Origin of the sequence: Anaerocaecibacter muris, assembly GCF_943192945.1 — a bacterium.
GTDB classification, from domain to species: Bacteria; Bacillota; Clostridia; order Christensenellales; family Pumilibacteraceae; genus Anaerocaecibacter; species Anaerocaecibacter muris.
On record NZ_CALPCE010000003.1, the window covers coordinates 115,344 to 173,014 of the forward strand.

A 57,671-nucleotide genomic window follows, 5' to 3' on the forward strand; every position below is an offset into this window, starting at 1 on the left:
CCATGCCCAGTTGCCGCCGAGCGTGGACGGAATGTTCATGCGCGCGGTCGCGGGCAGATTCAAAAAGTCCTGCATGGGGATAATGACGGTGTTTGCGGCGGAGGAGAACAGCCTGTCAATAATTTCCGCCGTAACGTTGTCGCCCTCATAACCGAGCGTATTGCGCACGAGTTCTTTGTTTCGGTCGTCCAGCGACTCGAACCACCCGCGCGTCGTGTCGTTGTCGTGCGTACCGGTGTACGCCACGCAGTTGGGCTTGTAGTTGGTGTAATAGAAATCGTTGTACGGATTGCCGTCGAACGCAAACTGCATAATTTTCATGCCGGGATAGCCCGTTTCGCGCACCAGTTCGCGCACGCAATCGTGAAGCTCGCCCAAGTCCTCGGCGATGATCGCGGGGTTATTCAGCTTTTCGTTGATGACGTTGAACAACGCCATGCCGGGACCCGTTTTCCACTCGCCCACGCGCGCGTCGGTGCGGTCGGCGGGAATTACGTAATAGTCGGCAAACGCGCGGAAGTGGTCAATGCGCACAATGTCGTACAGTTTGAGCGCCATGCTCATGCGCATGACCCACCAATCGTAGTTTGTTTCGCGCATGTAATCCCAATCGTAAATGGGATTGCCCCACAACTGCCCGTCGGCGGAGAAGTAATCGGGCGGCACGCCCGCAACCACCTTTTTGGACAAATCGTCGTTGAGTAAGAACTGTTTGGGATTGCTCCACACCTCGACCGAATCGTGCGCGACGTAAATAGGCATATCGCCCACGATTTTAATGCCTTTGGAGTTGGCGTAATTTTTAAGCGCGAGCCATTGACGGAAGAACTCGTACTGCAAAAACTTGTGGAACTCGCCCGCCTTTTCGTATTGCGTCAAGTCGGCGGTGCGGTGTTTAAACTCGTCCTCCCAAGTGTACCAAGCCTGCATGTCGTGCGCTTCTTTGAGCGCCATAAACAAAGCGTAGTCGTCCAACCAAAACGCGTTTTCGTCTTTAAACGTCTGATAATCCGCGGGCGGCTTTTTGATAAACCGCTTATACGCCTTGCGCAATGTGTCAAACCGTTCGTAATACACTTCGGCATAGTCCACGGGTTTCATCTTGTATACTTTGGCTTCCTCGGGCTTTAACAGCTTGCGCTCGATAAGCTCGTCCAAATCGATAAAATAGGGATTGCCCGCAATCGCGCTGGGCGACTGATAGGGCGAATCGCCGTAAGACGTGGGACAGAGCGGAAGAACCTGCCACAGCGACAAACCCGCTTCCGCCATAAAATCGACAAACTCATACGCCGCCTTACCCATCGACCCGATACCGCGGTTCCCGTGTAGCGACGAAATGTGCATAAGCACTCCGGCTTTACGTTCCAAGATTTTTCCTCCAAGCATAGATAGTGTATAGAATAATTATAACATATATAATCGTGAAAAACAATAAAAATTCCGAAATTCGTCGGAAATTATATCGCAAAAATCGCCGCGGCAATTTCGTTCGATTTCGCCGATTTTTCGATAATTTCCGATATATTTTTGATATACTTTGCAAGACAACTTTTCACGGAGGAAAACCAATGAACTACATAACGGACTTCGTCAACTTTTTGCGCGCGACCAAGAACCTTACAGACAAAACGCTCGCCGCATACGCAAGCGATCTCAACCAGTTTTTCGCTTTTGAAAAAAGCCCGCTCTCGCCCGATATTTGCGCGTTTATAGCGCACCTGCACGGCGCGCTCGGGCTTAAAGACACGTCGGTACGGCGCAAAATAATAACGCTTAAACTGTTCTATTCGTACATGTGCGAGCGCGACCGCATTGCGAGTTCGCCGTTTGCAAAACTCAAATTCAGGTTTCGCCAAGAACGCCGCCTGCCCAAAACGCTCGCCGTTTCGGACGTGTCCAAACTGCTCGGCTGTTTCGACGACCCCGTTGCCGCGCCCACCCCGTTCGCGCGCGCAACGGCTGTGCGCGACGCGGCGCTAATCGACCTGTTGATAAGCACGGGCATCCGCATAGGCGAAGCGGCGGCGATAACTCTTAACGACATCGTAGCGTCCGACCGCACCGTGCTGATACACGGCAAGGGCAGAAAGCAACGGTTGATATACATTTCCTCCGCGGTCACGTGGAACAGGCTCACGACGCTCGCCAAAGAACGCAGGCGCGACGGCGGCGTGCACCTGTTCGTCAACCGTTACGGCGCGCCTATAAGCGTGCACGGCATAGAACACATTTACAAAAAGTACGCAAAAAAAGCGCGCCTCGCGACGCACTCCACGCCGCACTATCTGCGCCACACGTTCGCCACCAACCTGCTCGCAAACGGCGCGGACTTGCGATCGGTACAGGAAATATTAGGGCACGCGAGCGTCGCCACGACGCAGATATACACAGAGGTCACGACGTTGCGCAAAAAGCAAGTGCTAAACAAATTCAATTACCGAAACAAACTATAAAAAAACCGCAATTCAATAATTGCGGTAAACCTGCTTGCCGTTTACGAACGTCGCGAGCACGTTATAATCTTTGTCGAGCACGGCAAAGTCCGCGCGCTTGCCGACGGCGATACTTCCCCGCTCGTCTTGCAAGCCCAGCTTGCGCGCGGGATTTATCGTCGCGCAATCGACGGCTTGCTCGAAAGTCATGCCGACTTCTTCCGCCATGTTGCGAACGGCTACGTTCATTTTAAGCACGCTCCCCGCGAGCGTGCCGTCCTTCAACCGCGCCTGTCCGTCCTTTACGAACACCGCCTGCCCGCCCAACTCGCTCTCGCCGTCCGCCAAACCCTTGGCGCGTATCGCGTCCGTAATAAGCACGATTTTGCCCGTCGGCTTGCACCGCGCAAGCACGCGCATGGCTTCCGCCGAAACGTGAATACAATCGGCAATCAATTCGCACACAAGCCTGTCGTCGCCGAGCGCGACCCCCGCCGCGCCGACGTCGCGGTGCGAAAAAGGCGACTGCGCGTTAAACGTGTGCGTCACGCCGCGCGCGCCCGCATCCGCCGCGCGCCGCGCTTGATCGCCCGTCGCCGCGGTGTGTCCTATGGACGCGACAATGCCGTTATCGACGCAATACTTAATAAGCCCGTCCGCGCCGTCCTGTTCGGGCGCGAACGTAACTGTTTTTATCCTGCCGCCCGCCGCACGGTTAAACTCTGCCAAAAGTTCCGCGCTCGGCTTGCGTATGCAATCGGCGCGTTGCGCGCCCTTGTATTTTTCCGAAATAAACGGACCTTCGAGATGAACGCCCAAAACCTGCGCGCCGTTACCCTCGTCGCCATACTCCGCGACCGCGCGCAACGCCGACAAAATTTGCTCGCGCGGCGCAGTCATTGTAGTAGCCAAAAACGCCGTAGTGCCCTCGCGCGCGAGCGTTTTAGAAATAACGTCGAGCGCGTCTGTCGTGCCGTCCATTGCGTCCGCGCCGCCCGCGCCGTGCACGTGCGTATCGATAAACCCCGCCGTGACGATCGCGCCGTCGGGCAGTCGCTCTGCTTCCGCGCCGTCCGTGCCGCCGTCTATGCCCGCAATTTTCCCGTCGAACGCAATGTCCGCCGTCCGCACTTTTCCGTCTATATACGCGCGAACGTTTTTAAACGCTTTCACTATTCGCCTCCGTTCCGCCGTCCTGTTGCGCCCCGCCGCCGTCAACCTGTTTAACGGGCGCGCACGCACCGTCGAATATATCGTCGCTTGCGCTGTTTTCGCTATTGTCGCAACCGTCGCCGCTATTGCCATTGCCGTTTTGCGCCGCGGCGTTCGCCTTACTCGTCCTTTTATGATCGACAAATTCGCAAATCGCGAACACCGCCGTCCGCACAATCACAACCGCGGCAAACAGCGGCACGGCTATATTAAACATGACCTCGCGCGACAGCGCAAAGCTCAATCCTATAATCGTCGCGCCCGCAATCACGCTCGAAATAAAGAAGAACGAGCCGACAACGGTAATGCACTCGCCGAACTTCTGTCCGCAACCGAACCGAAGCAGACTGCTTATTACAAAATAAATAAGGCTAATCGCCAACAGCGTGACGACGAGGAACAGCACGAGCGACAGCCCGTTCATGATGTACGCGTTAAGCGTGTACGACCACGCCGCCGAAAACGCGTCGGCTATAAACATATCCGCATGCGCCGCGCTCCCGTCGTAAATTTTGCCGTTCAGCGAGGAGAACACGCCCGAAAACCCGACGGGCACGCCTCCGTCGGTCACAAAGTTGCCGAAAACGCCGCTGTCGAAAATGATAAAGAACTTATCGTTTTCCACTTCCTGCATGCGCGTTAAATAGTACGACCGAAGCGTGGGCGCTTTGCCGTATTCGTCGAACTTGCCTATTTCGGGATATAAAGATTTTACGTAAAGCACGTAAAGTTCCTCGGCATACGCGCGGTCGGACATGTCCTTGCGCTTTTCTTGAAGCGCGGCGTAATCCTTGCCCTTGTCATCCAAGCCGTCGAAATACGCTTCGTATTCGTCGATATGGTATTCGGGATCGACCGCCTCGTGCAATCTTTCTATGCCGAATACGTAATTGCTTTTCAAATCGTCGTCGAGCGCGGCGTATTGCTCGGCGGTAATGCGCTTGTCCTTGTTGTTCACGTCGGATTTGTCCGAATAGTAGGGCGTAAACTTGCCGTAAGTCGTTTGGAACGGGCGCGTGTCCACAATGACGCGAATACCGTGCCGCATATAAATTTCGTCGTCCTCTATGTCGAACGTGTTGATTATTTTATCGGTGCGCGCGCGGTTTGACGCGACGGAAACGCCGCCGATGCCCGCAAACACCTCGCGCACGGTTTGCTTAAATCCCTCGGACTTTTCGTACATACTGCCGAACGCCGCGGAATAACCGCCGAACAGCGACAGCACAATAACGACCAACGCCAAAAGGAACCCCAAGAACACGCCGCCCATGCCGCGCGGCGCGTTCGCTCTCGCGCAACCGTTAGAGAAAAAACTGCCGAAAAATAATTTAAACCGATTCATATATCCGCCCGAACCGCGCGCCGATTACTCTACAATCAACTCGGCGTGACCGAAGTTAATGCCGTCGCCGCTGACGTAAAAGTCGAAAGCGCCCGCGTCAACTGTGTAAACGCAGTTTTCGTCATAATATCCGAGGTCGGCGACCGCCACGTCAAACGTAACGGTTTTGCTCTCGCCCGCGCCGATAAACACTTTTTTAAAGTCGAGTAACTTGCGCACGGGCGTAAGCATTTTGCACACCCTGTCGCGGAAGTACAACTGCACCGTTTCCTTGCCGTCCACGTCGCTCGCGTTTTTGACGGTCACGGACACACGCACCGCGCCATCCCTTTTCGCCTTGCCCGCAGACAGCACGGGCGCGGAGTATTCAAACCGAGAATAAGACAACCCGAACCCGAACGGATACGGATTTTCGTGCTTAACGTCCGCGTACCTGCCGCCGTGCCAGTAGTCGTATTGATTGTAATAGTCGGGTCCGCTGCCCACGCCGCAAGGGAACGATATGGGCAGTTTTCCGCCGAAGTTCTCCTCGCCCTTAATCAACCGCGCCGCGGCAAGCCCGCACATATCGCCGCCGTTAAACGTTTCGACAATAGCGTCGCAATAACCCTCCGCCTCGGACAAAACGAGCGGCTTGCCGTTTACAAGCACCGCGACGACTTTATGATTAACCGCTTTCACTCGCTTTAACAATTCTATTTGCCGTCCGCGCAAAATCGGTTGCGCAACGTCTTTGCCCTCGCCGTTGTATTTCAGCCTGTCGCCGATAACGACGACTGCGACGTCCGCCGCTTTCGCACACGCGACTGCCTCGTCCATAGCCTTATCGCTGTCCGCGCCGCAATCTCCGTCCTCTATTACGCAACCTTTGGCGTAAGTCACGCGCGCGTCGCCAAACACTTCCCTAACGCCTTTGAGCAGAGTATAAACTTCGTCCTTTGGCGTCGCTTGGGGATTGGGGTTGGGGTGTGAATAATAAGTCCAGTCGCCGTATTGCGCGCCGACGTCGTCGGCATTCGGTCCGATAACCGCAACGCTCTTGACGTTGCCCAGCGGCAAAACGCCGTTATTTTTAAGCAGAACCGCGCTCTCCTTGGCAACTTCGTAATTGACCGCGACGTGTTCCGCACAGCCGATAACCGAGCGCGGCGGAAGTTTGCGCGCGGGCATGCCGTCCAAAAGCCCCAGCCGCGCTTTCATGCGCAAAATTCTGCGCACCGAATCGTCAATCGCAGACATGGGGATTTCGCCGTTTTTGACCGCCTCGATTGCTGCGTTATAAAAAACGTCGGTGTACATGCACATGTCGTTGCCCGCGAGTATACCGTCCTTGCACGCCTCGCACAAATCCTCGCACACACGCTGACCGTGTACAAGCGCTTTGTAATTATCCCAGTCGGTGACTATAAGCCCGTTAAATCCGAGCTCCTCTTTCAATATGTCGGTCAACCACTTGCGACTGGTGGTGAACGGCTTGCCGTCGATAGACCCGTATGCCGTCATGACCGACATGACCTCCGCGTCCGCCGCCGCTTTAAACGGTTTTAACAACACTTCGCGCACTCTGCGTTCGGTGACCTGCGAATCGTAAGCGTCGCGCCCGCCCGTCGCCTCGCCGTAAGCTATGTAATGTTTGGCGCACGCCGCGACAAGCCCGTCTTTTTGATAGCCCTTTATAATAGCCGCGCCCAACCGCGCGACGACTTCCGTGTCCTCGCCGAACGTTTCGTCAATGCGCCCCCAGCGCAAATCTCTGCCCATGCACAGCACGGGCGAAAACACCCAGTCCAGCCCGTCCGCCGCCACCTCTTTTGCGGTGACCTCGCCCATCTTTTCGACAAGTTGCTCGTCGAACGTGCATGCCGCCGCGAGCTGCGACGGAAACACCGTCGCGCCCTTTAACAGCGCATGACCGTGTATGGCGTCAATGCCGAATATGGGTTTAATGCCCAGCCTGCTCTTTTCGGCAGGCTCGATATATTTTTGCGTATCGTTGCCGAGCACGTGCAAAAACGACCCGATCGTGCCCATTTTGCGATACTCGTCGAGTTTGGCGGCGTCCATGTTAGCCGCGAGCTGTTGCATTTGCCCTACCTTTTCCTCGATCGTCATTTTCGATAGAATTTCGTCTATCTTTTTTTCGACTTCCGCCGAGCGAGCCGCTGTGTTTGCCATGGAGTTTACCACCTTTAAGATTAATGTAAATGTTTTCAAACGAAACGACGGCAATTAGCCGCATAATTTGCCGCCGCGCCGTCGTGGTTTTATATTATATTATGTATTTTATCATTTTTCGCCGATAAAAGCAAGCCTTTACGATAAATTTTTAAATTCCCGAAAATCAGTTTGCGCTACTGCGCTCGGCGATAAACTTTTCTACGTCGCGCCTGTACGGCATGGACGGGATTGCGCCCGACTTTTGCACGGCGAGCGCGCCCACCGCCGAGCATACTCGCAACGCGTCCTCGACGGAATAGCCCTCGTCGATAAGCGCGCCGAGCGAGCCCGTAAACGAATCGCCCGCGCCGACGGTGTCCACCGCCTTGACCTTAAACCCTTCTATATACTTGACGGTCTGCGCGTTCACCAAAAGACACCCCGCCGCGCCCAGCGTTACGACTACGTTTTGCACGCCCTTACCCTCTCCCCATCATTTCGACCGAAGCGAGCGTCAGCGAGCGGAGCGGAGAAATCAAGGCGTTAGCCGCACTATTATTACGGCTTTTCCTCTATGCGGCGGTTCGCCTAGATTCCTCGACAAGCTCGGAATGATGGGGTGTTTGTAATGCCTCCTCACTCTGCGGCGGTTCGCCTGGATTCCTCGACAAGCTCGGAATGATGGGGTGTTTGTAATGCCTCCTCACTCTGCGGCGGTTCGCCCGGATTCCTCGGCGTTGCTCGGGATGATGGGGGTATAAGCATTTCTTTTCTATATATATCTAATCAAGTTTTGCGCAGAGCAAAACTTCCGCAACTCTTATCTTTTATCTCTTATTTATTATCTTATCCCTCCCCATCATTTCGACCGAAGCGAGCACGCCCTTACCCTCTCCCCATCATTTCGACCGTAGCGAGCACGCCCTTTCCACCTCCCCATCATTTCGACCGAAGCGAGCATAGCGAGCGAAGCGGAGAAATCAAGGCGTTAGCCGCACACTTGTTATTGCTTTGCCTCCCTGCGGCGGTTCGCCCGGATTCCTCGGCAAGCTCGGAATGACGGGGGTATAAGCATTTCTTGTCTATATATAAAAATCAAGGCTTGCGCTATGCGCAAACCTTGATAAACTACTATCTATTATTTATCTACTTCATCAGCTTGTTTTAACGTCTATCCACATGCTGTCCAGTTCGGTACTCCACTTCTTGCCGAAATCGCGCATTACGGCGCAACGCGCCAGCACGTCGTCGGGCGGGAACAGCATATCTATATACATCTGTTTAAACCACTCGGGCTTGTCGTATAGCACGCTTTCTTCGTCCGTGCCGTCGTCCTCCTCGAGCGCGGCTTTCGCGTCTGCCATAACTTCCGCGCTCGCCATAGATGCGCCCATATAATCGAAGTTGCGCATTGCAAAATCGTTTTCGTCGTCGTAGAGGTTAATAAACTTCAAAAACATATTTGCGGCATACTTGTTCCCCGCGTACTTGGGAATAATCCAGCCGTCCACCCATACGTTACTACCCTCTTTCGGCACTTCGTAATAAAAATGTTCGCCGCCGTCCTCTTGCATGATAAGACACGAATCGCACGACCAAAACAAGCCGAGTGTGCCTTGGGTCGTGCCCGCGAGCATGTCCGCTTTGCCCGAATCCACTTCGTACTTATACAGCAAACTTTTCTGCGCGATAAGCGCGTTTTGCGCGGCTTTAACCGCGGGCATGTCTATCGTGGAAAAGTACGAAATAAGTTCGGCTTGATACTGTTCGTTATAGTCTTTAAACCCGTCGGACAGCGAGGACAGTGTTTCGCGATTGTTGTAAATACGCGCAACCGAATATGCGTCGCGCACGCTGTCTTTCATGAGTATGTGTTTTTTGTATTTTTCCGACCACAATGCGCCCCAAGACGTCATGTCCTCGGATCCCGCGTCTATGTGGTTTGTGTCGTACATAATGCCGAACGTGCCCCAAACATAGGGAACAAAGTATTCGAGCTGTTCGTCGAACGGCTTGACCATGTCGGCAAGCCCTTCGTACAAAAACCCTTCCGCTGTCATGTCGAAAACCGTTCTGTCCACTTTCTGCGCCAGCCCGCCTTTAATCATGCGTTCTGCCATGTAGTCGGACGGGCAAACAAGGTCGTAATCGTTTTTAAGCACTTCGATACGCATAATCATATCTTCGTTGGTTTCAAACGTGTCGTATTCGACGGTAATCGTCTTGCCCGTTTCGGCTTGATACCAGTCCTCGAAGTCGCCTATCAAGTCCTCGTCGATATAGTCGCCCCAGTTATAAATTTTAAGAATTTCGTCGCGGGGCGCGCAACCCATAAACGTAGCGGCGGCGGAAGTTGCCATAACGCAAGCGAGCGCCGCGGATATTATTTTCTTTTTCATGGTAATTCCTCCCAACCGCTAACCGCTTATCTTCGCGACTTTCTTTTTGTGCCGCACGCTTACGACGTTGAGCGCGATAAGCACCGCAAGCACCGCCACGAACAGCACGGACGACAGCGCGCGGAGCGTCGGGTCTGCGCCGCGCTTGGCGAGCGCGTTATAAAGATATACGGGGATTGTTTCGACGCTGCCGTTTACAAACTTGGACACTATAAAGTCGTCGAGCGACAGCGCAAACGCCATTACAAACCCGCTTATCATACCGGGGATAAGTTGCGGCACGACAACGGTAAACATGGAACGCATGGGCGACGCGCCGAGATCGAGCCCCGCTTCGTAAAGATTGGGGTTGAGCTGCGACAGACGCGGCGTGACCGACAGAATGACATACGGCACGGTTATCATGGTGTGCGCGATAATCAAGGTCGTCCAGCCGTAAGGCAAGCGCATTGCCAAAAAGAACATCATAAACGTAACGCCCGTAACGATTTCCGCGTTTTCCATCGTAATGTTTGCGACGAAGTTAGCGGCGTTCTTTTTCCACCTGCGCATGTGGTAAATGCCGACCGCGGCGGTCGTGCCGAGCACGGTTGCAAGCGCGGCGGACACAAACGCGAGAATAAACGAGTTTTTAAACGCGTTGAGCACGCTTTCGTTGGTAAACAAGTCGGCGTACAGTTCAAGCGAAAATCCGCTCCACACGCCGAGCGCCTTTGCGCCCGTAAACGAGTAAATAATAAGTATGAGTATGGGCACATACATGACGGCGAGCATTACGCCGACAAACGCCCAAATAAGACCGGTGCGAACGTTTTTACTCACAGTACGCCTCCCACTTCGGCATGTTGCCCCTTGGAAATCTTATTGGCAAGCAAAACTGTCAGCGCGATAAGCACGAGCAGAATAAACGAATATGCCGAGCCTATGTTCCAGCCGCCGCTGTTGGCAAACCACTGATTGATTATGTTACCGAACATATACGTCGAAGTGTCGCCCAAAACGTCGGATATGGCAAACGTCGAAACGGTGGGCATAAACACCATAAGCACGCCCGAAACAATGCCGGGCAGCGACAGCGGCAACCGCACTTTTATAAGCGTGGTCAGCGGCGACGCGCCGAGGTCGTGCGACGCTTCTATTAAGGACTTATCCATGCCCGACAGCACTGAATACAACGGCAACAGCATAAACGGGAAAAAGTCGTAAACCATGCCTATCGTCACGGACACCCACGCGTTGGTTATTTCCAGCATGTACAAAACAATCTTGACCGCATAGGTGCGGAGCAACGAATTTATCCACATGGGCAGGACGAACAGCATAACAAGTATAAACTTCTTATTCAGCGCGGACGAACTCAACGCCAACGCGAGCGGATACGCCAACAAAAAGCAAAACACGGTCGTCAGCATGGCGACGAGAAAAGACTTGCCCATAACCGCCATAATGTTGGGTCTGCGGAAAAAGTGCGCAAAGTTTTCGCCCGTTATTCCGCCCGTCGCGCCGTCGGTAAACGCATAGTAAAGCATGATAAACAGCGGAACGATAACAAACACAATGGACAGCGCGAGATACGGCATGGCAAAAGCGGAACGCTTAATGCCGCGGATTTTAATCTTTTTCGACTTTTCTGACTTTGCGCCGGTCGGCGGTATTTCGGGCGCGGCTTGCGGCTCGACGGCAGCAACGTTATTGCGCATTTTCGTCACCCTCCTCTGCTTCGGCGGACGCGGACGTCGGCTCGGTTTCTTGCTCTTTCTCCTTGCGCGTAACGGTAAGGTCGCGCGGGTCTATCTTAATGCCGACGCGGTCGCCTATATCCCACTCGTCAACGGTGTCAATCAAAAAATCGTTATCGTCGTCGGTATACACCTGCACTTGATAATAACTGCCCTTGTACAGGGTCTGCGTCACGTTCGCGCCGATAACGCCGTCCGCTTCGTCGTCGGTAAGATCAATCTTGTCGAACGGCACGGACACGCGCACTTCGTCGCCGCGTTCAAACGCTTCGCCGCCCGCAAACTCGAACTCGCCGCCGCAGAACTTAACGGTATTTTCGGCAGTGATTTCGCCGTCGTATTCGTTTACCGTCTTCAACTTTTTCATGATGTGTATGCCGTCGGGCTCTATGGACAGCCACACCGTTTCGCCCACCGCGCGTTCCACGGTGTTCTGCACGGTAAACTGATAGCCCGCCGCCATGATTTCCATTTCGTAATAAGTGCCCTTGAACACGGTGGAAACGACTTCGCCTTTGAGCGCGCCTTTTTTCGGATCGACCGCAATGTCCTCCGGACGCACGACAAGGTCAACGCGTTCGTCTTTGCCGAAGCCCTTGTCGGAGCACTTGAATTGCGTGTCGCAAAACTCGACCAAAAAATCCTTTTTCATTACGCCCGAAAGTATGTTGCTCTCGCCGATAAAGTCGGCGACAAACGCGTTGGCAGGCTCGTCGTAAATCTTTTTGGGCGTGCCGTACTGCTGAACCGCGCCGTCGGTCATGACGACCACTTTGTCGGACATGGTAAGGGCTTCCTCTTGATCGTGCGTGACGTAAATAAAAGTAATGCCTATATCCTTGTGCATTGCCGCAAGTTCCAACTGCATTTCCTTGCGCATTTTAAGATCGAGCGCGCCGAGCGGCTCGTCCAACAGCAAAACTTTGGGTTCGCAAACAATGGCGCGCGCAATGGCGACGCGCTGTTGCTGACCGCCCGACAAGCCCGTAATGCCGCGATAGCCGTATGCTTCGAGGTTGACCAGCTTTAAAACGCGCTCGACCTTTTCGGCAATTTCGTCCTTGGTGAACTTGCGGTAAACGGGTCTGTTCTTTTTGTCGAACTCGCCCGTCGGCACGCGTTTGAGTTTAAGCCCGAACGCAATGTTTTTAAACACGTTGAGGTGCGGGAACAACGCGTACTTTTGGAACACGGTGTTAATGGGGCGCAGGTGCGGCGGCACAGTGGTGACGTCCTGCTTTTCCAGCAGAATAGTGCCCGATGTGGGCAACTCGAATCCCGCAATCATGCGCAACAGCGTCGTTTTGCCACAGCCCGACGGACCGAGCAACGTGACGAACTCGCCGCGGCGCACCGCAAGATTGACGTTGTCCACGGCGGTAATGCCGTCAAACACCTTGGTAACGTTTTTGATTTCGATAATATTATCGAACTTCTCTCTCGTTGTCGTTGCCATATTATTCCTCCGAAAAAGATTAAAACAAATCCGTGCGCCGTCGCGACCGACCGAACAGCCGTTGCCGCGCGTCCCGCAAAAACTTTGTAGCTACCGCGCATATATGTGCGCGAGGTAGCCGCTACTTGCTAAAACGTCGGCGGGCAGGACACCCAAAGCACCTTGCTCACTCCGTCCGCCTCGTTCTCTATGTAGTGCCGCTTGTCGGACGAAAAATAAAAACTGTCGCCCGCGCAGGCAACCTCCGACCGATCGCCCACGACTACCCTAATCTTGCCCTGCAACACGTACCCGAACTCCTCGCCCTCGTGCGGAATATCCGCGTCGGTCGCCGCGCCCGCTTCCAGCTCCGTAATAATCGGCTCCATGGCGTTCTTTTGCGCCGTCGGAACAATCCACTTGACCGTCACTTCATCCGTCTGTTTCTCGAAGTAATCTTCGGGCGTGAACACAAGTTGCGCCTTGTCGTCGAACCCCGAAAAAAATTCGGACAGGCTCGACCCCAACAGCGTAAGTATGTCTATAAGCGTCGCTATCGACGGCGACGTAACGTCGTTTTCCAACTGACTGATAAAGCCCTTGGACAGCTCCGCGCGGTCGGCAAGCTCCTCTTGCGTAAGCCCGTTTTTAAGCCGCAAATCGCGCAACTTCGACCCTATCGATATTTCGTTGTTCTCTTGCATTACCGCCGTCCTTTCCGATCGTAAGTTTGTTTTATTTAAACTTTAAGTTTACTTTTAGTAAACCAAACGAAAAATATTATAGGGTATTGCGCGATATATGTCAATTATTTTACAGTATATTTTTTAATATTTTTTAGAAAATTTTTTACTTGCAAGCAAAAAAATGCCTGCGAAGCTCGCAAGCAAGTAAAAAAATTACCATGACGTTAAATCGCCCAAAACACGGCGACGGCGCGCTTATTTATAATCGTTTATATCGCCGTCGGTGCAATGCAGTACGAACGAACTGTTACACGCCGAAGCGTATTCGCTTTGTATGGCGTACCAATCGACAACCGTGCCGTTATAATACACGTCGGACAGCCACTCGCACTCGTCAAAAACGCCGAAGCCCAGCTCTTTGAGCGTGGACGGAAGTTTGACCGATTGCAGGTGCGGACAGTCCGAGAACGCAAAGTCGAACACCGCCTCGACGCCCTCCGACAGCACCGCCGTTTCAAGGTTTTCGCACCACGAAAACGCGCCGTCGCCTATGTATCTGATTGCGGACGGAACGACGATTGCGACAAGCCCGACGCAATCGTTAAACGCGCGGTCCTCTATTATTTGCACGCTGCCGTCGTTGGGTATTACGCTGACGGCGCACCCCGCGACAAGTTCTTTTGCCGCTGTGCGGATAATGCAATCGCCGTCGCTGTGAAAAACGGCGTTATCTTTATCGACGCGCAACCGCTCGACCGCACTGCCGCTCAATATGCCGTATCCAATATCCGAAACGTTTTTGGGCACGGTAAAAGATTTTAACGCCTTGCAGTTTTCAAACGCATACGCTTCTATCTCGGTAAGGCTGTCGGGCAAAACGACTTCTTCCAGTCCCTCGCAAGAACTGAACGCGTATTCGCAAATCACGTCTATACCCTCGCCGATTATTACTTTTTTAAGGTTGCCGCAGTCTTTAAACTTTTCTTCGGGGATTTCGCAGTTGCCTATGACGGTCACATGCTCGACGGAAGTAAACCACCTGCCGTCGAACGCGGCGACAGGCAACTTTACGCGCCGAATATTGTAACAGCCCGAAAATACGAACTTGCCTATTTTTGCGTCGGGGTTTTCTATCGTGACGTCGCGCAGATACACGCACTTATCGAACGCGCGATCGCCTATTTCGGTGACGGACGACGGAATAACGATAACTTCAAGATTACTTCCCTCAAAGGCCTTCGGCTCGATAGTCGTAACCGTGTCGGGAATAACAAGCGTTTTGAGCCGCGGACATTTTTTAAACGCTCCGACTCCTATCGAGGTTATATATCGCCCGTCCGCGTACTTGGGCAACTCCACTGTTTCCGCGGTTGACGAAACTACTTTTTTAAGCGTGCAAAAGCGATCGTCCTTGCCGCGTTTGCATTTAATAACGGGTATGTCTGACATAATCCACCAACAACTGCGTGGCGCCTATTTTTATAATACTGCGCCGCGCGACTATTTGCCTTTCAGTTTCTTTTTAAGCGCGCGCTTTTTGTTTTCGGGCGCGGACGCGGCTTTTTCCATTTCCTCGAAGAACTGTTTTTCCTCCTCGGGATCGGTTATTTCGGGCGGCGAGTACAGTTCGGGATCGACCGTCTTGTCGTCGAGGTAGTCTATAAGCGGCTGAATATTCGCCTGCTTGACTTCGTCCACGGGCGTGTTCATTGCGTTAAGGAAATACGTGCCGTCCTCGTCGATTACGCTCGCCGATTTGAGCTGACGCACGATCATGGAAATAGACATCTTTTCGGTGCGCGACAATTCGTCGAGGTCGAACCCGCCCTGCACGTAAAACGCGGGCACAAACTTTTCATAAGCGACGCTGACAGCGACCGATTTGACGCGCTCGGCGCGCTCTTTGCGGAACGGAAACAAGCCCACGCCGCACAGTATGAATTTTTTGTAAATAACGTCGAGGTAGTCGGCAATCTTTTTGTACCCGCCGAGCGTGCCGCCGCGAACGGAACCGATATACAAAATTTTATCGTACCCGCCGAGCATGTCGCCGCGGAGCTTGTCCGCCGGCACCGCGTCGCAACCGAGCGCATTGCCCAAAATATCCACGTAACGCTTTACATAGCCGTGCGCCGAATTGAACACAATCAAAAGTTTGCCTTTCATGAAAAAACCTCTCGATTTAGGTTGATGATATTATTGTATCATATTTGCGCAAGCATTTCAAGCGTTTTGGCAAACATGAAAAACGGAGCCGCAAACAGCTCCGCATTTCCTATATTATCGCGCCGCAAACGCTATCCGTCAAGCGGCGATATTGACCGATAATAAACCGTTAATAGTTTTCGGCGTTCATGGCAAAGAACGCGCGCGGGTGCGCGCACACGGGACAAACTTCGGGCGCGCTGTCCGCGACAAGAATATGTCCGCAGTTGAGGCACACCCACACGACCTTGACGGGCTTGTTAAACACCTCGTTCTTTTCAATGTTGGCGGCGAGCTTGACGTACCGCTCCTCGTGCGTTTTTTCGATAGCCGCGACCTTGCGAAACAACTCCGCTATGGACGTAAAGCCCTCTTTGTCCGCGTCCTCGGCAAAAGTCTTGTACATGTCCGTCCACTCAAAGTGTTCGCCGTCGGCGGCGTCTTTCAGGTTGGTGAGAGTATCGCCTATGCCGTTGTGCAACAACTTGAACCATATTTTGGCGTGTTCTTTTTCGTTGGACGCGGTTTCGGCGAATATGCTCGCTATCTGTTCGTACCCGTCCTTTTTCGCCTTGGTCGCATAATAATCGTACTTATTTCGCGCCATGCTCTCGCCCGAAAAAGCGGTCATCAAATTTTCTTCGGTCTTGGTACCCTTTAAATTTTTCATGATATGAAAACTCCTTTATTACGTGCGTACAGTATAGCACGCGCGCGCGCCCGCTTACGCGCATATCTTGACGGTTTACCGCGAATCGTGCGGAATAAAATGCAGGACGATTGCGCGTACAGCTTTTACTCCTTGCGGCGGTTCGCCTGGATTCCTCGGCAAGCTTGGAATGATGGGTGATAATGGCTTTACTTTTCTGCGGCGGTTCGCCTTGATTCCTCGGCAAGCTCGGAATGATGGGGATATGGGCTTTACTTTTCTGCGGCGGTTCGCCGCTCAATCGGTAGGCTTGACTTTACTTTTCACTTAAAAAGGCTTGCGCGTATTCCGCACAAGCCTTTAATGCTTTATCAAAATTTTTAATTGACTTGAACCATCGAGTAGATAAGTCCCGCCGCGCCGATAATACCCGCGTCGTTGCCGAGCTGGGCGACAAGAATATCGAACCGCGGCGTGTCGGCAAAGCCGTAATTTCTGTCCTTGCAATAGTCTTTAAGTTTGTAGATAAGGTAATCGCCTTGCGCGCAAACCCCGCCGCCCAAAATTATTGCTTGCGGACGGAAAATGTTTGCAAAGTTGAGCATGCCTTCGCCGAGGTACTTGACAAAATAATCGACAACCGCGTTAGCCGAACGGTCGCCCGCCTTACTGCACTCGAACGCCGTGCGCCCGTCCACGTCGTCGAGCGTGGGCGAAAACTTCCACATAGCCGAATTTTTATCTGCAAGCATTGCTTTTTTGGTTTCGCGTATGAGCGCGCTCGCACTGCAATATGCTTCCATACAGCCGTTACGCCCGCACGAACAAGGTTCGCCGTCCACTACAAGCACCATGTGCCCCAGTTCCGCGCCCTTGCTCTCGTTGCCCTCGTACAGCTTTCCGCCGAGCACTATGCCGCCGCCGACGCCCGTGCCGATCGTCAAGAACACGGTGTCCGTGTACATGCGACCGACGCCGAACATTGTTTCGCCGAGCGCGGCGACGTTGGCGTCGTTGCTGACCTTAATGGGTTTGTTTATCATGCGCGCAAGCTCTTCCGCAAGCGCGACTTTATGCCAGTTCAGATTGAACGCGCGATCGACAACACCCGTCGAGGAATTTATTGCACCCGGGCAACCGATACCTATACCTACAAAGTCGCGATCGTTGGGGTCGGCAAGCGACAGCACCAAACGCCCTATGTCGTTGATTATCTTGTGTTCGCCCGCCGCAACGTCGGTAACTACTTTGCCCTTTTTGACGATTTTGCCGTCCTTATCGACGACGCCCGCTTTTATGGACATACCGCCTATATCAATGCCGATACAATACATACAATCCCTCGATTATTCGATTATTATAGTGTTTATAGATGATTTGAGTTTGTCTTTATCCGACTGCTTGCGGTCTTTAAGATACTCGCCGAACATGTTGACCGCATTGCGCCTGTCGAGTATGACATAACGCCGCGTAACGGGCAACTTCTTTTCCGCGGGTATTTCCGCTTTGGTCTTTTTGGACTTTGCCGCGCCTTTGCCGGCGTTCTTCGCCGCGCCGCGTTTTGCGCCGCCCGACGTCTGCGCCGCGCGCTTTCCGCCGCTTTGTTTGCTCGCCGCAACGGACTCAACGTCGGCGCGCTTTGCGCTCTCCGTCGTCCGCACAGCCGTCTTTTGCTCGACCGACACGGTCGTTACCGTCGTCGTTTCGCTCTCCGCCTTGTCCTTAACCACAGTCCGCATTTGCGGAATATATATGTCGCGGTTGGGCTCGATATTCTCGTCGTCCGCGCCCTCGTCCGCCTGCGCGGCGTCAACCGCGTCCGTATACTCGCCCTCGTTGCCCTGCGCGTACCACGCTTCGTCGTCGTCCGACTGCTCGTCTATATCCTCGACCTGTTCGGTCTGCTCTGCGTCCGCGTATTCGGTAACTTCGTCGTCCTCGACTTCGGACTGCCGCTCGCCGTCGCTTTCGGCGGGTTCTCCGTCCTCGGCAAAAAACTCGTCGATAAACGCATCCAAGTCCTCCGTGTCCTCGCCTTCGACGGTATCCGTCGCACTGTCCGTTTCGATTGCTTCGTCGGTTTGGTCGGCTTGATATTCGTCAACGTATTCGGACTGTTCGTCGTAAACCTCGTCGTCCGTTTCGACGCTTTCGGAGTATTCGCTATATTCGGTAGTTTCTGTTGTTTCGGTGTTTTCGACGCTTTCGGTAACATCGGCTTGCGCATCCTCGGCAGTAGTATCGCCGCCGTCCGTAAAGTCGTCGTCGAAGCTGTCAAACCCGTCGTCGGCATTGTCGTTGTTAAGACCGACAAACTCGGTAGAGTGTTGGGGCTGTTGCTCGCGCCAATCGGGTTTAGACTCGGATTGGGTTTGCTCCGCGGGCGATTGTTCTACGTTGCGCGACACGCTTTCCGTCGTTTCGCGGTTTTTACCGCTTGCCGCGGCGTTGGTCTTTTTAACGGCGGACTCGCCTATACGCCTAATCTTTTCGAGTTCGAGATCGCGTTTTATCTGTTCGGGCGACTTGTCCTTGTTATTGGCTTTGGCTTTTGCGGGTTTGTCCGCTTTTTTATTGGCGACAAGGCAATCGACAATAAGCGCGACAAGACTGCAAATCAACAGCAATGCGGCGAGTTGCGACCCGACCGTCGTTGCAAGCGCGACAAAAAGATCGGCTAACGGCAGTTCCGTAGGCTTTGCTCCCATGACGAACACGGGCACGATCGCGCCGTCCGCGCCGACCGTAAACGAAATGCGGAAATCGCCTTTTAGCATTGTCAGTACGGAACAGGCAAACATGCCCGCCGCCGCAATAAGCACGATTGACGCGACAATGCGCAAAATTACGTCGAACGCATTGCACTTACGTTTGCCCTTGACCGCGACGACAATCGTCGAAACGATAAAAAACATTATAAGCGCGAGCGCCGTCGCAACGAATACGATGTTAAAAAGTTTAGACCAATCCAACATAATTTAATTATACAACCCGCGTTGTATTTTGTCAATATTTTGATAATCTTTGCACAAAAAAATCGCGGTATTTTTGGTTATACGCCGTAAAACGGCGTTAATTTGCGCTAAAACATTCGTTTTCGGATCATTATAATTATCACGGGTATCAGAATTGCGGCGATTATGCCGAGCACGATCCAAAACCCGTACCGGTTATCTGCGAACGGAACAAGCACGTTCATGCCCCAAATCCCGCTTATCAGCGTGGGGATCGTGAGCAAAATGGTTATTGCCGTCAACAGCTTCATGACTATGTTTTGGTTGTTGGAAATAACCGAGGCGAACGCGTCCATAGTGCCCGACAAAACTTCGCGATGTATGGACGCCATTTCTATCGCCTGTTTGTTCTCGATAATTACGTCGTCCAACAGGTCGTTGTCGTCCTCGTAATGCTTGATTGTGGACAGCGTGCGAATACGGTCGATAACTATTTGATTGGCGTTTAGCGACGTGGAAAAATAAACAAGCGCTTTATCGAGGTCGAGCAGTTTTATAAGCTCGGTGTTTTTGAGCGCGCGGTGCAACGACTGCTGTATGCGGCTCGCCGTTCGGTCTATCAGTTTTAGATAGGACAAAAACTTGGTTGCGTTGCAGTACAGTATTTGATAAATGAACCGCGTGCGCTTGTTCACGTCGAAGTTGCGAATAGTTTTTGTGACGAAGTCGCCGAGCACCGACGTTTCGCGCAGACACACGGTGACAAAATAGTCTTTGTTAAAGACCATTGCAAGAGGAAGCGTCGAATACACGTACGCGTCCTTTTCTTCGTTTATGACAGGTATATCTACAAGCACGAGCGTAACGTCGTCGTCCACGTCGATACGCGCGCGCTCCTCTTCGTCGAGTGCGGCTTTGAGCATATCCTCCGGTATTCTCGTCGCGGCGCTTACAAGCTCCACTTCGAGGTCGGACGGATTTTCGAGGTTTATCCAAGTTCCGGGCGCAATGTTTTCGCGCTCGGCAAGCTCGCGCTTGCCGCTTTCCATAGCATAGATTTTCAACATAGCGTGTTTTAACAACGGGCGTATTCGCGCGCCGCAAAACTGCCGTGCGCGAACCTAACTATTACAACTACTGTCGGAACTGTCCATTGCTCTCCTCCACTCATAATTCTACCATAAACCGAAAAACTTTGCAAGCGTTTAAAAGATGTTGTGTAATTATGAGGGTGTTGCGAATTGATGTGGGAGTTGGTTACTGCCGCACTGCCCTGCGGCGGTTCGCCCGGATTCCTCGACAAGCTCGGAATGATGGTGGTGTGGGCTGTGCCGTTCGGTATGGGGGTATGTGGGTTGTGCTATTCTGTACGGTGTATAATTGTCGCGGCGCTTTGCTGCACAAAAAAACTCCGCGAGTGCGGAGCTTTTTTTGTTTAAGATTATCGATTTTATTGCAAAATGCAAGTTTATTTGAGTTCGACGGTTGCGCCGACTTCTTTGAACTTGTTTGCCATTTCCTCGGCTTCCGCTTTGGAAACGTTTTCTTTAACGGTCGAAGGCGCGCCGTCAACGAGCGCTTTCGCTTCGGATAGTCCGAGCGACGTGATTTCACGCACAACCTTGATGACGGGGATTTTGTTCGGTCCGACTTCTTTGAGCACTACCGTGAACTCGGTCTGCTCTTCCGCTGCGGGAGCAGCCGCGCCGCCTGCCGCGGGAGCCGCAACAGCCATAGCCGCCGCCGATACGCCGAACTTTTCTTCGATTTTCTTAACGAGGTCGTTGAGTTCGAGAACGGTCATTTTCTCGATTTCTTCAATCATCTTGTCCAAATCTGCCATGATTTTTATCTCCTTAATAGTGGGCTTTTTGCCCGTAATTTATTTGGCGATTACGTCGCCGCTCGGCGGTTATACCGCGATGTTTTTTGTTTTCGGGTTGCAATCGGTCGCTCGCGCCTTTATTCGTGCGACGTTCGACCGCGTTGCGGTTACGCCTTTTGCTTTGCAACTTCGCTGACTGCAATAGCCAAAGACCGCATGGGGCTGGTGAGCAAGCCCAAGAGCTGTGCCAAAAGCACGGGCTTTTCGGGTATGTTCGCAAGCGATTTGATACCGTTTTCGTCGAACTTTTTGCCCTCGACGACGCCGCCTTTGATTGTCATGGGCGTTTTGCCTGCGTACTCGTTGAGTATGCGGCAAGGCGCGACGGGGTCGGATTCGGGTCCGAACGCCGCGGCGGTAGGTCCGACAAAGTGATCGTCGAAGCCCGCGTTGCCCGTTTGCTCAAACGCGCGGGAAAGCGCGCTGTTCTTTATTACTCGGTATTCGACGCCCGCTTCGCGCAACGCTTTACGCATTGCGGTATCCTGCTCGACGTTTATTCCGCGGTAATCGACAAGCACCACCGACGACGAGTTGTTGATTTTTTCGACGACCTCGGCGACATACTGTTTGCGCTGTTCGATATTGTGTAACGACATGGTTTTTACCTCCTTAAAGACTGGGTCTTGCCCTTGCGGGCGGGGTGCGGATCTGTCCGCATTTCTTTGCGAGGCGCACCACGCAAAGTTATTGACTGTTTTTTTGTTGCTTTTTCGCCCATTTAAAAGCGGCGCTCCGTCGAAGCGCCGCAAAAACCTCACGTTAAAACATGTAACGTTTGATGTTTTTTTCGCCTCGACAAGTCAACCTTTTTAGGCTGTTTAAGTTTCCGCTTGTGTCTTGGGCAAGCCCGTTTTACAGGACTTGTTTGCGGTAGTAACATAACCGCTATTCGATTGATTGTTGTTGCACGTTCCGCGTTTTTGCGCGAATGTTTATTACGCTCTGACGTTTACTTTGAGCCCGGGACCCATAGCGGGGGTTACGTACACGCTTTTGAGGTACGTGCCCTTTGCCGCCGCGGGTTTCGCCTTGATAATGGCATCCATGAGCGTGTCGAAGTTCTCTTTGAGTTTGTCCGCGCCGAAGCTCTTTTTGCCGATAATGCAGTGCACTATGGACGTTTTGTCCACGCGGTATTCGACTTTACCCGCTTTGGTATCGGCAATCGCTTTTGCGATGTCCTGCGTGATAGTGCCGGACTTGGGACTGGGCATCAAGCCGCGAGGTCCGAGGATACGCGCGACCCTACCGAGCTGACCCATCATGTCGGGCGACGTGATAACTACGTCGAAGTCGAGGTAGTTTTCGTTCTGGATTTTGGCGATGATTTCTTCCGCGCCGACTATGTCCGCGCCCGCTTTTTGCGCGATGTCCGCTTTGTCGCCTTTGGCGATTACGAGCACGCGCACGCTTTTACCCGTGCCGTTGGGGAGTACGACCGTGCCGCGGACCTGTTGGTCGGCTTGGCGGGGATCGACGCCCAATTTGACGTGCGCTTCGATTGTTTCGTCGAATTTAGCGGTTGCGATTTCGGGGATTTTGGCAAACGCCTCTTGAGGGTCGTAAACCTTGCCGCGCTCTATCGTTGCGGCGGCGGCTGTATATCTTTTTCCGTGTTTCATATCAGTCCTCCACCGTTACGCCCATAGAGCGAGCCGTGCCCATGACCATGGACATAGCCGTTTCGAGCGAACCCGCGTTGAGATCGACCATTTTGAGTTTGGCGATTTCCTCGACCTGCGCTTTGGTGATTTTGGCTACCTTGTCGCGGTTGGGCTTTGCCGAAGCGGATTCGATGCCTGCCGCCTTTTTGATAAGCACTGCGGCGGGCGGGCTTTTGAGTACGAACGTGAACGAACGGTCGGAGTAGATACTCAATACCGCGGGGATAACAAGACCCTCTTTGTCGCGCGTGCGCTCGTTGAACTCTTTTACGAAGCCTGCGATGTTGATGCCGTGCGGACCCAAGCTCGAACCGACGGGCGGTCCCGGGGTCGCTTTACCGGCGGGAAGTTGCAGTTTGACGACTGCTTGTAACTTTTTTGCCATTTTGCGTTCTCCTTGTAAAAATTTATTACAATCGCGGTGCTGACGGGGCTATTGCCGCCCCTCCCGAATTGACTATGTGATGTAAGTTTTGCCGACCCGACGCATTCTTACTACGAAGTTATGCGATTAGTAGTCGATCTTTTCGATTTGGTACGTATCCAACTCCGCCGGCGTGAGCCGTCCGAAGATGTTTATATCTACCGAGCACTTGCCCGTTGTAGCGTTGATGCTCTTGATCTCGCCCGTCATGTCGGTGAGCGGTCCGTTTACGACGCGTATCGTGTCGCCGACGGCGAAGTCGGTTTTGACGGTGACTTTTTCGAGCTGCATGCGGCGGATTTCTTCGTCCGTGAGCGGGGTGGGTTTACCCTGCGGTCCGACAAAGCCCGTTACGCCGCGCGTGCCCGTTATAAGGTGCCACATGTCGCGCGTATATATCATTTTGACAAGCACGTATGAAGGGAACATGCGTCTGTGCACTATCTTGCGCTTGCCGTTTTTTTCCTCGACTATATCTTCCATGGGGATACGAATATCTATCAGTCTGTCCTCGATATTGTTCTTTTGGAACGCCGTTTCGAGGTTGACTTTTACAAGATTTTCGTAACCGGAATAGGTATGAAGAATAAACCACTGTGCTTCGGGAAGTTCTTGCTCTGTCATAACAGCAACCCTCCTCCGCCGCGTACAAGCGCGGCAACAGCCGCCGCCGCACTGCCGTCCGACAAACGCTTAACCAAGAATTCGCGGTAAAACAGTCCGAACAGTCCGTCGAAAGCCATCATTACAAGCAGGAAAATTATCGTGACCAACAGCACGACGCCCGTTTGTTTAAGCACCTTGGAAAACGACGGCCAAGTTACTTTTTTAAGTTCGGAGAAAAAGTCCTTGAACCAACGGCGTATACGCCCCGGCTCCTTCTTTTTTTTCTCTTTTTTCTCCTTGACTTTATCGTCGGCCATTATTTGGTTTCCTTATGGACGGTACGTTTTTTGCAAAATCTGCAATATTTGTTGAGCTCGATCCTGTCGGGATCGTTCTTTTTGTTTTTTGTGGTGTCGTAATTACGCTGTTTGCACTCCGTACATTCGAGCGTGATTCTTACGTTCTTGGGTTCCATACCTGTCCTCCGAAAATACGCTAAATAAAACACCGCCAAAAACGGTGTTTACATAAGATTATCATAATATTTAAGCGTTGTCAAGCGTTTTGGACAAGTTGCAAACTATTTTTTGCGTGCGCCGCCCTACACCGCGCCCGAATTTTGCACTTGTTCCTCTTGGAACTGGCGCATGTACAAATTGTAATACGTGCCGCGCTTTTTTATCAGCTCGGCGTGCGACCCGCGCTCGACTATTTTTCCGCCGTCCACGACAAGTATTATATCCGCCGATCGTATTGTCGACAGTCTGTGCGCTATCACAAAACTCGTGCGGTTTTCCATTAGCTTTTCTATCGCGCTCTGTATCAGCTTTTCGGTGATTGTGTCGATTGACGACGTGGCTTCGTCGAGCACGAATATAGCGGGGTTGACGAGTATTGCACGCGCGAACGACAGCAGTTGCTTTTCGCCCGTGGACAGAGTGTTGCCGCCCTCGCCCACTTCCGAATCGTAACCTTTATCGAGCCGCTCGATTATCGCCGCGGCGTTTACGCTTTTGACCGCCGCGTCGATCTCCGCGTCCGTCGCGTCCTCCTTGCCGTATGTCAAGTTGTAACGTACCGTGCCCGAAAACAGATGCGGCGACTGCAACACGTATCCGATATTGCCGTGCAACCACCCGATCGAACGCTCGCGCACGTCCTTGCCGTCGATTAGTATGCTGCCGCTCGTCGGCTCGAAAAACCTGCACACAAGGTTGACTATCGTCGATTTTCCCGCGCCCGTTTCGCCGACGATTGCGACCGTAGTGCCCTGCGGAACGTTAAGGTCAAAATGTTCGAGCACGTATTCGTCGCCGTCGGGGTATTTGAACGTCACGTCGCGGAACTCTACGTCGCCGCGTATAGGCTCCCAGTTTTCGCGCTTGGGGTTGAAACAGTCGCCGTACTTTTCGATTACTTCGGGCGCGTCCTTTACGTCGCTTTCGCTTTCCATAAGCGTCGAAAAACGTTCGAGGTTGACCCGCACCGTAACAAGGTCTGACAGCGCGCTTACAAACCACAGCACCGGCTCCATCAGTCCTTGCGCATAAGTCATGAACACAGACAGCACGCCGATTTTGATGACGCCCTCTTGCGTGATGACGCCGCCGTACCACAGCACCAACGCGAGCGCGGCGGACGACGCGAACGATATTATAGAAAACAGCAGGGCGCGGTGGTGTCCGAGCCGCGTCGCTTTGCGCTTCATCGAGTCGGTACGCGCACGGAAGTCGCCGTCCAGTTTGCGCTCGACGGCGAGCGTTTTGGACGTCGCCGCGCCCGTTATTCCCTCGTTGAACGCGCCCGTGATTTCGGAGTTTATTTCGCGCACTTTGCGGTTTTCCTTGGTGAGAGTGCGATTGAAATACACCGAGAACAGCGCGACTATCGGCACGATCGCCAACACGCACACGGCGAGCAACGGTTGCAAGATAAACATGACGACCGCCGAACCGATTACATACATTATGTTCCACACGCTTTGGTTGACGTCCCACGCTATTATGGACGCGACCGACGACGTGTCGCTCATGACGCGGGCTTGAAGTTTGCCCACGCTGTGTTGATTGAAGTACGACACGGACTGCGTTTGCAAGTGGTTGAACGCGTCGCGGCGCATGTCGCGCAGTATAAACATTTCCAGTCTGCAACAAGCGTAGCTGCCGAAATAGTCCACAACCGCGCACAAGAGTATTACCGACGCATACAACAGCGCGAACGTAATCAAGCCGTCTACCGTCTTGTTTGCTATAAAGTTATCTATGGCGTACTGCTGGAATAACGGCGTGATTGTGTTGAGCACGCTCGCCACCACCGAGCCAAAAATGAGTACGGCAAAAAGTACGCGATACGTCTTTATATAAGGTTTGAGTTTGTCCAGCCCGAAAAATTTGAGCCGCTTTTCGGCGGGCGCGCTTTGCGCTTTGGGTTTATTTTTCATCGCCGTCCGCCTCCTTTTCTATTTCGTCGGGCAATGCCGTTTGCAGGTCGTAAATGCGTTTATAAATGCCGCCCGCCGCGATAAGCTGTGCGTGCGTGCCGCGCTCCGCTATTTTTCCGCCGTCCATGACTATTATGCTGTCTGCGCGCATGACCGTGGAAATTCGGTGCGATATGATTACCGTCGTCGCCGCGCCGTTTAGCTCCGCGAGGTTGGCGCGTATTTTCGCGTCCGTTTCGCTGTCCACCGCCGACAGCGAGTCGTCGAAGATTATGTAAGGCGTTTCGCGCGCGATCGTCCGCGCAATCGCAACGCGCTGACGCTGTCCGCCCGACAGCGTTACTCCGCGCTCGCCGACGACCGTTTCGTACCCGTTGGCGAACCCCGCGATATTGTCGTCGAGGCAGGCTATCTTTGCGCAACGCCGCACTTCCGCATCGTCCGCGCCGTCCTTTGCCATGGCGATATTCTCCGAGATAGTGCGCGAATATATGTAGCCCTCTTGCAACACGTACCCGATATTGCCGCGAAGCGTGGGCGGCGGAATTTGTTTAACGTCGCGCCCGCCTATCGTAACCGTGCCCGAATCCGCTTTATACAGCCCGTCGATAAGGCACGCGATCGTCGATTTGCCGCTGCCCGTCGCGCCGATTATGCCGAACGTACTGCCCTGCGGCACGGTAAAGCTGACGTTTGCAAGCACGGGCTTGCCGCTTTCGTAAGCAAAGCTAACGTCGTCGAAAACAATATCGCCCGACAGCGGTTCGCCGCTCGCAGTATACTCCTCCTCCCGCGCGTTCATGACCTCGGCGATACGACCGAGCGACACGCCGACTTTGCTCAAATTGGATATTATTCGACCGAGCTGGCGCACGGGTCCGAGCATCATCGTGTTGTACGAAACGAACGCGACAAGGTCGCCCGCCGACATGCCGCCGCGCACGCAAAACAGCGTGCCGATAACCACTATAAACAGCAGTTGCAACGCCGCGATAAAGTCGCTCGTCGTCCAGAACAGAGCCATAAACCGTTCCAGCCGAACCCACAGCCCCGTATAGTAATCGTTCTGTTTGGCGAACTTGTCGCGCTCCTTGCGCTCCGTGCCGAACGCACGCACCACGCGCGCGCCCGTCAAGTTTTCCTGCGCATACGTCCACAACACGCCCTCGTTCTCGTCGCAACGCTTGAACGACGCGCGCGCACGCACGTGGAAAAACAGCGAGTAGCCGATTAGCGCGGGGATAAACGCCGAGGCTATCGCCGCGAGCCGCACGTCGATAGTGAACATGAACACGAGCGACAGCGCGAGCAAAAACACCACGCGCACAAGCGTGAAAAACTGGTTGGTTATAAAGTTGGATATTACGTCCGCGTCCGACGTGCAACGCTGAATAATGTCGCCCGTGTTGTTTTCGGTCTGCCATGACAGAGGCAGACGCTGTATGTGCGAAAACAGCGTGTTGCGCATGCGGCGCATCAGTATTTCATTGGCGCGGGTGTTGAAATATGCGGAGCAGTATTTAAACACGGTTGCAATGAGCGCAATGCCGATTATGACGATTGCGACTATCCAAATTCGGTCTTTGAGCGCGGCTATTCCGCCGAACAGCTCCACTATGCCCGAATAGCTTGCGGGCGGCGGCGCGTCGCCTATTACGCTGTCTATCGTGAACCCTATGATTTTGGGTATGACAACGCTTAAAAACGTCATTATCATGCCGCACGCCACGGCGAACAGAAACAAAGCGACGCTGCCTTTAAGAAAATATCTTAAAAGCCCGCGCTTTGTATACTGTTTATTTGTTTCTTTTAATCCTGTATTTTCCATAATGCAATAATACCGTTATGCGTTAGCACAAATGAATATAAAAATAGCTTACGGCGACAAACCGCAAGCTATTTCTTAAAGCTATGGTTATATCGCGTTTTCGGCGCAATAACCCCGCCGTCCGCGCGACAAAATAGGATTATTCTTCGCCTTCTTCTTTGTTTTCGTCTTCGAGCTGTTCTTTTGTGGGAATATCGCTCTTTGCGCGCGTGCCCACAAACTGCGGCTCCATGCCCTCGGGTCCGTCTACCTTATAGAAATAAGTATAGCCGTTAGCCCATTTATCGACTTCGGCGAAATACGTGAAATATCCCGCCGCGTAATCGCAACTTATTCCTGCCGATACGGTGCTATCCGCGAGCTTTTGCGCTTCGCCGTACCCGTCCATGTGCGGATACAACGGAACGCGATAAAAGTCGCTCTCCGATCCCGAAAAGTACAGATAGTTTTCCTGTATGAACAGCGGCGTGCCTGCGGTCTTGCACAGCGTTTCGACATTGCCGTCCGTCGCATACACGTTTATCGCCGAACTCGTCGCGCCTATAAAGTACACAGTGTTGGACAGCGCGTCGGGACGGAACGGGAACGTTGCCGTTATAGTGCTTGTTATTTCGGTCGGGAAATATGCGTCGTCCGATTCGGAAGAACCGTACTTTCCGCCTATCTGCTTATTGCGGACGGCGGGGTCGAGCGCGTCTTGCTCTTTTTTGTAGCCCGCCGAATACTCCATGAGCATGTTATGAAGATTGTCGTAAGCGATTACGTCGTTGCCGACTTTGTTCTTTGTGCGATAAAACACAACGCCGTCGCGCACCGCTTCTATCTTTTCCTCGCGCCCGTTCATGGACACTACAAAGTTTTCCGATCCGTCGGGGCGCATTGCCTCGATAACCGTGCCCGCGCGCTGTTGGTCGCTGTCCTTGACGTTGCGCACGAAATAAATAAAGTCCTCGGGCGTGTTGGCGCTTATGCCGTTATAGTACGTGTCGCGGACGGGCAAATATACGCTTGTCGCGTTCACTTTGAACGTGACGGGATCTGCCGCCTCGCCCTTGCCGTGATTGACTTTGACCGATACGATATTAGTTCCCTCGTTGACTACAAGATACACCGCATTGTTGTACTTATAAAACGCATATGCCGACGACTTGGTGTCCACGTTCTCGGACGTGGTGTATATTTTGGTCGGCTCGCCGCCGTTGAGCGGCATCATGAAAAAGTCTGTGCGTCCCGTCTGCACCGTGCCCGTCGAGCTTTTTTCGTTGTTGGGCGTTGCAAAAAATACGGCGTTGTCGTAGATGAATATGCCGCCGCGCGAATAGCTTTCAGTGCCTATCGTTTTGGGCGCGATCTTGGTAGAGTTGACAATGTTTATAGGATTGTCGTAATAATCTTTGCCTTCCTCGTACTTAAACTCCAAGCCCTTGTCGTCTATTTTGGCGCGGAACTTGGTAAGCCCGTCTCCGTCAACGTATTTTTCGCCGTTGAGTTCGGCGCGATAAAGCGCGCCTTTGACCACTTCGTCCCAAACGTTGGAATTACCGTCGGTATCGTCGTAGCCGCGCGTGCCGTTTATAAAATAAACGTAATTGCCGTATGCGACCGCCGACCCGCCCTGGCTCGTAACGATATACGACGTGTCCTGCGCGGGGAAGGAAATTTCCGTGTAGTGGTCGCCCGAACAGCCGGAAAGTACCGCGGGACTGACTGCGAGTACCGAGGCAAGCGCTATTGAAATGGCGACTGTGCGTTTTTTCATATCTGCTCCAATAAAGATTATAACCGAAATTTAACCGTGTAACCTGATTTTGCGAATTTTTGCCGATTGCCGTGCCGTCGGCTGTTCGCCTTATCAGTTTTTGATTTTGAACGAAATCTTCGACGACAGCAACCCGTCGCCCGTGACCTTTAACACAACCTTGTTTTCCGCGGGATCCGGTCTTACGACCGCAAGCGCGTGCCCGCCGTATGCGGGACACATGTCGAACTCGCTTTTGCGCATCATGGGGTCGGCGTTGATAAACGCTACAAGCTCCCCGCCCGTGACCGTCGCCGTGAGCGTGCGCATTGCATACGGCACAAGCTCCCCGTCGCGATCGCACACGTCCACCGTGGCAAAGCCCAGATCGCCGCGCGAAACGGACAGATTCTTTTGATACGCTTCCAGCCTTATCGACTTGGGCGAGTTGGCTGTTTTAAGTTGAGTGCGCGCGCACTCCGTGCCCTTGAAATATGCGACCGCTTCCAGCGTGCCGGGGTAGTAATCGACTTGGAACGTCGCTATGTGCCGATTGACCTTGCCCGCGAGCTTTCGACCGATAAGCCTACCGTCGAGATACAGCGCTACCACGTCGCCCGACGTGTACACCTTAACCGTTATTTTTTGACCGAGGTAACGCGGCCAATTCCACATATTGACGTGCTCGCCGTCGTCGGGATCGACACATGTTATATAAGCTATGTTGCGTTCGCCCAAAAGTATGCGCTTATACACTGCTTGCGGCTTTTCGCAACCGATAGCGTCGATGTCGCCCAGCGTGGTATAAATTTCGTTGAGCTTGCCGCCGCCGAGGTAGTCTATACCGCACTCGTTGAAGTCGCCTATTACCCTGCCGTTTTTCTCGGTGGCGTCCAGACTTTCAAACGCGCGCTCGCTGCTTGTCCGCGCGCCGACCACAAGCCTGTCGCGCTTGGCTTTTTCGCTCTCGTACAGCGGATATAAATAGTTGAACCCGCAGACGTCCACCGCCTCGAACGCGCCCGCCGTAAGGTTGTCGAACAGGTTTTTTTCGCGCCCCGCGTTGATTAGCGCGGACTCCGAATCGTAATGCGCGCGCTTGACGCCCGCCGCTTCCAGTTCTTTCAGCGTGGGAACAAACTCGCGCGCCGACACCGTTACTGGACGGGTGTCGTCCGTATCGCGTATGATTTCCGCGACGCTCGCAATAAGCGCGTGTCCGTCGTTGCGACCGTAACACTCCGGCACGTCGTCCGCAACGCCGTACATGGTGACGGACGGGTGGTTGCGCAGAGTGAGTAGTTTTTCGCTTATATATAAGTGCGGTTGCATGCCCGCAAACGGGGTCTTGCCCGCGACAAGCCTGTCCAACAGATCGACAAACGCGTACATACCCACGTCGTCGCACGCGTCGAGCGCGGCTTCGGTAGGACAATCGACAAAGTGCACTGCGTTATACCCGATTGCTTTTAACGCTTCCAGCCGTCTTACTTCGTTGCAGTACACGGACGCGCCGCCGAGCGCGGCGTCCGCATGCGACAAGTACGCGCCCCAAAGCAACACGTTGCGGTTGTTTACGTACAGTCCGCGCGTGGGGTTGAGCGACCGCGACGCTATGCCGAAACGCGCGCGCTCCTCGCGCTCCGTTCCGTCCTGCGCAATCAGTTTTGCCGTCATGGAATACATGTACGGATCGGACGGCGACCACTCGTAAGGATTGTTTATGCGCACGCGCATGGACAAAGGCTTGATTTGCCCCGCGCGAAGAATTATCTTGCGCTGTTTTTTGCCCGCGCGCTTGCCGCGCGCGTTGTGCACGGTACAGTCCACCGTAAACTTTTCGGGCTTGTCCAAATAATTGCAGACGGTAAGCTCGACGTCCGCGTAAGTCCTGTCGCCGACGACCGCCGTCTTTATAAACAGCGACCTGTATTCTATATCCGCAAGACTATCCGATATAATAAGTTTGACTCTGCCCGCAATACCCAGCCCGACATACTTGTCGTACATAGCGGGCGAATTAAACAGCTCGACGCGCACGGTATTGTTTACGCCCGAGAGCATATCGCCTATATAAAAAGTAACGGGACCGTAATCCGCTATCTCTCCGATTTTTTCGTCGTTTACAAACACGTCGCCCATACCGCACACGCCCGAAAATTCGAGCGCGGCGTTTCCGCTTTTAACCTGCGGCAAGGCACGCGAAAACACAGCGCGCGCAGACGGTATATACCCGTTTAGCTGACCGAACGCGCATGCGTAATCTCTGGAAAGTCCGACTGCCGCGTCGTGCGGCAGATCGCAATCGTACCGCGCGTCGCCCACGACAATATTCCAGTTCGCGTTTAAATCGACACTTTTCATATTGTCATTATAACAATATGCCGCACAAATAGCAAGTGAATTAACGCGTTTTTTGCATTTACCTCCCGAAAACATTGAAAAAACGCACGTTTTTGCGAGTAATTTTATCGCGTTGTTTTTCACGGTCAGTTATGATATACGGTATAAAACCGACCGTTTTTGCGCGCCCGACGGCTCGCCCGCGCGGGCAAACCGTTCTATCGCCGCTAAACCGCATATCGTTGCGTTTAATATAAAAAATCCCGTTCTCGATTGCTTTCGAGAACGGGATTTTGTTATTGCCGGTACGAAACTGTTACGCTTTGGGACCTGCGTTGACGATATTTGCGTCGAGGTTGTACTTTTTGATGTTTTCCGCAAAGTCGTGCGCGAGTTTTTTCGCAAGACGGTCGTATTCCGCTTTGTCCTTCCAAACGTTTTTGGGATTGAGGATATTGCTTTCCACGTTGGGGCAGGTCTTGGGGATTGCAAGCCCGAAGAACGGCTCGACCTCGTACTCGACGTTAGCAAGCGTGCCGTCGAGCGCGGCGGTGACGATTGCGCGGGTCGCGGGCAAGCTCATACGTTTGCCTACGCCGTAAGCACCGCCCGTCCAGCCCGTGTTAATAAGGTAAACGGACGATCCGTGTTTTTCTATTTTTTCGCCCAACAGTTTGGCGTACACCGACGACGGCAACGGCATGAACGGCGCGCCGAAGCACGTGGAGAACGTGCTGACGGGGTCGGTTATGCCGCGTTCCGTGCCAGCCACCTTGCTCGTGTAGCCCGACACGAAGTAGAACATTGCCTGTTCCTTGGTGAGCTTTGCCACGGGAGGAAGCACGCCGAACGCGTCCGCAGTAAGGAATATAACCGTTTTGGGGTGTTTGCCGACCGACGGAACGACCTTGTTGGGGATAAAGTCGATCGGGTACGATACGCGCGTGTTTTCGGTAAGACTGCGATCGGTATAATCGGGCTTGCGCGTTTCGTTATCGATTACGACGTTTTCCACAAGCGCGCCGAACTTAATCGCGCCGTAAATTTCGGGTTCGTGTTCTTTGCTCAAATCGATGCACTTGGCATAGCAGCCGCCCTCGATATTGAATATACCGTCGTCCGACCAGCCGTGCTCGTCGTCGCCGATAAGTCCGCGCTTGGGGTCGGCGGACAGAGTGGTTTTGCCCGTACCCGAAAGTCCGAAGAACAAGGCGGTGTCGCCGCTGTTGTCGAGCGCCATATTAGCCGAGCAGTGCATGCCCAAAACGCCCTTTTGCGGCAACAGGTAGTTCATAAGGCTGAACACCGATTTTTTCATTTCGCCCGCGTACTTCGATCCGACTACGAGTATAAGTTTGCGGTTGAGGCAAAGCAGTATCGCCGCTTCGCTGTTAGTGCCGCATTCTTTGGGGTCGAGTTTAAGCCCGGGAACGGCGATGAGCGTGTAGTCCTCTTTAAAGTCTTTAAGCTCTTTTTCCGTCGGACGGATGAGCATGTTGTTCATGAACAGGTTTTCGGACGCGTATTCGTTGATTACGCGCACAGAAACGCGGTACTTGGGATCCGCGCCCGCAAAGCCGTCGAACAAATACACGTTTTTGCCCGAAAGATATTCGCCTACCTTTTTATAGATAAGCTCGAATTTGTCGAGCGGGAACTTTTTGTTTTCCGTTCCCCAGCCTATCTGTTCGGATACGCCCGCTTCGTCAACGATAAATCTGTCCTTGGGCGAACGACCTGTGTACGCGCCCGTTTCGACGAGCAACGCGCCCGTGTCCGTGAGTCGCGACGGTTCGGTCTTTAACGCTTCCTCGGTGAGCCACGCGGGGCAACGGTTGCGTTCGACCTTTTGGGGTTTGACGATTCCGTACTTTTCGATTCCGTAAGTTTGCATATTTACTCCTTTGGGCTTTTGCCCTATTGGTTTATTAGCTTTATTGTAAAGTTGATTTTTGCCGCGGCGGTTACCGCTATCGCGCGTTACGCTCTACCCAGCTTTTTGCCGAGTTCGAACAAATTTGCCGCGCCCAACTGTTCGGCGCGCGCCGTTGCGGGAAATCCCATGCCGTCGAGCGCGTCCGTAACGTCCTGCTTATTTATGCCCGCCGCAGTGAGGTTGTTCACCAACGTTTTGCGTTTTTGCGCAAAGCAAAGTTTGATAAACGCGTCCAGTTTGTCGGTTAGCGGTTCGCCGCCGTTGCGGTCTAACCGTATGAGCGTGCTGTCCACCTCGGGCATGGGCGTGAAATCCCACGACTTGACGTCGCGTATTTTGGTCGGGTTTGCCACCGCTTGAACGCACGCCGACAGCGCGCCGAAGTCGCCGCCGTCCGTCGCGCAAATCCTGTCCGCGACCTCTTTTTGCACAAGACACGTCACGGAACCGCACAGTTCGGATTTCAGAAAAGTAAATATAAGCGGCGTAGTTATATAGTACGGAAGATTGGCTATTACTATGTACGGCTCGCCTATGAGCATATCCACCGTTTCGACGCCCAGCTCCAAAACGTTGTTGCTGAACAGCTGCACGTTGTCCAGACCGTCAAGCGTTTCGTCGAGTATGGGGAAAAGCGTTTCGTCTATTTCAAACGCGCACAGTCGCCGCGAGCGCTTTGCGATAGCCCGCGACAGCGTGCCCGCGCCCGCGCCGATTTCCACGACGCACGCGCCGTCGGCGCCGCCCGCCTCGGCTATTTCGTCCAGAATTTGCTCGTCGAAGATGAAATTCTGACCCAAAGATTTCTTGTATTTGAACTTGTGCTTACCGAGCACTCCCTCGAAATCCGCCATGATAGCATTATAACATAACGCAACCGAAAAGGCAACAGATTATCGATAAATTAACCGCAAATAAAGCGCGCGTTTGCAACCGCTCGACGCGGCGAAAAACAGGGAGGCTTGACAACTGGCGGGCGGAGTGTTAAAATATTTACGTATAAACTACCGCGCCCGCGCGATTGCGATCGGCGCGGCAAAAGGAGAAACCGCGACATGACCGAACTGTTGCCATACTCCGCGGACTTGCGCGGAATTGACTGTCACGTACACAGCAGGTTTTCGCCCGACGCGAAAAATGCGGGCGCGGACGCTCCCGCGCGGATTGCGCAAGCGGTGCGCGACAAGGGGTTGCGCGGGTTTATAGTTACCGACCATATCGACGTCGGGCACTGGCGCGAGTTTGACCCCATTGACTTTGACGAATACTTTAAGACGTGGAATCGCGTGCGCGCCGACAATCCCGACCTTACTATATATATAGGACTGGAAGTCGGGTTTGAAATGCGCACTGCCGAACAGTCAGCCGAACTGATTAAAGATTTGCCGCTCGAATACGTTATAAACAGCGCGCATTACTGGGCGCAGGGCGTGCGCGACATATTCTCGCGCGGGCGGCTCGATGCGTACTCCGTCTACCTCGATGCGGTGCTTGCGTCGCTGGACGCGCCCTATCCGTTTACCACTATCGGGCATATAGGCTTTCCCGAACGTTACGCGCCTTACGACAAGTCCGAACGCGCCATGGCTTACGAACTATTTAAGCCCAAGCTCGATAAGATTATAAAGACAGCCGTATCGCGCAATATTCGAATAGAGGAAAACACAAATGCGGGCGGAGAAATGCGCCTGCCCCGCGCCGACTTTTTGCAAGCGTACAAAGCCGCGGGCGGCGCGCGTCCCGTTATCGGGTCGGACGCGCACGTTTCGTCGAGCATAGGTCAATACTTCGACAAAGCCGAAAAGTTTTTAACCGACATATTCGGCGAATAGTGTTACACACTGTTTTTACGCCATTTATTTCTGCCGAACGAAAACGAACGGGTTTAACTATTAAGCCGTTCGTTTTTCTTTTTATTTATTATATAGAGAGCGTTCGGCGACGATTATTGTTGTTTACCGTCGTTGTTATCCGCTTTGTCGTTTTCGGCGTTTTGTTTGTTTTCGTCGCGGTCGCCGTCCGCCGTATGTACGTCGGGCGCGGGGCTGTGCGCGCCGTTTATTTCGTAACCGAATATGTCGTAGTCGGCTTGTCCGCCGTCGCCGTTCTCGACCGACTGCGCGGGCGACGCGGAGCTGTCCGATCGCGGTTTAATTCGCGTGACGGGCGCGGGGATTTTCTTTAATATCACTATCGACATTGTGGAGAATATAAAGTCGAGCGGCATAAGTATAAGCGTAGCTACCACCGCGAGGACGGGATAACCGCCCAGCATGTTTGCCCATTCCGCTATGTTCATGCCGTCGATGCCTACGGACAGCACGTTGACCGTTACGGCGTACACTATGCCGAACGTCGCGTTGAAAAACACGACCGCTGTGACGGCGCGGATTATCGCGCTTTTTACTTTGAAATAATTAAACCTGTGGATAAAGTGCGCGAGTATGCCGTAAGGCGCGAACATCAAGACGAACGCGAGCCATTTGACGGACAGTCCCGTCATTAAAAACATTAGACCGACGGACGCCGCCGCGCACAGCGCGCCGTAATATATACTGCCGCGCTTGCATGCCAAAAATATGCAAAATGCCGCTAAAAACAACGGCATAAAGCTCAAAGGCAGGTACGCTGTAAACACGCACATTATTACCGCGAGCGCGGTGCATACCGCCGCCGTGGTAAGTTTTTTTGTCGATGCGTTCATCAGCAACAACGCATGGCGTTGCACAGACAGTCGGTCAAGCAGTACGCGCAACAGCACGACGACAGACAGTTGGCCATATCCTGCGGCTGTTGTTGCGGATATTGCCCGCCCTGATCGTTATAGGGTTGCTGATTGTAGTTGCCGTTGTTGTTGGGCACTGCTTGCTGTTGCGGTTGCGCGCCCGTCATGGACAGGTTAAGTTTTTCGAGCGACGAACGGTATTTCGTATTGGTCGGGTCGTCGCGCAACGCCATTTCGAGTTGCGTTTTTGCCTCGGTCAACCATTCGCGCTTGTAGAACACAATCGCTTGCATATAGTGCCACTCGCCCTTGCGGTCCTGCACGGAGTCGAGTATGTCCTGCGCCTCGTTGTATTTGCCCTGACGGATAAGCTCGTCTACGCGGCTGTAATCGCCGCCGAACGACGTCTGCTTGTTTTCCCGTTCCAGATTGGAACTGATGACAACCCACGCTTCTTCAAGCTCTTGAAGTTTGCGCGCGCCCTCGTTGCCCTCCTCGCCCGACTTGAACCGCTGTTCGCCGTAAAGGTCGTGGAGTTCCTGATATTTTGCTTTTAACGTTTCGGGGTCGGCGGTTTTGTCCAGACCGAGAATCGCATACGGATCTTTCATTTATAGCACTCCTTATAGAGTTATATTATATGCGCGGATTTTTTAACTTTTTTGTCGATTTGAGCAATTCTTCGGCTTTGCCGCGCATGCCGTTGAAAACTATGTTCCTTAATAGGCTGTAACTTTGAGTAAGTTTTAATCCGCCGAAACAGCCTTCCGCCCTGCCGCAAATACTGCCGAAACAAAATTCGAGTTCCGCGCGGTGCTCGTCGATAAACGATTTGCGGTTTTTAAATTCGCCGAACGTCGCCAAAAACGGATTGTACCGCTTGTGCTTAAAATCCTCGGTTATATCGTCGAGCGCGTCGGCAAGGTATACGAACTTGCCTACATTATAGCACAAACCTTTTAGATTGTCATCTGTTTGCACGCCCAAAATCAATTCGGGCAGGTCGCGCATGAGGCTCGCAAACGCGTCCGCCGCGCGATCCACGCCCGCGACGCGCTTTTGCTCTATGTCGCGTTGCGCCGCGCAGTACTTTTCTATCGCCGTCCACGCTTGCGGGCAGATCTTTTTTGCCGCCGCCAACGGTTTTTTAAGCGCGCGCCGCACGGCTCTGTACTTTATGCCGTCGCCGTCCGCAACGCCGTCGTCCGCCTTTTGATAACACAGCATGATATTGACTGCGGATAGGCGTTCGAGCAGAGGATTGCTCTGCAATATCGCTTTCTTTTTGGGATTGAGCACGCAACCGTGTTCCTCTATCACAACGTCCGCTTGCGCATAGTCGTGCATGAGCGCGGACAAAAACGCAAAGTCGTAATTTGTGGTAAACCGCGGAAACTGTCCGTACAGCCTGCCCGTTTCACAGCACATGCCGCAATAAAACGATCGGTATAGCACAAAGTCGCTCGCGCGGAGCGTGCTTTTTTGCGGAACTATATATCCGTACATTACAACCGCACAAACCCTATCTTTTTATAGACCTTTTCCAAAGTCCGCCGCGCAAGCCGCGCCGCGACGTCCGCGCCGTCTTTCATAATACCGAGCAAAGCCCCGTCGTCGGCGCGCAGCCGCTCGTACTTTTCGCGTATGGGGCGCAGTCGCTCCACCGCCGCTTCGCCCACGCGCGCTTTAAACGTCGCATAGTCGGCGTTCTCGAACTCGCGCTCCGCGCTTTGAACCGTGCCGCCCGTGAGCGACGCGTAAATGGTGAGCAGGTTGGTTATGCCGAGTTTGTCCTTGCTAGCTTTGACCTTTGTGTCGCAGTCGGTGACGGCGCGCTTGAACTTGCGCATTATGTCTTCCGGCTTGTCGAGTATAAACACCGTGCCGTCGCCCGCGCCCTCGCTCTTGCCCATTTTTGCCGTCGGGTCGGACAGCGAATATATGCGCGCGCCGAAGGTCGGAACTTTGCCGACCGGTACGGTGAACGTGGGGCTGTACTTGTTGTTAAACCGCAACGCGATATTTCTGCACAGCTCGACGTGTTGCATTTGGTCGTCGCCGACGGGCACAATGTCCGCTTGATACAGCAGTATGTCCGCCGCCATCAGCACGGGATAGTCGAACAGCCCGACGTTTACGTTTTCGGGCGCTTTCTTGCTTTTGTCCTTGAACTGCGTCATGCGGCTCGCTTCGCCGAACATGGTGTAGTTGTTTAACAGCCAGCTCAACTCCGCGTGCGCGGGCACGTGCGACTGCATAAAAAGTATGTTCTTTTGCGGATCGATCCCTATCGCTATCAATAGCGCGAACAATCGCTTGCTGTTTTCCCGCAGGTCTTTGGGCTCGATAGCCACGGTTATGGCGTGCAAGTCCGCGACCGAAAAAAGACAGTCGTACTCGTCGGACATGCCGCCCCAATACTGCATTGCGCCCAGATAATTGCCGAGCGTAGGATTGCCCGTGGGCTTGATTGCTGAAAACACGCGCTTGCGTTTTTCCGTATTCTGTTGTGTAACGTCGTTATTTTCCATATCTATTTTATTTACCGTAACCGCGCAATATATAGTCGGAAATTCGGTCGGGCGCGACTACGTCGTCGAACCTTACGGGCAGGTCGAACACGTCCGCAAGCGACTGCGGCACGTCCATAGCCGTCATGTCCTCCAACTCGCGCAATGTGTCGGCGGTCGCCTCGCCCTGCGCGGGTTCGCCGAGCGCGCGCAACACAGCGGGCGCAAACTTGTACGGATTAGCCGTAGATACAACCACCGTCGGACGCACAAGCTCGCGGCGCATTGCCACCGCGTAAGCCGCCGCCGTGTGCGTGTCTATTAAATACCCGTACTCGTCGAACATGTCGGCGATGGCTTGCTCCGTATCGTCGTCGTCGGCGTAATCGCAAGCAAACGTTTCGCGTATCGCGTCTATTTCGTCCTCGGACACGGAGAACCGCCCCGTCGCTTTAAGCTCTGCGTAACGCTCCGCCGTTTTGGTCGCGTCCCTGCCGCTCGTTTCGTATATAAGACGTTCGAGGTTGCTCGAAATAAGTATGTCCATGGACGGACTTTCGGTCTTGTAAAACTCGCGGTTTACGTCGTACTCGCCCGTCTTGATAAAGTCGGTCAAAACGTTGTTGCGGTTGGACGCGCACACAAGTTTGTTTATGGGCAAGCCCATTTTAAGCGCGTACCACCCCGCCAAAATATTGCCGAAGTTGCCCGTCGGCACTATAAAGTCTATCTTGTCGCCCGCCTTGATTTCGCCCGCGTCCACCAAGTCGCAATAGGTCGAATAGTAGTAGGCTATTTGCGGCACAAGCCTGCCTATATTGATTGAGTTAGCCGACGACATTGTTATATTATTCTCGCCGAGCGCGGTCTTTAAACGGTCGTCGCGGAACGCGGTTTTTACCGCAGTTTGCGCGTCGTCGAAGTTGCCCGTTATGCCGACCGCGCGCACGTTGTCGCCCGCCTGCGTTTGCATTGCGAGTTTTTGCACGCGGCTTACGCCGTCGGTCGGATAGAACACGCACACCTCCGTGCCGTCCACGTCCTTAAACCCTTCGAGCGCGGCTTTGCCCGTGTCGCCGCTCGTCGCGACAAGCACAAGCGTTTTGCTTGCTACCGATTTTTCCGCTTTTGCTCGAACGAGAAGTCGAGGCAGAACGGACAACGCCATATCCTTAAAAGCGTGCGTCTTGCCGTGCCAAAGCTCCAACACGAACAGTCTGTCGTCCAGCTTGACGACGGGCGCGGGTTCGTCCGTATCGAACGTGCCGTAAGCGTCTTGCGCAACGCCCGACACGTCAAAGTCGAAAAACGCGCGCAACACCTTGTCGGCGCGCTTTATGTAGTCCAGCCCCAAAAATTCGGTATAGTCGAGCTTGGGCAAAGCGACGGGCACGTACAGCCCGCCGTCGGCGGAAATTCCGTCAATAACGGCGGACGCGCCGTCCGTTTCCACCGACCCGTCGCGGGTCGAAGTGTATTTCATATCAGTTGTTTTCCGCGTAGGGTTTTAAGAACGCGGGCAGGCTCGCCGCGGACACGGTCGCCACGAAATCGACGTTTTCCGCCACCGCCGCGACGGCGTCGAACACGGGTTTTAGGTCTTCGGCGGACAAGCCCAAAAGTCTGCACATGCCGTCGATAAACACTTTTTGAATATCGAAGTTGGTCGCGAGCATGCCTTTTAAAAAGCCTATGAATTCGGCTTCGCTTTTAACGCCGAACTCGCCGAGGTTGATAAAGCGCACGTCGGGATTTACGCCCAACGAATCCGCATTGTCGGTAATAAAGATTACTTGACCGGACGCGTTTTTTGCCGCGAGGTTAGCCGCGTCGATGACGCGTTTGGTCTTGCCACTGCCTTTTGCTCCATAAATAACGGAAATCATAATGGTTTCTCCTTGTGAGTTATTTTGTAATGTAGCTTGATATATGTTGCCGAAAATCCATTTCGTGCGCGCGGCTGTTCGCCGCGTAAACACCGCAATCAGTCTATGAGTTGGGCGAGGAAGCTCGCAATGGCGTCCAGTCCGCGCTCTATGTCTTTTTCGGACGCGGCGTAGGACAGACGGATATAGTCGGGCGCGCCGAAGCCCTCGCACGGTATAACCGCGACCTGCACTTGCTCCAAAAGCAACGACGCAAAGTCGTAAGCCGATCGTATGCGCTGACCTTCTATGCTCTTGCCCTCGAACTCCTTGACCGAAGCCATTACGTAAAACGCGCCCTTGGGCTCGATGTACTTAATGCCCAAACGCTGTAACCGCAACATCATGAGCGCGCGCCGCGCGTCGAACGTTGCGCGCATGTCCTCCAAAAACGCGTCGCCGTGATACTTATCGGACAGCGCGACCGTGGACGCATACTGCGCAATGGTGTTGGCGTTGGACGTGCTGTGGCTTTGCATGCTCGACATTGCCGAGGCGATATGCTCGTCCGCCGCCGCGTACCCGACGCGCCAACCCGTCATGGAATACGTTTTGGACAGACCGTTGATGACGATAGTGCGTTCTTTCAATATATCCGAATACGCCGCTATGGAGTGGTGACGGCGTTCGTAAGTAAGTTTTTCGTAAATTTCGTCGGACACGACAAAAATTTCGTGCTTTTCGATAACCGCCGCCAACGCGTTAAGCTCGCTGCGCGTATAGACCGCGCCCGTCGGGTTGTTGGGGTTGTTGAGTATAAACGCCTTGGTCTTGTCGGTTATGGCTTTTTCCAGTTCGTCGGGCGTGAGTTTGAAACTGTTTTCGGGCTTGGTCTGCACGAACACGGGCACGCCGCCTGCCATTTTGACAAGCTCGGGATAGCTCAACCAGTACGGCGACGGTACAATAACTTCGTCGCCCGGTTCGAGTATCGCCATAAACGCGTTGAACAGCGAGTGCTTTGCGCCGTTGGACACGACGATATTGGACTTGTCGTAATCGAGCGCATTATCGTTTTTCAGCTTGGCGCAAATCGCGTTGCGAAGCTCGACCGTGCCCGCCGCGGGCGTGTACTTGGTCAGCCCCATTTCGAGCGCTTTATGCCCCGCCTCTATTATGTAGTCGGGAGTGTTAAAGTCGGGCTCGCCCGCCGCAAACGACACGACGCGCATGCCGTCCGCTTTCATTTTTTTCGCGCGCGCCGTTATTTCGAGAGTGAGCGACGGCGAAATCTGTTTTGCTCTTTTTGCTATTTCCACGATGATATTCTCCTGTACGGATATATTATACACCGCCCCTTTGAAAAAATCAAGCCCTTGCGCTAATTGCCTGCAAACCGCGCAAACTTTTCGATAGACGCTTTATCGACGGACGGCTTGACCGTTTCGAGCGCGGACTGCACGTCCAACATGTTCAGCCCGCTCACCTCGCCCGTTCCGAGCGATCGGAACAGAGGCGCGTCGGTCGCACGGTCGATAAGCTCGGCAATGTCCGCGCCCGAAAATCCGTCCGTGCGCTCGGCTATATAATCGAAGTCTATATCGCCGTCGGTCTTGGTGTCCGCGAGTTTTTTGACAAGCATTGCTTTTCGCGCCGCCCTGTCGGGCAAGGGTATATAAATCTTTTGACTGAACCGCCCCGATCGCATAGCCGCCTCGTCCACCGCCCACGGGTTGTTGGTCGCGCCCAGCACGGTAAGCCCCGCGCCGCCGCCCGAAAACCCGTCGATCTGCTGTAACAGCTCGTTGACGCGTCTGTCGTTGTGCACGTCCTGTCCGCGCTTGAAAAACAGCGAATCCAGCTCGTCGAAAAATATGACCGCGCGATCGTTCTTGCGCGCGGCGTCAAACAGCGCGGCGATATTTCGCTCGGACTCGCCCACCCATTTGGACACGACGTCCGAACACTTGACGGCATAGAACGCCGCTTTCGCTTCGTGCGCGGCGGCGCGTGCGAGCATGGTTTTTCCCGTCCCCGGCGGACCGTACAGCAACACTCCGCCGCCCGACTTTTTGCCGAGCGCGGCGTACACGTCGCCGTGTTCCATGGGATATATTATCTTGACGCGCAACGCGTTTTTCGCGTCGTCCAGTCCTATAACGTCGTCGAACGTCGTATCGGGAATTTCGGACGTGCAAAACTTATCGCCGCAAACGTCGTCATCGACGCTTTGCCCGCCGCCGCGCCGTTGCGGCTTGACGGGATCGGATTGCGGCAAGCCGTCGGCAATGGCGATTATGCGCTTGGCTCTGTCCACGCGCGCGGCTTTGAGCTTGTCGCCGGACATTTTGGCAAGCTCGGTCATAAGCTCCGCCGCCTGATAAAAATCGCGCTTCGCCTTGTTGTATCGCCCCGCGTTGCGCGCGGCGACGGCGGCTTTATACACCGTGTCGAACGTGCGTAAAAGATTGTCCTCTGCGGTCATCATTGTTCTAATTCCGCCCGCTCGCCTGTTTTTTCGGGCGCGCCCGCAACGTCCGCGTCGAATTCGTTTTCGGAATCGTACTGCTCTTGCATTTCAAACATGGCAAGAAGTTCGTCGTCCGACTTGTTGACCGCATAGATAGGGCTTGCGTCCGCGTCCGCCGCCTGTTCGTAAGCCTCGAACATTTCGTCCGCGCCGACGAGTGCGTTTTCCGCGGCGGTACGGTTTTGCACCGAGTTCTGCAAAAACTGCGCGAGCGCCTTTTGGTCGCACAACAGCTTGTTGAGCGGCAGTTTGGTCGTGTTCTCGATAAACCGATTATCGTCCACCGCGGCTTTAAGCCGTTCGAGAAGTTTGACGTTGTATAAAAGGAACGCCGCGCGCTTGGTGTCGCGCTTGATTTCCTCTTGCAAGGTGTTTACCTTTTTTGCACACAACAGCTTGACGTCGCGGTTTTTCTCTTTGCGTCCGCGCTCCAACAACCGCTCGACCTCCTCGGACTTTTGCAGTATGCCGTTTTCCAAATCCTCTTGCTGTTTGGTCTGATCGATTATCGCATTGACAACGTCCTCGCGTTTCAGCTTTTTAAACTTGTTGCGTCCGAACATTACATGTTCTCCTTTACGATTTTTGGGGGTGGTTTTTGTCGCGCCGCCTTTTATGGGCGAGAGTTATGCTTGTCCGCTTTGCGGCGGTTCGCCTTGATTGCTCGGCAAACTCGGAATGATGGGGGTATTAGTAATTGCCGCGCTACCCTGCGGCGGTTCGCCTTGATTCCTCGGCAAGTTCGGAATGATGGGGGTATCGGTAATTGCCGTTTCACCCTGCGGCGGGTCGCTTTATTGTTTTACTAATTGTACGATTCGCGTTCCGCTAACGCGAGTTCGAGGTTTTTTACTGTTTCCTCGGCTTGCAAAAGTCCGCGATCGCCGCCCTTGCACAGTGCGATTTTGAGATCGCCCGCAAGCGCGTTTATTTTTTTATCGACTTGAATCGCGCCGACCGTCACGGTGGGCACGGTGTAGCGCGCGCGATCGTAAACTTTGGCGATACGGTCTTTAATATCGCCTTCGGCAATTTCGGCGCACACGCGCAGTAATCGCGCGTTGTCCTCCGTAAGTTCGCGGTTCTCTTTTAATATTTCCTTTTTATCGGGTGAAGAAAAACAAAATCCCATGACTGCCTCCGTTATTCGGTGAGTTCTATTTTACGATTTTCGCGCCGCACTGCGAACAGAACTTGGCGTCCGCGTCGAGTTTTGCGCCGCACTTGCCGCAAACAGCGGGCGCAAGCGACGCGCCGCACTCCGAACAAAACTTGCACGCCGCGCCCATTACCGCGCCGCAGGACGGACAGGCTTTACCCGTCTTGCCCAGCTCGTCGCGCTTGCGCTCGATAGCCATAATATCCGCGTCCGAAATTATCGCGCCCGCGACCGTGAACGAACAAAGTTCCAGCCCGTATTCGGCTGTAAAAATTTCGCCGAGCTTGACTTTGAGTTTGTCGGATATAACCTGCTTCTTTTCCGAAAACTCGGTGTAGCTTATGCGCTCGGCGCGCATGACCTCGGTCACAATCGGCTCGACGACGTTGACAAGTCGCGTCAACAACCGCTTTTTTAGCTTATCCACGCTGTATTCGCTGTCCGCGCCCACCAGCTCCAAATAGAACTGCTTTGGCGTTTTTACGCGAAATTCAAGCTCGCCGTTTATGCCGATAGACACGGGCACGCCCGTAATGGGGTCGCGCGCGCGTATGGGCGAAGCCGTGCCCCACAGCATGGGCAGTTTGGCGGACTTGGATATAAACACAAACTCGACCGACGCGACGTCGCTGTCCTTTTTAAGACGGAACAATCCGTTCTCGGTGTCGAAAATATCGTGCCTGCCCGCAGACAACGCCTCGGACACCACGCCGTCTTTTATGAGCAAAACGGTATGCGTTTCGGGCACAATCACTTGCGCCGACGCGTGCAGTTCGTCCGCGCTCTCGCGGCAAAACAGCTCCGTATTGCTTCCCGTAAATTTGACTAATTCCGCCATGATTATCTCCTATTGATATTTTTGAATCTGTTTAGATTTATGCCTTCCAAAATTATCGCTATTATAGTAAACACCTGCGTCGTTACGCCGAGCGCGTGCTCCGCATGCACCTGCGGGAAAAACATCACGCCGCTGACTAACAGTATCGTCAATATGCCCGCCGTAAGATTGACGGCGGTGAGCGTCTGTATTTTCGCGTTTTTGTACGACAGGTTAATTCCGTCGTTGGCAATGCGGACTATGCTCGCCGTCAAAAGCATTGCGCAAATTACTTGCCCGCTGTCGTCGTAATCTATCAGCATGAAAAGCGCGGACGCGAAAAATATATACGACAACGCCGCGGTCACGACGCACGCGACCGTCCGCGCGTAACCCATTGTCTTTTTTATTAACGCCTGTTGCGTGCGCATGACCTCGGCACGCTTATCCGCAGAAATCTTTTTTTGACGGTTGGATTCGAGCAAATCGACAAGCATGTCGTAATCGCGCTTTTGCGCGTCGGTCGCAAGCGACTGCGCCAGCATAAAATATTCGTTCGTGGAAATATCGACGGTCGAAGCGCGCAACTGACTTTCGGTCATGTTTAAGCCCGCGAGCATCTTTCGGAAATACAACAACGATGAATAGTAATTATACACGTCAACGGGCAATATGTTTTTGTTGTCCACAAGATAGTCGCACAGCTTGCCGTCGTTCGATCGGTTCTTAATGCGCTCGCGCAAAAACATCTCCGCGTTTTTGGCAACGGTGTCGCGCGCCTTGCGGTATTCCGCGACCTGCGCAGGCGACGCATACTTTAACGCCTTTTGGTATTCCGTTTCGCGCGTCACGTCCTCGACGCAAACAAGCCAGTTTTGCCCGTACTTCGCCCACAGTTTGAGCCAATAATATCTGCTCGCAATGTCGGGAAACTTGCGGTAGATAATTCCGTCGTCCGCGGCGAATACTCCGTCGCACCGCGCAAGCACGGCGGACATTGCCGCATAGTTTTCCGCTTTAAACAGTTTATCGGCTTCGTCGAGATCGGCTGTAACCGTTTTTACGGCGCGCGTGCGTAATGTTTCGCCCGCGACGGTTATGCGCCGCTCAAACGTCGGGTCGTTGTGCGCGTACCGCTCGGCGGTCTTGTAGTATCTGTGCGAAGAAAAGTCAATGCCGCTGTTCAAAAGCGCGGCGTCGTCGGGCATGCGGTAATCGCACAGCATCAACAGCCACCACGCTACGGCGCACTCGGGATCGCAGTCCAAAGCCTCGTCGATAATGGCGCTCGCCTTGTCGTAGTTTTGCGCAAGTATTTCTATTTCCGCGCGCTTTAACCTCGACCGCACGGCGTAAGCGGGCGCGGCGGTCGCCGCTATTTCGCCCGAAACAATACGTTCCAAACGGTCGAGCCGCTCTTGTTCCCTAACCCTGCGCTCCTCGGCTATAAGCCGTTCTTTCTCGCGCGCGGACAAACGCTTTTCTTCGAGCTCGGCTTTCTCGCGCTCGTCGCGGGCGAGTATGCCGCGAACGTCCACGACAAGCTGTTCGAGATGCGAATACGGGTCGTCTTGCGCGTCCAGCCACTGTACGGACGACAACGCTTTTTCAAACGCGCCGTCGTAAGGCGTGTCGTCTATGCGAAAACTGTAAAGCGCTTTGCCTTCGAGCACCGCCGCTTTGAGTTCCTTTTCGCAGTCCTCGGAATATATGGATTTAAAGCTGGAAACAAGCAGAAAAAGTCGGCTGTTTTCCACGCCTTTCAAAATATCGCGTTCGTAATTTTGCGACCCCGCAAGGATATTGCGCGGCGCAATCCAACACCGCAACCCCCGCTCTTCCAGCCGCGTGCAAATGGCGTCGGCTATGTCCTGATCGGGCTCGGCGGTGCGATGGCATATAAACACATCGCGATCCGTGACCCTGGCGTAACGAAGTTTTTGTATGTACGACTTGATGTTGCGATCGAGTATCGCGTCGAATCCGCGACAGGTCGAGGGGTACGCTCGCGCAATAAACTGTTTCGTTATGTCGAGGTACTTGGGTTCGACAGCCGCGACAAGCGCGGTCGTCACCTCTTTAAGCTCGTCGGTTGTTACGCCCGAGAAACTCGCATTGCGCAAAAAATCATTGAACGCAACGTCGTTGTCCGAATACCTGTCGGCAAGCGCGACGTAAAACATCGCGCAAAAATCGTCGGGCAGAACGGACAATATCTTTTGCGCGAACAGCTTTACGCCGCCGTAATCGCGCGCCTTGTTGCTGTCCTGCTGTAAGCGCAACTGCTTCGCCAAATACTCCCGCCATGCACGAACGTCCTGCGTGCGATCGAGAGTAACTTTGGAGAACGCAACGGCGCGCGGTACGTTGAACGTGCTTCCGCACGCCTCGCACTTGCAAAACTCGCCCGAACCGTCGGGTATGACAGCGGAACTTCCGCAGTTTGTACACCTAACCTGCTCCATCTCTACTATATCATTATATCACCGTCGGGATTAGTAAACAATGTTATAAGCATTAAAATTTGATTAGAATTGATGTTGCACGTTTGGATCTTAACAACCTTTACGCTTCGAGAGATATTTCTTTGCTTGCTTTGCATATCAGCGGATTTAATTTAATCGACGGAAAACAAAATCGGCGTTCTCGCGCGCGGAGAATGCCGATTATTGCGTATCATTATATATTTTATTTTATATATTACATTTTACGTCCGCGTCGCTCGGCATGCGCCAATCCGACCGCGGCGAGAACGAAACCGATCCTATTTTAACGCCGTCGGGAAGGCACGACCGTTTGAACTGCGCGGCGAAAAAGCGTTTATAAAACACGTCCATAGTTTTTTCGCGTTGCGATTTATCGACCTCGGGAAAAGCAAGTCCCAACAGGTACGAAATTTTTTCGCGCGTAAACCCGAACCGACAATAATAATAGATAATAAAATCGTGCAAGTCGTACTTGCCCAAAATATCTTCCGTTTTTTGCGCTATCTTGCCGTTTTCGGGCGGCAACAGCTCGGGCGAAATTTCGGTGTCGAGAATATCATGCAACGCCGCTTGCGCTTGTCCGCCCAGTCTTTCCGCTTCGTATCTTATAAGATATTTAACAAGTGTTTTGGGCACGCCTGCGTTCACGCCGTATGACGACATGTGATCGCCGTTGTACGTCGCCCAGCCGAGCGCAAGTTCGCTCAAATCTCCCGTTCCGACAACCAGTCCGCCCTCGGCGTTCGCTATATCGAACAACGTCATTGTGCGGGTGCGCGCCTGCGCGTTTTCATACGTGACGTCCTTGTCGGTGTGCTTAATATCTTTTAAATGGCTGTCTACCGTATTTTTGACGTCCACCGTAATCAGCTTAACGCCCATAGCGGCGCACAGCTTTTCCGCATTGCTTTTTGTTTTTGCCGTCGTGCCGAAACACGGCATTGTCACTGCCGTGACCTTGTTCTTTCCGACCGCGCGCACGCTTACCGCGAGCGCAAGCGCGGAATCCAGCCCGCCCGAAACGCCTATAACCGCGGTTTTTGCGCCCGTCGCCGCAAAACGCGTCGCAAGCCCGCGCGCCTGCATTGTTAATATCAGCTCTGCGCGCTTGCCGTCGTCGCCGACGGGAACAAACGGGTACTTTTCCGGTATGCGGTGCGGCTGTTGCGCCGCGCCGTCGCCCAGCGAGAACGCAACGGTGGAAAACGTCTTTGCGCTCGGCTTGACGCCCGCTTTGCGCCTGTCCGCATCCACACGCTCCACGTCGATTTCGGTGACGGCAAGCCCGTTCGCAAACGGTTCGCTTTCGGCTATGACCGCGCCGTTTTCGGCTATTATGTTGTGTCCGGAATACACCGCGTCCGTGGACGATTCGCCACGACCCGCGTCTGAATAAACGTAAGCGCAACGCTGTCTGCCCGACGCGCCCGCCACAAGCAATTTACGGTATTCGGCTTTGCCCACCACCTCGTCGCTCGCCGACAGGTTGACGACGACCGTCGCACCCGCGCGGCACGCCTCGACGCTCGGCGGCATGTCCGACCACATATCCTCGCAAATTTCGCAAGCTATAACAAGCGACCGATGACCGACGCATTTAAACAGTATATTGCCCATAGGCGCGTTTAACGCTTCGCACGTCGCAACGCCGTCGAACGCGGGCGCGAAGTATCGCGGTTCGTAAAACTCGCCGTAATCGGGAAGTTCGGTCTTGGGCACAACCCCTATCACCGCGCCGCCCGAAACAGCGACCGCGCAGTTGTAAAGCCGCCCCTCATGCTCGACGGGCGCGCCGATAAACGCTATTGCGTTTTGCGGGGTCGCCGCCGCAACGGTCTTGACGGCTTGGATCGCGCCGTCCAACAGACTGCGCGAAAAAAACAAGTCGGCGGCGGTGTAGCCCGTAACGCACAGCTCGGGAAACACTATAATTTCCGCGCCCTGTTTGACAAGCTCGGCTATGCGCGCCGAAATTTCCCGCGCGTTGTTTTGTGGATTGCCCACCTTGATTGTCGGCGTAACAGCCGCCGCTCTGACCATGCCGTATTTCATAATCGCTTCCTCCCGACAGGGATTGAATAAGAGTTAAACTCGAATATCGCCCGCAAAAAAAGTAAATCGCAGCCCGAACCGAAAATCGATTAACCGCACACCGAGGTTATATCTCCCCATGCTCGTGCCTAACGACCGCTACAGCGCTCGCGATTTGGGCACAACGCCGTCGCGCCCGAAAAGCGCCGCGGCGCGCGCGAGATCTTCCTCATAAAGATCGTCTTCCGTGCGTTCTATGCGCACGCGTTTTTTTATGCCCAAGCCGTCGAGTATACCGTTGATAACGTCGGTGACGACCGCTTCGCCCATCTGCAAAAACACGTCGTCGGGCGTGACAAACCCGATAGCGTCGTCGCGTTCCTTAACCGCAACGCCGTGCGACAAAAGCCGCCGCACTCTGTCCGCCGCAGGGGTCTTGGCGCGGCGCAGTTCTATTGCTATCTTGCCCAAAAGTTCCAAACCGCTCTCGGCAGTTGCGCTTAAATGCTTGAATTCGCCCTCGTCCGCCTGCGTGACAGTAATGCGCGACACGTCCGCAGTTGCAGGCGCGCCGCGGCGCGGTTGCGATCGTTCGGCGGCAGGTTCAACGTCAAACCCGCCGCGCGGCATACCGACAGGCTCCGGCGGGGGCGCGTAATCGTCGGGCGGCGGAGGCGGATCAAAATATACGTCCGCGGGCGGTTCTACGACATCGCGCGGGGGTTGTTTGACCGCGGTCGGTTTTGCGGCGCGCGCGGGAACGTGCTGTTCCATTGGCGGCGGAGTGTATTTTACTGTCGATCTTTCGCTCGGCTTGGGCGGCGCAACAGCCGCGGCGGCAGACTGCGCGGAATAATCGACCGAATTTATTTTATTTTTTTTTTGATCCGCGGGAATTGCCGCAGAGCCGTTTTCGAGAGCGGCGACGCGCCGCAGTAAGTCGTTTTCGCGTTGCGCGCCGCAAACGAGTTTGACCAGCGCGGTTTCCAAAAATACTCTGGGATTGACCGAGTATTTAAGCCCGTTCTCGGCGGCGCCCAGTTCTTCGAGCATGCGTGCTATGTCCTGCATGGCGTACATGTCGGCGGCGGCGACTATGGAATCGAGCGAAACGCGGTCGGCGTTTATCAGTCCGCCGTTTATCGCCTTGTCGCGCCCGACGGACTTTGCGACAAGCACGTTGCGCGTGTAGTCTATAAGCTGTCGGCACACCGCGGAAGCGGACTTGCCGTTTTTTGAAAACCCGTCGATTACGGACAGCACGCCCGCAAGGTCGAGCGCCGCAACGCGCGCGAACAAATCGGCGATAGCGGCGGAATCCCCCGCGCCCGTGAGCGACAGCACGACGTCGGTCGTAATTTCGTCGGCGGCGGAAGCGAGAGTGTCGGCGACGGACAGCGCGTCGCGCACACTGCCCTCGCCCAGTCGCGCAATTTCCTCGACAGCGTCGGCGGTGTATTTTATACCCTCGGCGTCGTAAATGCGCGCTATGTGCTTGGCGAGAACGTCGGTCGGCACAAGCCGAAAATCGAACCGTATGCACCGCGACAGTATGGTCTGCGGCAGTTTTTGCGGCTCGGTGGTTGCGAGAATAAATATAACGTGATCGGGCGGTTCCTCTATGGTTTTTAACAGCGCGTTGAACGCGCCGCCCGTAAGCATGTGAACTTCGTCGATTATATAAACTTTATACTTGCACGCGACGGGCATGTACTTGACCTTTTCCCGAATATCGCGCGCGTCGTCCACACCGTTATTGGACGCGGCGTCCATTTCGATAATATCCACGTTGTCGGCGGCAAGGGTTTTGCACACCTCGCACTCGCCGCAAGGACTGCCGTTTACGGGGTGCAAGCAATTGACCGCCCGTGCGAAAATTCTCGCGCACGAAGTCTTGCCCACGCCGCGACTGCCCGTAAACAAATACGCGTGCCCGATACGCCCCCGCTTTATCTGATTGGTAAGGGTGGTTATTATCGGGTCCTGTCCGATCACGTCCTCGAACTTTTGCGACCGATATTTTCTGTACAGTGTAGCCATGGAATTATTATAATACGCCCGCAAAAATTTGTCAAGCCGCCGCACGCACTGCGCACGACGGCTTGACAGACAAAAGGTTTATCCTAACCGCGCTATGCACGCGGGGGTTAGGCTTTATCGAAAAATCATTTAATTTTTATAACAATCTATCAAACGGGAATCCATACAATATTGACCCATGCTTTGACGCCTGCCCCGATTACGGCGTCAAACTCTGCCTGAGTAGTCAAAACCTTGTCGCCGTTTTCCGTCGTAGTAACTCCGCCGAACTTGTAGCCTAATCTCACAGGTTCCCAATCGGGGTGGAAAATAGCAGAGGAAATATATGCGGCTTTTAAATAAGCATAACCGTCGGCATACCCGACCTTTATATTATCGCCCATATAACAATTTATAGCTGTTTTTTTATTACACACCGCATTTTCGGGAAGCGTTGCATTCACCACTGCCTTTGTTATATCTTCTACAGAAAAGGCGTGGTCGCCTACATACTCCACATTTTCGGGGATGTATCTGGTTACCCAGTTATAACAAGAAAAAAACGCGCGATCACCGATGTGCGTAACGGTAGTAGGGATAATAAAATCTTTAATGCCGCTATATGCAAACGCATAATCTCCGATTTTACGCACGCTTTGCGGAATAACAGACGACGGGAATCCGGCAACCAGCTCATCGCCTTTTTTATTGAGCAAACAATTATTTCGGCTCGAAAACACGGGATTGTCCTCGCTTACAGTCAATTCGGTAAGACTGTCGCAGTCGCTTAAAGCCCCAGTCTTGATAACCGTAACCGTACTCGGAATATACAATGACTTTAATCTATGGCAGGAAACGAACGCATTGACTCCTATTGACGTTATGCCCTCTTCTATAATTACTTTTTCCACGAGTGACATCATAAAAGCGCTATTGCCTATCTCGCGCAATCTGCTCGGCAATACAATTTCCTTTACTACGCTACCATGGAAAGCAGGTTCGTAAATTTCCGTAACATAATCGGGAATTACGCAATTTGCCAAGCCGTACATAAGTTTGTTGTCGCTCTTGCGTATTATACAGTTGTTGTCGACATTATAAACGGTATTTTCTTCGTCCACAGTGACCGAAAGTTCCGAACAATGCTGAAAAGCGGGTAATATACTCGTTACTTTTGCGGGAATATGCAATTCTTTTAACGATTTACAACCGAAAAATACATTCCCCTTTATTGTAGTAACATAATCGGGAATATTTACGCTCTCCAATTTATAGCAATTTTGAAATAAAGAACCGCTTAACTCTTTAAGGTACTTCGGCAACACTACGCTTCGCAGATTAGTACAAGCCACAAACGCACCGTTTCCTATAATGTTTATACTGTCGGGTATAACAATGTCAGTAATTTCCGAACAGCCCGCAAACGCTTCTCTGGCTATTTCCACAACAGGACGATCATTTAAGGTATCCGGCAATTTTATATATCCTCGCGCACTATCGGGCTTGCATTTATACACGCAATATGCCGAGCCGTCGTCCGTTAGTTTAAACGCAATTTTAGGAGTACTAATATTAAGCGCCGTCGAATATTCGGAATCCGCATATTTTTTTCCGTCGCCCACCGCTTTCACCTGAAAATCGTATATATTACTGTCGTCTTGCGTAAACGGAATAATATTGATGCTCGCTTCCGCCGCCTCGAATTCTTTGCCGTTGACGCTTACGATAAACTTATCCGCTTCCAACATTTCGTTCCACGTAAGAATAGAACCGTTTAACGCAAGACCTTCGGGCGCGGGCAGTTTTTTGGGTCCGTCGTCTTTGCCGCATGCGAAACATACCAAAGACAATATGCACGCCGCGACCGCAAGTAACAAGCATTTGATTTTACGCGTCATAAAGACCTCCTACGCAAAGATGTTAAAACACGCCGTATAAATTATTGAACATTTCTATATCGTCCTCAAAACAATTTCGGAAAATATAATCTTGATCGTCCCCCGCAAAATCGATCAACCACCCGTCGCCTTCAACAAAAGGTTTTGACGTAATTTCACAACGCCCCTCCCAATTATTGTGATTGCTCAAAAATTCTCTGTTAAATAAAAAGTCATAGATTATGGGATACAAATATTGCGCCATACGGTATTTGTCCAACCCCGCGGTGTACGCCGCCGAACATGATTCGCTCGTTAAACTTTCGTTTTCTATAAATACGTATTTATCGATTACTATCGCGTATCTGTCTTCCGTAAATGTCAAAACTTCCATCAATTCTTCGCTAATGCCCTGTCGCGTCGTACCTATAAAATATACTTTATTTTCGTTAAAATAATCTTCCAAATCCCTTACGTTATAATCGTTTGGATCAAGGACATATTTATTCCAATTACAAATATCAAAAAATTCATAGCCTTGGATATGACATAAAATACGAATGTTGCATATATTGAGTACATTTATATTAAATTTGTATTCATCGTATATGCAATACATTCCCTTTACCAATCGGATAAACGGTATCAACGTACTGTCAACAAATCCGTATCGATTAAGTAACCATGTGCCATTGTGATATTCCCTTTCGGCATTTACTGTATATCTTTCTCCGTCGTGAGCAAACTGCGATAAATCGCTATCGAGAATAATAACAGAATTATCTACGCCGTAATCTTTAAAATGACTGAATACAGTGTTCATAAAATAAGAATAAATATCGGTATTTACATGAATATCCACATAGTCCAAAAAGCTGTTATGACCGTAAGATTCATACAGATGCTCGTCGGTACCGCAGACAAACATTATTTTGCAACCGTTATTGTGTAATACTTTGAAAATTTGTTCCAGATAATCAGTTACGACATAACCGATATTGTCGGGAACTTGTATAGGAAACAGTTTGCGCGTTTCAAAAATTACAAGCGAATTATATAAAGAGCTATAATCGTGCGCTCCGCCCCACAGCTCGTAATCGTAAAAATCATACATGGAACTGCCGAACCGCGCGGGGACGTAATCGTCGTCCGATTGTGTTCCTTTCGATTCCAAATCGTACCAATAAAATCCGTTGAAAACGGTGTGCATTTGAGAATAAATATCCACCATCTCCCGCATAAAAAGATTTACGTACAGTTCGCTTTCTGCGTTATCCGTAAAATAATAAATACTTTCATAGCATTGTTCTTCTTCGTATTGATTGCACACATGATCGTAAAAGTCGTTCGGCAGGTCTACCTGCCAACCCTCTTGCTCGCCGTCGTCCCACTCGTCCGCACGCACGCCGCGCGGCATGGTGACTAAAAGTCCGATAAGCAAAGCTATAACCGTTGCCGCCACCGCCGCTATGCGAAGTTTGATATTTGTCTTAACGTACACCGTTACCTCCGTTGCAAAAATTTACGGCGGCGCAAAAACCATTGCGACGCCGTTGTCTTTTTACACTATATATTTTCACAATATTATCATATCGCGACAAATATGTCAACAAAATTAGATATGTTTTTATTGTTTATTTTTGTATATTTTTGTAACTGTGGTTAAAAACGACATAAACCCTGCCGTTTCGTATATTTTATGACGTTAAACTCGCCGATGTGACTTGTTTTTAAAACCCGCAGGCGGTTATTGCGACGCCCAAACTTGCCGAAAGGACGAACATGACGGCTATTATCATGAGCGTGTTTTTGACGGGACGGTTTTGCTTGACAAGCACCGCATAGCCTATCCCCGCGCCCACGCACAGCCCAGCGACCGCGCCGCCCAAATTGAGTCCGCCCACTACGTACAGTTCGGTTAGGATTACCGACGCCGCGCAGTTGGGGATTAGCCCCACCGCCGCCGCAAGCACCGGTTGCAAGTACCCCGTCGCGCCGATAAACTCCGCCAGCCTGCGCTCGCCCACATAATACACCGTTATCCCGAACGCGATATTCACAATCAGTATATACAATATCACCGTCGCCGTGTGTGTCAACGGGTGCTTTAAATATCTGTTCCACACAAACTTCGCTTTTTGCGATCTCGTCGCGTGCTCGTCGGGTTCTGCGTACTCCTCGCCGCACAAATCGTGCCTGTGACAACCGTGTATATGCACTCGACCTTCGCTGTGCTCGTGCTTATGTCCGTGCGCATGCTCTTGTTCTTGCGCGTCGTCGTTTCCGTGCGCGTGTTCGGCTTCGCGCTCTTGTGCATGCTCGTGAGTTTCGATTTTCGTCGTTGTATACTGCGTGCAGGTTTGAGCGTTCTCGTGCTTGCTACGCGAATTTTTAGCCGCTAATTTTTCGACGGCGAACGCCGCATACCCGACAATGAGCGCAAAGCACACTTTTATAATGAGCACGGGCAAGAGTTTTGTAACGCCCGCGTAACTGGACAGCATTATCGGCAACGCTTCGTCGGACGTTGCTATATACACTGCGAGGAGCGTGCCGAGCGCGATTTTGCGCTTGGCGTACAGTTCGGTCGCGACGACCGAAAAACCGCACTGCGGCACGACGCCCACGCCCGTGCCGATTAACGGCGCAAGCCCGCCTTTTAAAATTCCGCGCGCGTTCAAGCCGTCCGATTTGTATTCCAACAGCTCTATCAGAAAGTTCATTATCAGCAGGAACGGCAGGACTTTGAGCGTGTCCAAAAACGCGTCCAAAAAGACTTCGCCCATCACTCGCCCCGCTTTTCGGCATAAGTCGATTCTATAAGGTCGGCAATCTGCTTTGCGGCGCGCGGCGTTCTTCCGCCTTTTTTAATGGCGGACAGCTCGGCGATTGCGGCGTATTCGTCGCGCCATTTTATGCCGCGCGCGCGGAGTATTTGTTTTAAGATATTGACAAACCCCTCTCTGTCGGGATTGACGAACGTGACCACCAGTCCGAACCTGTCGAACAGCGCGAGCTCGGCTTGAACCTCGTCGCCGCGCCGTCGGTATTCGGTCTTGTCCGTTTCCTTAAAAAGATGTCTGCGGTTGGACGTGCAATATAGCAAGGTATTTACCGCGGGTGCGTCCAGCGACCCTTCGAGCGCGGTTTTCAGTTCGTCCGCCGCGCCGTCGTTTTCGTCGAACGCGAGGTCGTCTATAAACAGAATAAACTTTTGTTTAAGCCCGTTCAGCTCGGCGCGCAACGCGGGGAGCTTGTCTATATCGCCGTGACCGAGTTCTATTACTTTCAGCCTGTCGCGGTACTCGTTGGCGATAGCGCGCACCGTCGTTGACTTGCCCGTGCCGCGGTCGCCGTACAACAGCGTATGGAACGCGGGCAAGCCGGCTATAAAGTTTTCCGTGTTCTTGACGATTTCCGCCTTTTCCTCGGCGTAATCCTTTACGTCGGACAGTCGCACGTTTTCACATTCCGCCGCGACAAGCGCGCCGTCGCGCAACACGAACGCGTTGCCCGCCGCTATCCTGCCGCAACCGTTTACGGCATAGAACGACAGCAGTTTTTCGTAC

Annotated in this window: 49 protein-coding genes (2 of these 49 cut by a window edge); 2 read left to right on the top strand and 47 right to left on the bottom strand. The window is 53.0% G+C overall.

Going from position 1 to position 57,671, the window contains the following annotated elements:
* A protein-coding gene (gene malQ / locus NFR57_RS03680) for a 4-alpha-glucanotransferase (protein WP_251182483.1) crosses the window boundary here: on the bottom strand, positions 1 to 1,371 show its 5' portion. It extends 72 nt beyond the left edge of the window; 1,371 of the gene's 1,443 nt are visible here — the first part of the coding sequence; its start codon is at positions 1,369 to 1,371; its stop codon lies off the left edge, out of view.
* A gap of 200 nt (positions 1,372 to 1,571) precedes the next feature.
* Between malQ and NFR57_RS03685 the strand changes: the two genes are divergently transcribed.
* Positions 1,572 to 2,456 carry a tyrosine-type recombinase/integrase gene (locus NFR57_RS03685; RefSeq protein WP_251182484.1) on the top strand — a complete coding sequence of 295 codons (885 nt, stop codon included), beginning with the start codon at positions 1,572 to 1,574 and terminating at the stop codon, positions 2,454 to 2,456.
* A gap of 12 nt (positions 2,457 to 2,468) precedes the next feature.
* On the opposite strand, the gene nagA is transcribed toward NFR57_RS03685, so the two are convergent.
* From nagA to rsmA, 28 genes are all read right to left on the bottom strand, one after another.
* Entirely contained in the window at positions 2,469 to 3,608 is a 1,140-nt protein-coding gene (gene nagA / locus NFR57_RS03690) for an N-acetylglucosamine-6-phosphate deacetylase (RefSeq protein ID WP_251182485.1), read from the bottom strand.
* Positions 3,595 to 4,992, bottom strand: a complete 1,398-nt coding sequence (locus NFR57_RS03695) for a hypothetical protein (protein WP_251182486.1) — start codon at positions 4,990 to 4,992, stop codon at positions 3,595 to 3,597. The genes nagA and NFR57_RS03695 overlap by 14 nt, the downstream gene beginning before the upstream one ends.
* A gap of 24 nt (positions 4,993 to 5,016) precedes the next feature.
* On the bottom strand, positions 5,017 to 7,167 hold the full coding sequence (locus tag NFR57_RS03700; protein WP_251182487.1) for a glycoside hydrolase family 3 N-terminal domain-containing protein: 2,151 nt from the start codon (positions 7,165 to 7,167) through the stop codon (positions 5,017 to 5,019).
* A 166-nt stretch (positions 7,168 to 7,333) separates the two neighbouring features.
* On the bottom strand, positions 7,334 to 7,624 hold the full coding sequence (locus tag NFR57_RS03705) for a PfkB family carbohydrate kinase (protein ID WP_251182488.1): 291 nt from the start codon (positions 7,622 to 7,624) through the stop codon (positions 7,334 to 7,336).
* Positions 7,625 to 8,303: 679 nt separating this feature from the next.
* On the bottom strand, positions 8,304 to 9,548 hold the full coding sequence (locus NFR57_RS03710) for an extracellular solute-binding protein (RefSeq protein ID WP_251182489.1): 1,245 nt from the start codon (positions 9,546 to 9,548) through the stop codon (positions 8,304 to 8,306).
* Between the two features lie 18 nt (positions 9,549 to 9,566).
* Entirely contained in the window at positions 9,567 to 10,370 is an 804-nt protein-coding gene (locus tag NFR57_RS03715; RefSeq protein ID WP_251182490.1) for an ABC transporter permease, read from the bottom strand.
* Positions 10,367 to 11,248: an ABC transporter permease gene (locus tag NFR57_RS03720; RefSeq protein WP_251182491.1), complete on the bottom strand. Its 882-nt coding sequence runs from the start codon at positions 11,246 to 11,248 to the stop codon at positions 10,367 to 10,369. Before NFR57_RS03720 ends, NFR57_RS03715 begins: the two co-directional genes overlap by 4 nt.
* Positions 11,238 to 12,743: a polyamine ABC transporter ATP-binding protein gene (locus NFR57_RS03725; protein ID WP_251182492.1), complete on the bottom strand. Its 1,506-nt coding sequence runs from the start codon at positions 12,741 to 12,743 to the stop codon at positions 11,238 to 11,240. The genes NFR57_RS03720 and NFR57_RS03725 overlap by 11 nt, the downstream gene beginning before the upstream one ends.
* Positions 12,744 to 12,871: 128 nt before the next feature.
* The gene (locus tag NFR57_RS03730) at positions 12,872 to 13,408 is read right to left on the bottom strand and encodes a helix-turn-helix domain-containing protein (protein ID WP_251182607.1); all 537 of its coding nucleotides are present in this window, start codon (positions 13,406 to 13,408) and stop codon (positions 12,872 to 12,874) included.
* A gap of 255 nt (positions 13,409 to 13,663) precedes the next feature.
* Positions 13,664 to 14,857 carry a leucine-rich repeat domain-containing protein gene (locus tag NFR57_RS03735; RefSeq protein WP_251182493.1) on the bottom strand — a complete coding sequence of 398 codons (1,194 nt, stop codon included), beginning with the start codon at positions 14,855 to 14,857 and terminating at the stop codon, positions 13,664 to 13,666.
* Between the two features lie 51 nt (positions 14,858 to 14,908).
* Positions 14,909 to 15,574: a flavodoxin domain-containing protein gene (locus tag NFR57_RS03740; RefSeq protein WP_251182494.1), complete on the bottom strand. Its 666-nt coding sequence runs from the start codon at positions 15,572 to 15,574 to the stop codon at positions 14,909 to 14,911.
* Positions 15,575 to 15,743: 169 nt separating this feature from the next.
* Positions 15,744 to 16,283: a rubrerythrin gene (rbr, locus tag NFR57_RS03745; protein WP_251182495.1), complete on the bottom strand. Its 540-nt coding sequence runs from the start codon at positions 16,281 to 16,283 to the stop codon at positions 15,744 to 15,746.
* A 359-nt stretch (positions 16,284 to 16,642) separates the two neighbouring features.
* Entirely contained in the window at positions 16,643 to 17,596 is a 954-nt protein-coding gene (locus NFR57_RS03750; protein WP_251182496.1) for an ROK family protein, read from the bottom strand.
* A 12-nt stretch (positions 17,597 to 17,608) separates the two neighbouring features.
* Positions 17,609 to 19,237, bottom strand: a complete 1,629-nt coding sequence (locus tag NFR57_RS03755; RefSeq protein WP_251182497.1) for a hypothetical protein — start codon at positions 19,235 to 19,237, stop codon at positions 17,609 to 17,611.
* A 107-nt stretch (positions 19,238 to 19,344) separates the two neighbouring features.
* A complete protein-coding gene (locus NFR57_RS03760) occupies positions 19,345 to 20,283 on the bottom strand; it encodes a magnesium transporter CorA family protein (protein WP_251182498.1) in 939 nt (312 codons plus the stop codon).
* Positions 20,284 to 20,684: 401 nt separating this feature from the next.
* Entirely contained in the window at positions 20,685 to 21,059 is a 375-nt protein-coding gene (gene rplL, locus NFR57_RS03765) for a 50S ribosomal protein L7/L12 (protein WP_251182499.1), read from the bottom strand.
* Between the two features lie 149 nt (positions 21,060 to 21,208).
* Entirely contained in the window at positions 21,209 to 21,700 is a 492-nt protein-coding gene (gene rplJ / locus NFR57_RS03770) for a 50S ribosomal protein L10 (protein WP_251182500.1), read from the bottom strand.
* A 339-nt stretch (positions 21,701 to 22,039) separates the two neighbouring features.
* Positions 22,040 to 22,726: a 50S ribosomal protein L1 gene (rplA, locus tag NFR57_RS03775; RefSeq protein ID WP_251182501.1), complete on the bottom strand. Its 687-nt coding sequence runs from the start codon at positions 22,724 to 22,726 to the stop codon at positions 22,040 to 22,042.
* Between the two features lies 1 nt (position 22,727).
* Positions 22,728 to 23,153, bottom strand: coding sequence for a 50S ribosomal protein L11 (gene rplK / locus NFR57_RS03780; protein ID WP_251182502.1), 426 nt, complete (start codon positions 23,151 to 23,153; stop codon positions 22,728 to 22,730).
* 126 nt (positions 23,154 to 23,279) lie between these two features.
* The gene (gene nusG / locus NFR57_RS03785) at positions 23,280 to 23,816 is read right to left on the bottom strand and encodes a transcription termination/antitermination protein NusG (RefSeq protein ID WP_251182503.1); all 537 of its coding nucleotides are present in this window, start codon (positions 23,814 to 23,816) and stop codon (positions 23,280 to 23,282) included.
* The gene (gene secE / locus NFR57_RS03790; protein ID WP_251182504.1) at positions 23,813 to 24,115 is read right to left on the bottom strand and encodes a preprotein translocase subunit SecE; all 303 of its coding nucleotides are present in this window, start codon (positions 24,113 to 24,115) and stop codon (positions 23,813 to 23,815) included. The genes nusG and secE overlap by 4 nt, the downstream gene beginning before the upstream one ends.
* Entirely contained in the window at positions 24,115 to 24,273 is a 159-nt protein-coding gene (gene rpmG, locus NFR57_RS03795) for a 50S ribosomal protein L33 (protein WP_251182505.1), read from the bottom strand. Before rpmG ends, secE begins: the two co-directional genes overlap by 1 nt.
* A 126-nt stretch (positions 24,274 to 24,399) precedes the next feature.
* Positions 24,400 to 26,238: an ABC transporter ATP-binding protein gene (locus tag NFR57_RS03800; protein WP_251182506.1), complete on the bottom strand. Its 1,839-nt coding sequence runs from the start codon at positions 26,236 to 26,238 to the stop codon at positions 24,400 to 24,402.
* Positions 26,228 to 28,066 carry an ABC transporter ATP-binding protein gene (locus tag NFR57_RS03805; protein ID WP_251182507.1) on the bottom strand — a complete coding sequence of 613 codons (1,839 nt, stop codon included), beginning with the start codon at positions 28,064 to 28,066 and terminating at the stop codon, positions 26,228 to 26,230. Before NFR57_RS03805 ends, NFR57_RS03800 begins: the two co-directional genes overlap by 11 nt.
* A 139-nt stretch (positions 28,067 to 28,205) precedes the next feature.
* Complete coding sequence (locus NFR57_RS03810; protein ID WP_251182508.1) at positions 28,206 to 29,825, bottom strand: hypothetical protein; 1,620 nt, start codon at positions 29,823 to 29,825, stop codon at positions 28,206 to 28,208.
* 93 nt (positions 29,826 to 29,918) lie between these two features.
* Positions 29,919 to 32,168, bottom strand: a complete 2,250-nt coding sequence (locus tag NFR57_RS03815) for a DUF4982 domain-containing protein (RefSeq protein ID WP_251182509.1) — start codon at positions 32,166 to 32,168, stop codon at positions 29,919 to 29,921.
* A 295-nt stretch (positions 32,169 to 32,463) separates the two neighbouring features.
* Positions 32,464 to 34,041, bottom strand: a complete 1,578-nt coding sequence (pckA, locus tag NFR57_RS03820) for a phosphoenolpyruvate carboxykinase (ATP) (RefSeq protein ID WP_251182510.1) — start codon at positions 34,039 to 34,041, stop codon at positions 32,464 to 32,466.
* A gap of 86 nt (positions 34,042 to 34,127) precedes the next feature.
* On the bottom strand, positions 34,128 to 34,937 hold the full coding sequence (gene rsmA, locus NFR57_RS03825; RefSeq protein WP_251182511.1) for a 16S rRNA (adenine(1518)-N(6)/adenine(1519)-N(6))-dimethyltransferase RsmA: 810 nt from the start codon (positions 34,935 to 34,937) through the stop codon (positions 34,128 to 34,130).
* 201 nt (positions 34,938 to 35,138) lie between these two features.
* Between rsmA and NFR57_RS03830 the strand changes: the two genes are divergently transcribed.
* Positions 35,139 to 35,915 carry a PHP domain-containing protein gene (locus NFR57_RS03830; RefSeq protein ID WP_251182512.1) on the top strand — a complete coding sequence of 259 codons (777 nt, stop codon included), beginning with the start codon at positions 35,139 to 35,141 and terminating at the stop codon, positions 35,913 to 35,915.
* A gap of 113 nt (positions 35,916 to 36,028) precedes the next feature.
* On the opposite strand, the gene NFR57_RS03835 is transcribed toward NFR57_RS03830, so the two are convergent.
* From NFR57_RS03835 to NFR57_RS03920, 18 genes are all read right to left on the bottom strand, one after another.
* The gene (locus tag NFR57_RS03835) at positions 36,029 to 36,787 is read right to left on the bottom strand and encodes a YybS family protein (RefSeq protein ID WP_251182513.1); all 759 of its coding nucleotides are present in this window, start codon (positions 36,785 to 36,787) and stop codon (positions 36,029 to 36,031) included.
* Positions 36,787 to 37,419 (bottom strand): PDDEXK family nuclease, encoded by a 633-nt coding sequence (locus NFR57_RS03840; RefSeq protein WP_251182514.1) that lies wholly within the window; start codon positions 37,417 to 37,419, stop codon positions 36,787 to 36,789. Before NFR57_RS03840 ends, NFR57_RS03835 begins: the two co-directional genes overlap by 1 nt.
* Before the next feature lie 25 nt (positions 37,420 to 37,444).
* Positions 37,445 to 38,314 (bottom strand): DUF5685 family protein, encoded by an 870-nt coding sequence (locus NFR57_RS03845; RefSeq protein ID WP_251182515.1) that lies wholly within the window; start codon positions 38,312 to 38,314, stop codon positions 37,445 to 37,447.
* Positions 38,314 to 39,339, bottom strand: a complete 1,026-nt coding sequence (gene trpS, locus NFR57_RS03850) for a tryptophan--tRNA ligase (RefSeq protein ID WP_251182516.1) — start codon at positions 39,337 to 39,339, stop codon at positions 38,314 to 38,316. Before trpS ends, NFR57_RS03845 begins: the two co-directional genes overlap by 1 nt.
* Before the next feature lie 7 nt (positions 39,340 to 39,346).
* Positions 39,347 to 40,801, bottom strand: a complete 1,455-nt coding sequence (thrC, locus tag NFR57_RS03855; protein WP_251182517.1) for a threonine synthase — start codon at positions 40,799 to 40,801, stop codon at positions 39,347 to 39,349.
* 1 nt (position 40,802) lies between these two features.
* Positions 40,803 to 41,204, bottom strand: coding sequence for a hypothetical protein (locus NFR57_RS03860; RefSeq protein WP_251182518.1), 402 nt, complete (start codon positions 41,202 to 41,204; stop codon positions 40,803 to 40,805).
* Positions 41,205 to 41,302: 98 nt separating this feature from the next.
* The gene (locus tag NFR57_RS03865; protein ID WP_251182519.1) at positions 41,303 to 42,502 is read right to left on the bottom strand and encodes a pyridoxal phosphate-dependent aminotransferase; all 1,200 of its coding nucleotides are present in this window, start codon (positions 42,500 to 42,502) and stop codon (positions 41,303 to 41,305) included.
* Positions 42,503 to 42,564: 62 nt separating this feature from the next.
* Positions 42,565 to 43,671 carry an ATP-binding protein gene (locus NFR57_RS03870; protein WP_251182520.1) on the bottom strand — a complete coding sequence of 369 codons (1,107 nt, stop codon included), beginning with the start codon at positions 43,669 to 43,671 and terminating at the stop codon, positions 42,565 to 42,567.
* On the bottom strand, positions 43,668 to 44,276 hold the full coding sequence (locus NFR57_RS03875; protein WP_251182521.1) for a hypothetical protein: 609 nt from the start codon (positions 44,274 to 44,276) through the stop codon (positions 43,668 to 43,670). Before NFR57_RS03875 ends, NFR57_RS03870 begins: the two co-directional genes overlap by 4 nt.
* A gap of 242 nt (positions 44,277 to 44,518) precedes the next feature.
* Positions 44,519 to 44,845 (bottom strand): hypothetical protein, encoded by a 327-nt coding sequence (locus NFR57_RS03880; protein ID WP_251182522.1) that lies wholly within the window; start codon positions 44,843 to 44,845, stop codon positions 44,519 to 44,521.
* Positions 44,846 to 44,870: 25 nt separating this feature from the next.
* Positions 44,871 to 45,710 (bottom strand): SPFH domain-containing protein, encoded by an 840-nt coding sequence (locus tag NFR57_RS03885; RefSeq protein ID WP_251182523.1) that lies wholly within the window; start codon positions 45,708 to 45,710, stop codon positions 44,871 to 44,873.
* A gap of 2 nt (positions 45,711 to 45,712) precedes the next feature.
* Positions 45,713 to 48,154: a toll/interleukin-1 receptor domain-containing protein gene (locus NFR57_RS03890; protein ID WP_251182524.1), complete on the bottom strand. Its 2,442-nt coding sequence runs from the start codon at positions 48,152 to 48,154 to the stop codon at positions 45,713 to 45,715.
* A gap of 228 nt (positions 48,155 to 48,382) precedes the next feature.
* A complete protein-coding gene (locus NFR57_RS03895; RefSeq protein WP_251182525.1) occupies positions 48,383 to 50,227 on the bottom strand; it encodes an NAD(+) synthase in 1,845 nt (614 codons plus the stop codon).
* A gap of 138 nt (positions 50,228 to 50,365) precedes the next feature.
* Positions 50,366 to 52,246, bottom strand: coding sequence for a DNA polymerase III subunit gamma/tau (gene dnaX / locus NFR57_RS03900; RefSeq protein ID WP_251182526.1), 1,881 nt, complete (start codon positions 52,244 to 52,246; stop codon positions 50,366 to 50,368).
* Between the two features lie 149 nt (positions 52,247 to 52,395).
* Entirely contained in the window at positions 52,396 to 54,123 is a 1,728-nt protein-coding gene (locus NFR57_RS03905) for a leucine-rich repeat domain-containing protein (RefSeq protein WP_251182527.1), read from the bottom strand.
* Positions 54,124 to 54,145: 22 nt separating this feature from the next.
* Complete coding sequence (locus NFR57_RS03910) at positions 54,146 to 55,603, bottom strand: hypothetical protein (RefSeq protein WP_251182528.1); 1,458 nt, start codon at positions 55,601 to 55,603, stop codon at positions 54,146 to 54,148.
* Positions 55,604 to 55,832: 229 nt separating this feature from the next.
* A complete protein-coding gene (locus NFR57_RS03915) occupies positions 55,833 to 56,888 on the bottom strand; it encodes a putative manganese transporter (RefSeq protein WP_251182529.1) in 1,056 nt (351 codons plus the stop codon).
* Positions 56,888 to 57,671, bottom strand: the 3' portion of a protein-coding gene (locus NFR57_RS03920; RefSeq protein ID WP_251182530.1) for a DUF815 domain-containing protein. Its footprint extends 377 nt past the window's final position; only the last 784 of its 1,161 coding nucleotides appear in the window; its start codon lies off the right edge, out of view; the stop codon is at positions 56,888 to 56,890. The genes NFR57_RS03915 and NFR57_RS03920 overlap by 1 nt, the downstream gene beginning before the upstream one ends.

Coding starts and splice junctions, on each gene's coding strand:
- NFR57_RS03695 (WP_251182486.1), bottom strand. CDS start 4,992: ATGAATCGGTTTAAATTATTTTTCGGCAGTTTTTTCTCTAACGGTTGC.
- NFR57_RS03720 (WP_251182491.1), bottom strand. CDS start 11,248: ATGCGCAATAACGTTGCTGCCGTCGAGCCGCAAGCCGCGCCCGAAATA.
- rplL (WP_251182499.1), bottom strand. CDS start 21,059: ATGGCAGATTTGGACAAGATGATTGAAGAAATCGAGAAAATGACCGTT.
- NFR57_RS03760 (WP_251182498.1), bottom strand. CDS start 20,283: ATGTTGAAAATCTATGCTATGGAAAGCGGCAAGCGCGAGCTTGCCGAG.
- NFR57_RS03905 (WP_251182527.1), bottom strand. CDS start 54,123: ATGACGCGTAAAATCAAATGCTTGTTACTTGCGGTCGCGGCGTGCATA.
- NFR57_RS03805 (WP_251182507.1), bottom strand. CDS start 28,066: ATGGAAAATACAGGATTAAAAGAAACAAATAAACAGTATACAAAGCGC.
- pckA (WP_251182510.1), bottom strand. CDS start 34,041: ATGCAAACTTACGGAATCGAAAAGTACGGAATCGTCAAACCCCAAAAG.
- rplK (WP_251182502.1), bottom strand. CDS start 23,153: ATGGCAAAAAAGTTACAAGCAGTCGTCAAACTGCAACTTCCCGCCGGT.
- NFR57_RS03755 (WP_251182497.1), bottom strand. CDS start 19,237: ATGTTGGATTGGTCTAAACTTTTTAACATCGTATTCGTTGCGACGGCG.
- NFR57_RS03880 (WP_251182522.1), bottom strand. CDS start 44,845: ATGGGATTTTGTTTTTCTTCACCCGATAAAAAGGAAATATTAAAAGAG.
- NFR57_RS03870 (WP_251182520.1), bottom strand. CDS start 43,671: ATGATGACCGCAGAGGACAATCTTTTACGCACGTTCGACACGGTGTAT.
- NFR57_RS03750 (WP_251182496.1), bottom strand. CDS start 17,596: ATGTATTGTATCGGCATTGATATAGGCGGTATGTCCATAAAAGCGGGC.
- NFR57_RS03845 (WP_251182515.1), bottom strand. CDS start 38,314: ATGTACGGATATATAGTTCCGCAAAAAAGCACGCTCCGCGCGAGCGAC.
- NFR57_RS03800 (WP_251182506.1), bottom strand. CDS start 26,238: ATGAAAAATAAACCCAAAGCGCAAAGCGCGCCCGCCGAAAAGCGGCTC.
- NFR57_RS03810 (WP_251182508.1), bottom strand. CDS start 29,825: ATGAAAAAACGCACAGTCGCCATTTCAATAGCGCTTGCCTCGGTACTC.
- thrC (WP_251182517.1), bottom strand. CDS start 40,801: ATGAAATACACTTCGACCCGCGACGGGTCGGTGGAAACGGACGGCGCG.
- NFR57_RS03835 (WP_251182513.1), bottom strand. CDS start 36,787: ATGAACGCATCGACAAAAAAACTTACCACGGCGGCGGTATGCACCGCG.
- rpmG (WP_251182505.1), bottom strand. CDS start 24,273: ATGGAACCCAAGAACGTAAGAATCACGCTCGAATGTACGGAGTGCAAA.
- NFR57_RS03685 (WP_251182484.1), top strand. CDS start 1,572: ATGAACTACATAACGGACTTCGTCAACTTTTTGCGCGCGACCAAGAAC.
- NFR57_RS03735 (WP_251182493.1), bottom strand. CDS start 14,857: ATGTCAGACATACCCGTTATTAAATGCAAACGCGGCAAGGACGATCGC.
- NFR57_RS03885 (WP_251182523.1), bottom strand. CDS start 45,710: ATGGCGGAATTAGTCAAATTTACGGGAAGCAATACGGAGCTGTTTTGC.
- NFR57_RS03740 (WP_251182494.1), bottom strand. CDS start 15,574: ATGAAAGGCAAACTTTTGATTGTGTTCAATTCGGCGCACGGCTATGTA.
- trpS (WP_251182516.1), bottom strand. CDS start 39,339: ATGGAAAATAACGACGTTACACAACAGAATACGGAAAAACGCAAGCGC.
- NFR57_RS03860 (WP_251182518.1), bottom strand. CDS start 41,204: ATGATTTCCGTTATTTATGGAGCAAAAGGCAGTGGCAAGACCAAACGC.
- nusG (WP_251182503.1), bottom strand. CDS start 23,816: ATGACAGAGCAAGAACTTCCCGAAGCACAGTGGTTTATTCTTCATACC.
- NFR57_RS03700 (WP_251182487.1), bottom strand. CDS start 7,167: ATGGCAAACACAGCGGCTCGCTCGGCGGAAGTCGAAAAAAAGATAGAC.
- NFR57_RS03915 (WP_251182529.1), bottom strand. CDS start 56,888: ATGGGCGAAGTCTTTTTGGACGCGTTTTTGGACACGCTCAAAGTCCTG.
- NFR57_RS03895 (WP_251182525.1), bottom strand. CDS start 50,227: ATGAAATACGGCATGGTCAGAGCGGCGGCTGTTACGCCGACAATCAAG.
- rsmA (WP_251182511.1), bottom strand. CDS start 34,937: ATGGCGGATTTCGAGGGAGTGCTCGGTAAGCACAAGTTCAAATACAAG.
- secE (WP_251182504.1), bottom strand. CDS start 24,115: ATGGCCGACGATAAAGTCAAGGAGAAAAAAGAGAAAAAAAAGAAGGAG.
- NFR57_RS03840 (WP_251182514.1), bottom strand. CDS start 37,419: ATGAAAGATCCGTATGCGATTCTCGGTCTGGACAAAACCGCCGACCCC.
- NFR57_RS03875 (WP_251182521.1), bottom strand. CDS start 44,276: ATGTTCGGACGCAACAAGTTTAAAAAGCTGAAACGCGAGGACGTTGTC.
- NFR57_RS03890 (WP_251182524.1), bottom strand. CDS start 48,154: ATGGAGCAGGTTAGGTGTACAAACTGCGGAAGTTCCGCTGTCATACCC.
- rplA (WP_251182501.1), bottom strand. CDS start 22,726: ATGAAACACGGAAAAAGATATACAGCCGCCGCCGCAACGATAGAGCGC.
- NFR57_RS03830 (WP_251182512.1), top strand. CDS start 35,139: ATGACCGAACTGTTGCCATACTCCGCGGACTTGCGCGGAATTGACTGT.
- NFR57_RS03815 (WP_251182509.1), bottom strand. CDS start 32,168: ATGAAAAGTGTCGATTTAAACGCGAACTGGAATATTGTCGTGGGCGAC.
- NFR57_RS03725 (WP_251182492.1), bottom strand. CDS start 12,743: ATGGCAACGACAACGAGAGAGAAGTTCGATAATATTATCGAAATCAAA.
- rplJ (WP_251182500.1), bottom strand. CDS start 21,700: ATGTCGTTACACAATATCGAACAGCGCAAACAGTATGTCGCCGAGGTC.
- rbr (WP_251182495.1), bottom strand. CDS start 16,283: ATGAAAAATTTAAAGGGTACCAAGACCGAAGAAAATTTGATGACCGCT.
- dnaX (WP_251182526.1), bottom strand. CDS start 52,246: ATGGCTACACTGTACAGAAAATATCGGTCGCAAAAGTTCGAGGACGTG.
- NFR57_RS03710 (WP_251182489.1), bottom strand. CDS start 9,548: ATGAAAAAGAAAATAATATCCGCGGCGCTCGCTTGCGTTATGGCAACT.